This is a genomic window from Actibacterium lipolyticum (assembly GCF_900184935.1).
Lineage (GTDB): Bacteria > Pseudomonadota > Alphaproteobacteria > Rhodobacterales > Rhodobacteraceae > Actibacterium_A > Actibacterium_A lipolyticum.
The window spans coordinates 449,087-505,854 of record NZ_FXYE01000002.1 but is presented as its reverse complement, the minus strand read 5'-3'; the positions used below and the strand labels follow the sequence as shown (position 1 = coordinate 505,854).

The window sequence follows — 56,768 nt, the reverse complement described above, 5'->3', positions numbered from 1 at the left end:
ACGCCAACGAAGTGGGCGAAGCGCTGTCTGATGGTCGCGCGATTGCCTTTATGGGCCAAGAAAACGTGACCTATGGCGTTGATCGCATCGTTGCCGTTCTGGATGATGGTCGCGGTTTCGTCTGGAACCAGATCAACCATTGTGGCGAAGTTGTCTTTGAAGGCAAACCAGCCCCCGAAGGCTGCCCAACCCCGCCGGAGAATTACTGATGCCCGACTTGCTGATCGAACTCTTCTCCGAAGAAATCCCTGCGCGTATGCAGGCCCGCGCCCGCGCTGATTTGCAAAAGCGTGTGACTGACGGCTTGGTTGATGCTGGCCTGACCTACGCCTCGGCGGCTGCGTTTTCGACGCCACGCCGCTTGGTGCTGACGGTCGAAGGTTTGACCGACGAAAGCCCGAACCTGCGCGAAGAGCGTAAAGGCCCACGCACCGACGCCCCCGAAAAGGCGTTGGAGGGGTTCTTGCGCGCCACTGGTCTGTCCAAGGATCAGTTGGAAATTCGTGACGATAAAAAGGGTCAGGTTTACTTTGCCGTGATCGAAAAAGCGGGCCGCCCTGCGGCTGCGATCGCGGGTGAGGTTCTGGAAGATGTGATCCGCAACTTCCCATGGCCGAAATCCATGCGTTGGGGCAGCGGCAGCTTGCGCTGGGTGCGTCCACTGCATTCGATCCTGTGCATCCTGACACGTGAAGACGGGGCAGAGATTGTTCCGCTGACCATTGATGGCATCGAAGCGGGCAACACCACCGCCGGGCACCGGTTCATGGGGCCAGAGCAGTTTTCTGTTACATCGTTTGACGATTATTCCGCCAAGCTGAAAAAAGCCAAGGTGATGATCGACACAGCCGAACGTGCCGAACACATCTGGCACGACGCATCGAACATGGCGTTCGCGCAAGGCTTGGAAGTTGTCGAAGACAAGGGCCTGTTGGAAGAGGTCGCAGGCTTGGTCGAATGGCCGGTCGTTCTGATGGGCGAAATCGGCGCTGCGTTCTTGGAACTACCGCCCGAGGTTTTGCAAACCTCGATGAAAGAGCATCAGAAGTTCTTTTCGGTGCGCGATCCCAAGACAGGCAAGATCGTTAAGTTCGTGACCGTCGCCAACCGCGAAACCGCGGACAATGGCGCAACCATCCTTGCCGGGAACCAAAAGGTTCTGTCGGCGCGTTTGTCGGATGCCAAGTTCTTTTGGGAAAACGACCTGCGCGAAGCCAAGGCTGGGATGGGGACGTGGCTTGAAAAGCTGGGCAACGTGACATTCCACAACAAGCTGGGCACACAAGGCGCGCGTATCGAACGCGTTGCCAAGTTGGCACATGACCTTGGGCCGCTTGTTGGGGCGGATGCGGATGCCACGCAAAAGGCAGCCCAGATTGCCAAGGCGGATCTTGCCTCGGAAATGGTTTATGAGTTCCCGGAACTGCAGGGAACGATGGGCCGGTACTATGCCGAAGCTGCCGGGCTTGACGCCGAAGTCGCTGAAGTCGCCGAAATGCATTACAAACCGCTTGGCCCGTCAGATGACCTGCCGGTTAATCCAATTTCTATCGCGGTTTCGATTGCTGATAAGATGGATACGCTGACCGGCTTCTGGGCGATTGACGAAAAACCGACAGGTTCAAAAGACCCGTTCGCGCTGCGCCGTGCAGCGTTGGGGATCATTCGCACCGTCTTGGGCAATGACCTGCGCATCGGGCTTGAGCGGCTGATCGACATTCAGTTGCTGAACCACACCATCGCGCAAAGCACCGACACCGCCGAAGAGCGCGAGGTTTATTTCCTGCACCACATGGTGGATGAAATCGCGCGCCACGGCGTGTTCGGCGCCGCGTTCCGCGCGGTCTTGGACAAGCTGGACGGCGAAGACGAACCGTTTGAGGTGGAAGAGGGGACTTGGCTTGCCAACCTGCGCGCCTCGTTGCCGGAAGTTAGCGATGATTTGCTTGGCTTCTTCCACGACCGGCTAAAGGTTCACTTGCGTGACGAAGGTATTCGCCACGACGTTATCGACGCCTGCATCAACATGCCTGCCAGCGATGATTTGACCCTTTTGGTCAAACGCGCCGAAGCCTTGGCCGCGTTCTTGGCCACGGAAGACGGTGTAAATCTGCTGCAGGGCTTTAAGCGTGCCAATAACATTCTGACCCAAGCCGAAGAAAAGGATGGGGTCGAATACCGCTTTGGCGCGGATGCCAAGTTTGCCGAAGGCGACGAAGAAAAGGCTCTGTTTACAGCGCTGGACAACAGCGAAGCAACAATCGCCAACGCATTGAAAGAAGAAGACTTCGCCGTTGCGATGGGGGCTATGGCTGACCTGCGCGCGCCGATCGACGCCTTTTTTGAGGCCGTTCAGGTGAATACAGACAATCAGGTCGTGCGACGCAATCGCCTTAATCTGCTTCACAGAATTCGCGAGACCTGTCTTCAGGTCGCCGATCTTGGTTGCATAGAAGGCTAATCGCCGGACGTTACGCTGGTCTTGCCATATGTCAGGATCAGCGTATCTTGCACGGCAACAGGAGGTTGCTGCGGTGCAGAAACACGCGGACTTGTCCGATTTTACAGTCATAACCCCCACGGCTGATATTGCCGTTGCGCGACATGGGGGCCGGGCGAAGTGCCTTCAGCGTTTGGTGCGGCTTGAAATGCCCGTGCCCGAAACGGTCGCGTTGTCCTTTGATGCGGTGCATCGGATCGCATCGGGGCAGATGCCCGATACTGCGGCCATTCTTTCGGCGTTCGGCCCATCGCCGTTGGTGTCGATCCGCCCAAGTTCCGAAGACCCAGATTGGGGCGGGCCGGGGGCCATTCTGAACATCGGAATGAACGATGAACGCCATGCTCAGTTGATCGAAAGGCTGGGGCAGGCGGCGGCAGACACGATTTACCTGCGCTTCATTCAGGCCTTTGCGATTGATGTCGCGCGGCTTGACCCGGACATGTTCGAAGAAGAAGTGGCAAATCACGAAGCCATTCGCGCCGCCCTTTTGGCGTTCGAAGAAGAAACAGACGAAGCTTTCCCACAAGATCCCGGCGTTCAACTGGGTGAAACGCTGCGTTCAATGGCGCGAGCGTGGGAAGGGACAACCGCGCGTTTGCTGCGCCAAGCCAAGGGCGCGCCTGCCGATGCGGGTTTGGGGCTTGTCGTGCAGGAAATGGCGATGGGTCTTGGCCCTGCCGAAAGTGGTTCGGGCGTTATTCAGTTTGCGGATTCCACGACTGGCTTGGGGCAGATCACCGGGCGTTACCTAAGCCAAAGCCAAGGGCGCGCTGCATTGTCAAACGGGGACGAGGCGCTTTACCTAACGCTGGATGAGCGCGGCCCCTCGCTTGAGGAACGCTGCCCAGAGCTTTTCAAGGAATTGGTGAAATGGGGCGGTGTATGCCGCCAACGCCTGCGCGAAGAGATGGAGATTGAGTTCACCATCGAAGCTGGCGCGCTGAAGGTGCTGGATGCGGTGCGCATCGGGCGTTCATCTCGTGCGGCGGTTCGCATCGCCGTGGCGCTTGCCGAAGATTGGATTATTCCGCGCGAAGAAGCGATTGCACGCATTGACCCGCGCGCCTTGACCGAACTGCTGCATTGCCAAGTTGACCCACGCGGGAAACGTGACGTGATTGCCGTTGGTATCGCTGCAAGTCCCGGTGCTGCGACCGGACGTGTGGTGTTCAGTTCCGCGGCCGCGCAGGCAAGTGCCGCCCGCGGAGAGGCATGTGTTCTGGTTCGCCGCGAAACGACGCCCGAAGATATCCGCGGCATGCATGCGGCGGCAGCCGTTCTGACAGAACGCGGCGGAATGACCAGCCACGCGGCGGTTATCGCGCGCGGCCTTGGGCTTCCTTGTGTCGTGGGCGTTTCAGATATGACGCTGAATCGACGTGACAAATCGTTCCGCACCGCTGACGGCCGGGTATTCCGCGAAGGTGACGTGATCACCGTGGACGGTGCCGTTGGCGAAGCCTTGGCCGGCGAGGTTCTGATGCTTGAACCTGCACTGGACGATGCGTTCCGGTCGTTGCTCAGCTGGGCGGAAGAGGCCTGCGATATCGGCATCCGCGCCAATGCAGACACACCAGCGGACGCGCAAATGGCCCGCAATTTCGGCGCTGATGGCATCGGCCTGTGCCGGACCGAGCATATGTTCTTCGAAGAAGATCGTTTGACCGTTATGCGAGAGATGATCTTTGCGAATTCCGCTGTGGACCGCGAAGCCGCGTTGGATCAGCTTTTGCCGATGCAGCGCATGGATTTCATCCGCCTGTTCGAAATCATGCAGGGCCTGCCGGTCTGTATTCGCCTGTTTGACCCGCCGTTGCACGAATTCCTGCCCCACAGTCGGGACGGGATGCGCGAATTGGCCGAAGCGCTTGATCTGCCTTTGTCAGATGTGACGCGCCGGGTCGAAGCGCTAAGCGAGTTTAATCCGATGCTGGGTATGCGCGGCGTGCGCTTGGGTATTACCGTGCCCGAAATCTATGACATGCAGGCCCGCGCGATTTTTGAGGCCACCGTAGAGGCCAGCAAGCGCGGGGACCCTGTCGTTCCCGAGATCATGATCCCGCTGGTTTCGGCCAAACGCGAGGTTGAATTGGTAAAAGCACGCGTGGATGCCGTTGCCGCCGCTGTTCGGATCGAAAAGGGCTGTGATTTTGATTATCGCCTTGGGGTCATGGTCGAAACCCCGCGTGCGGCATTGCGCGCTGGCGAAATCACCCATCACGCGGCCTTCCTTAGCTTTGGCACGAACGATCTGACGCAAATGACCTATGGCCTTAGCCGCGATGACGCGGGGCGTTTTATGGGGTCGTATGTTCAGCAAGAGGTCTACCCCGAGGATCCATTCCACACGCTTGATGTCGAAGGCGTTGGGGAGCTTTTGCTGATAGGTGCCGAACGTGGGCGCGCGGCGCGCAAAGATGTGGTGCTGTCTGTCTGTGGCGAGCATGGCGGTAATGCCGAATCTATTGCGTTTTGCCGCGAAGCCGGGTTTGACTACGTTTCTTGTTCGCCGTTTCGGGTTCCCGTTGCGCGACTTGCTGCCGCGCAGCTAAAGCTGGGTGTGTCGACTGGAAGCAATATATAAGATATATCTAAAACAGTAACTTAACGTCACTTTCACCCATCTTCACCCTCATCTGGTGGTGCCCTTGGTGCCGCCGCTGAGGGCGTGTGGACGGTGTGTTTACCCCCCAAGGGTGGACGATTTGAGTCGTTTGGGCTATGCCACCGGCCGGCAGCCTAGGCTGTGCCGTAACACCTTGGGGGTTGTTGATGCGTTTTGGTTTGAATTTGGTGCTTGGCGCCGCGTTGAACATGGTTGTCGCGGGGACAGCCCTGTCGGATGTTGCCGTGTCCACTTCGACTGATCCGACTGCAGGTCTTGATACCAGTATCACAATGCTGCTTGGCGTCGAGAAGAAGGCCCTTGGCTCTGTCAGTGGGCGTCAGTGGGAACGGTTGATCACCCCATCGAAAGGTGTCGTCGTCCCTGACGAAAACATCACCTATGATCGCGCTTGGCTTAAGGCGCAGCCTAAGGCAAGCGGCGGCGCTGACTGGCGCTGTTTGTCAGAGGCACTTTACTTTGAAGCACGCGGTGAAAGCGTGAAGGGCCAGTTCGCGGTGGCCGAGGTTATCTTGAACCGCGTCAGCTCTCCGAATTTTCCTGACAGTGTTTGTGGTGTGATCAATCAGGGGACGGGTCGGAAATTCCAGTGCCAGTTTACCTATACATGTGACGGCCACGCCGAAGTGGTTTCCGAGCCGGCCGCATATAACCGCGTTGCGAAAATCGCCCGCTCTATGCTGGACGGTGCGCCGCGCGATCTGACCGACGGGGCAACGTTTTATCACACCCGTGCGGTCAACCCACGTTGGGCGCGTGTGTTCCAGCGGACTGCCTCGATCGGGCAGCATTTCTTTTATCGGAAACCCACGCAGCTTAGCAGAAACTAATTCTTTGTCGTGCGCGGTCTCTAGTGTGACGCTTGCGGTTGAGTTTGCCAGCACCCATCTGGCATAGCTGTTGGCCAACGCTAAACGCCGGAAGATCGTATGACCAAAGACATTCGCCTTGCTTTTGCACATCCTTCGGAGCGTTCCGAGGCGATGGATGACGCGTCCGATCCCTGCGACCGTATTTCTTTGCGCGATCACGTTGTCGAGGTTGAGATTGGCGCGTTTCAAGTAGAGCGCGGCGCAACACAGCGCGTGCGTTTTAACGTGGTCGTTGAATTGCGCCCCATTCCCGCCCCGCTTGATGACGACGTTGATCGTGTGCTGTCTTACGACACGATCACAGATGCCATCGCGACTGAACTGGCCGCTGAACGTCTGAACCTGCTCGAAACACTGGCCGAACGCATCGCGCAACGATTGTTAAGTGAACCACAGCCCACGCGGGTTTTCGTTCGGATCGAAAAGCTGGATCGCGGCCCCGGCGCGCTTGGCGTTGAAATCGTGCGCAGCCGCGTGGCGGATCTGACTCCGGTTTCGGATGTGGTTGCCTCTGGCTTGCAGCCGACGCTGTTGTTCCTGTCAAACGAGGCAATCGCCGCTGCAGAGCTACCCCGGTGGCTGGACAAGCTAGAAGCCACCGGCGCGCCGGTCATTCTGTGTGTCGGTCCTGCGGACGGTGACGCGCCGCAATCCAAGTCTCGTCAGGCGCAGCGGCGGATTGATTTGCTTGCGACGGAACAAAACGCTTGGGTCTTGGCGGGGCGCGACAAGCGCTGTGTCGTGACAAACACCCGCACAGAGATTGAGTGGGCGATGAAACACGGCCAGATTAGCGTTTGGGCACCCTCAAAGATTGTTCTGGACGCGGTCGATGGCCCGTCGGCCGATCCGTCTGACGCTGTGGCGCTGTCGCTATGGTTCGCCGAAGAATTGGATGCAGGCCGGATCGTCGTCATCGGTGCCAAGGTGCCGGGCGAAGTAACGAGGCCGGTTCAAGTATTGAGTTGCGATCTTGCGTCGACTGCGCTGTAGTTGCGCTTGCCCGCTTTCGCGGCTTTAGTCAAAAGGGCTTCATGAAATACTACTACCGGCCTATCCTGCAAACGGATGTGTCCCCCACCCACCAAGCGATCAGGCTGGCAGGCGGTTGGACTTGGTTTGCCCATGTTGAGCAAATTTCGCGGGCGGGCACGCGTCGCATAATTTCGGCAGCCGAAGTTCCTACAGAGACGTTGGAGGCCTTGTCGGCACCGCGCGCGCCCATTGCTGGGCTAAGCATGGATCGGCCGCGCCTTATGGGGATTCTAAACGTAACCCCAGACAGCTTTTCTGATGGTGGCAAATTCAATGCGCCTGACGCCGCACTGACGCAGGGGCGCGCGTTGGCGGATGCTGGCGCCGATATGATCGATGTCGGGGGTGAATCCACGCGCCCCGGTGCCGATGATGTTGTTGCGGGGGAAGAAATTACCCGCACGGCTGCTGCGATCGGGGCGTTGCGCGCGGCGGGCGTTACGACGCCAATTTCCATCGATACCCGAAAGGCAGCAGTGGCGCAGGCGGCGTTGCTGGCCGGTGCAAACCTTATCAACGATGTCGCGGCGTTTACCTATGATCTGGATCTGGCAGGGGTTGCGGCGAACGCGGGCGTGCCAGTGTGCCTGATGCACGCGCAAGGCACGCCGCAAAACATGCAAGCCGCCCCGCAGTATGACGATGTGCTGCTTGATGTGTACGACTTCTTGGAAGAACGCGTCGCAATGGCCGAGGCAGCGGGCATCCCGCGTGCGGATATCGTGGTGGACCCGGGCATCGGTTTTGGCAAGACGCAGGCGCATAACATTGCGTTGCTGCAAGGGATCAGCCTGTTCCACGGGCTGGGCTGCCCTGTGTTGCTGGGCGCCTCGCGCAAACGCTTCATCGGAGAGATTGGGAACGCGCCCGATCCGGCTGATCGTACACCGGGGTCGATTGCTGTCGCGCTGGCCGCTGCAGCGCAGGGGGTTCAGTTTTTGCGTGTCCATGATATGACCGAGACGCGGCAGGCGCTTAGCCTGGCAGAAGCTTTGTGGAATTTGTAATGAGCGATAAGCTTTTTGGTACCGATGGCGTGCGTGGGCGCGCGAATGTTTACCCGATGACGGCTGACATGGCGTTGCGCCTTGGCGCGGCTGCTGGTCGCTATTTTCGGCGTGACGGCACGTCCACTCACCGTGTGGTGATTGGCAAAGACACGCGCCTGTCTGGGTATATGTTCGAAAATGCGATGACGGCGGGTTTTACATCGACCGGGATGAACGTGCTGTTGCTTGGTCCGGTGCCAACGCCAGCCGTCGGTTTGCTGACCCATTCGATGCGCGCGGATGTGGGGGTGATGATTTCAGCCTCGCACAATCCGCACCACGATAACGGCATCAAATTCTTCGGCCCCGACGGTTTCAAACTGTCGGATGATGCTGAGGCAGAGATTGAAGCGCTGACAATGTCGGGTGTCGAACCGGCGCAGGCGCAGAACATTGGCCGGGCAAAGCGGATCGACGATGGCCGTTTCCGGTATAACGAACGTATCAAGGCGACCTTCCCAAGCGGTCGGCGGCTGGATGGTCTAAAGGTTTTGGTCGATTGTGCCAACGGCGCTGCGCACCGCACCGCACCCGAAGTGTTGTGGGAACTGGGGGCCGAAGTGATCCCCGTCGGCGTGACGCCCAACGGCCTTAACATCAACGAAAAATGCGGCTCCACCCACACAGATACGGCGGCGGCGGCGGTTGTCGCACATGGCGCGGATGTGGGTATCTGCCTTGATGGCGACGCGGACCGGGTGATGATCATCGACGAAACCGGCAAGGTTGCCGATGGCGATCAGATCATGGCGCTGTTTGCGTCCCGCTGGGCGGAAGAGGGCCGGCTGAAGAATGGCACCTTGGTTGCAACGGTGATGTCGAACCTTGGCTTGGAACGCTACCTTGATGGCCGCGGCCTGAAGTTGGAGCGGACCCCCGTCGGTGACCGCTATGTCGTAGAGGCGATGCGCCGTGGCGGTGCCAACCTTGGTGGCGAACAGTCGGGCCATATCGTGATGACCGACTATGCCACAACGGGTGACGGTTTGTTGGCGGGGCTTCAGTTCCTTGCCGCGATGGTGGAAACGGGCAAGCCTGCGTCTTCGCTTATTCAGACATTCGAGCGGGTGCCGCAACTGTTGAAAAACGTGCGTTTCGAAACGGGTCAACGCCCACTTGAAACCGACAGCGTGCGCGCCGCAATTGCCGATGCCGAGGCGCGGTTGGTGGGCAATGGTCGCCTGCTTATCCGTAAATCCGGAACAGAGCCGTTGATCCGTGTGATGGCCGAATGCGAAGATGACGTGTTGCTTAATGACGTTGTGGATGGCGTTGTGGCAGCTGTTGAGGCCGCGACCTAACGCCTGAAAAGCCGTGTCAGCGCGCCCCATTGGCTAAGTGCCAGCCCCGACAGGATCAGCACCAGCGCCAGAAGAAGCGTCGGGGGCAGGGCCTCGTTTAGGATGAGCCCGCCCAGAACGACCGACCATACCGGAACCTGATAGTTCACCAACGTCATGAACGTCGGCCCCGCGCTGCGGATCACGATCACGCGCAGCAGGTTCATCGCGGCAGTGGACAAGATGCCAAGAACCAGCAGCGCGAAGAATGCCTTTGCTGGCGGAACAGGCGGGATGCCTTCGAAGAACAATGCAAAGGGCAGGGCGACCAGCGTGCCGGTCACCATCATCATCGCGGTCAGCCCGATCGGGTCTACCGGCGGCAAACGACGAATGGTGATGGAGTTCACGGCATAGCACGCCGCCACGCCAATGCACGCAAGGCGGCCCCAAACCTCTAGGTCCGCGCCGGTGCTTTGCAGCGCATCAGCCCCAACCAACACGAACACCCCAGCAAAGCCCATGGCCATGCCGATGCTTTTGCGCAGGTTCAGCTGTTCGCCCTGTACAAAGAAATGCGCCAGCGGCAGCACGATCAGGGGCACCACGGCCATCGACGTGCCTGCAAAGCCTGAGGTCACATATTGCTGCCCCCATGACAAAAGCAGGAACGGCACGCCCGAACTAAGCGCCCCTGTCATGAATATCTGGCTCGTGGTTGGTTTGTTGGTCGGGTCCAGTGACAGCCGCATCCCGCTAAGCGCCCAGAAGGCACATATGGTCACCGCGGCAAAACCCAACCGCCCGGTCGCCAGCCAAAAGGGCGGGATCCCTTCCAGCGCGATTTCGATCACCATGAACGTAGAGCCCCAGACAAAGCCCAGAACAGCAACCATCAACCAGCTTTTACGAGAGATGTCGGGAAGGGCCTGCATGAAATCCTCGACCAAGAAAAAGGGCCCTGGCGGTTACGCCAAGGCCCCATCGTTTTGCTTCGCTTTCGGTCGAATGACCAGAGCGATCAGTTCTTTTCCTGATCCACAAGTTTGCCAGCGGAAATCCATGGCATCATTGCGCGGAGTTTCTTACCAACTTCTTCGATCTGGTGTTCGTCGTTGATGCGACGTGTGCCTTTGAAGAATGGCTGGCCAACAGCGTTTTCTTGCATGAAGTCACGCACGAATTTACCGGTCTGGATGTCCGTCAGAACGCCCTTCATGGCTTTCTTGGTTTCTTCGTATGGTAGAACGCGTGGGCCCGAAACATATTCGCCGTACTCAGCGGTGTTCGAGATCGAGTAGTTCATGTTGGCGATGCCGCCTTCATAAATCAGGTCAACGATCAGCTTGGTTTCGTGCAGGCATTCGAAGTAAGCCATTTCAGGCTCGTAACCAGCTTCGACCAGCGTTTCAAAGCCCATGCGGATCAGTTCAACGATACCGCCGCAAAGAACAGCCTGTTCGCCGAACAGGTCGGTTTCACACTCTTCGCGGAAGTTGGTTTCGATGATGCCCGAACGGCCGCCACCGATGGCAGAGCAGTAGGACAGGCCGATTTCCAGCGCTTTGCCGGATGCGTCTGTGTCAACAGCAACAAGGCAAGGTACGCCGCCGCCTTTTACGTATTCGCCGCGCACTGTGTGGCCGGGGCCTTTAGGCGCCATCATGATAACGTCCACGCCTTCTTTCGGCTCGATCAGGCCGAAGTGTACATTCAGGCCGTGGGCGAATGCGATTGCTGCGCCGGGCTTGATGTTGTCGTGTACGTATTTCTTGTATGTCTCTGCCTGAAGCTCATCGGGCATGGTGAACATGATTACGTCACACCAAGCAGCCGCTTCAGCGATACCCATAACCTGAAGACCTTCGCCTTCGGCTTTCTTCGCCGATGGGGAGCCTTCGCGCAGCGCCACAACGAGGTTCTTCGCGCCGGAATCGCGCAGGTTCAGCGCGTGCGCGTGACCTTGCGAGCCATAGCCAAGGATGGCGACTTTCTTGTCTTTGATCAGGTTAATGTCGCAATCGCGATCATAGTAAACGCGCATCGGGCGCTCCTTCCATGGGTTGATCTTGAATTCTGCGGCGACAATAGGCGAATTTGAAACGGGATGCGTTTCATTATTTGACGAAATTTGCCTGATGTGAGAAAGATTATTCGTCAAAAGTGAACTTTCAGAAAAATTCATGCAAATCGACGATACAGATCGGCGTTTGTTGCGCCACCTTCAGGCCCAGCCGGATATTGCGACCGCCGATTTGGCGGATCGGGCAGGGGTGACTGCGGCGACTTGTTGGCGGCGGTTGGAAAAGCTGCGTCAGGCCGGCATCCTTCAAGGGTCGCGCGCGATCATCAACTGGGCGGCGTTGGGGTACGCGGTTGAGGTAAGCCTGCGCTTTACCCTTGATAAAACCAACCCGCGTGCGTTCGATGAATTCCTAGCCGCCGCGCGTGACGTGCCCGAGGTGCATGAAATTCAGACCTTCCTTGGTCGTGTCGATCTGCGCCTGAACGTCCTTGCCCGCGACATGGCGCATTATCAGGAAATCTATCGGCATCGCATTCTGACCTTGCCCCACATCGCAGATATTGAGGCCTTGATGCATGTTGCGGACATCAAGATGGATAAGGCGCTGCCGGTATGATCGATCTGGACGATATTGATCGCAAGCTGCTGCGCGCGCTGTCCGAAGATGGCGAACAAAGCGCGGGCGCGTTGGGACGCAGGTTCGGCCTGTCACAGCCCGCCGCGTGGCGGCGCATCAAACGGTTGCAGGACGCCGACATCCTGCAAGGCCGCCGCGTTGTCCTGAACGCCGAGGCGTTGGGCTTTGGCGTGACCGTCTTTCTGGGCGTCAAACTGGCCACCAAGGGTCGCGTCAGCCTTGAAGATTTCGAACGCGCCGTTGCTGCCATCCCCGAGGTGCAGACAGTGCAGCACGTCCTTGGCCTTTATGATTACCGCCTACGCGTTGTTGCGCGCGATCTGTCAGATTTCGAACGCGTCCTGCGCCGCCGGATCATGACTTTGCCAGGCGTGGGGGACGTGGAAGCGAACGTGCTGCTTTCTGAGGAGCGCCGCCCCGGACCGCTTGGCTAGCAATTTGAGTCAACCGAGCCGTTTTGTCCGATTGCGCTATCAATTTTGACGGTTAAAGTTCCGCCAAATACGGGAGGAACTTCATATGACTGCTTTGCTCGATTCCGTCGATCCGGATGGGATGCTGGAATATTCGGTTGTCTTTACCGACCGGTCCTTGAACCACATGTCAGCCGCGTTTCAGCAGGTGATGCGCGATATCTCTGGCATGTTGAAAGAGGTGTATAACGCCCATTCCGTGGCGCTGGTCCCCGGTGGTGGCACTTATGCGATGGAGGCCGTCGCGCGGCAGTTTGCCTCCGGTCGGCACGCGCTGGTCGTGCGCAACGGTTGGTTTTCCTATCGCTGGAGCCAGATATTTGAGGCGGGCGGTTTCACCTCTGATGCGACGGTGATGAAGGCGCGGCGCAGTGGAAACGACCCACAAGCACCTTTCGCGCCCGCACCCATCGAAGAGGTCGTGGCCAAGATCAAAGAGGAGCGGCCAGAGATTGTGTTCGCCCCGCATGTGGAAACCTCGGCCGGAGTGATTTTGCCCGACGACTACATCACCGCCATGGGCGCTGCCGCGCATGAGGTTGGCGCGCTGTTCGTGCTGGATTGCATCGCATCGGGTTGTGTGTGGGTCGATATGAAAGCCTGTAACGTCGATATCCTGATCTCGGCCCCGCAAAAGGGTTGGTCGGCGTCGCCGTCCGCTGGGCTGGTGATGATGTCTGAAGAGGCGCGCAAGCGTATCGACGACACCCAATCTGACAGCTTCGCAATCGATCTGAAGAAATGGCTTCAGATCATGGAGGCCTATGAAAACGGCGGCCACGCCTATCACGCAACCATGCCCACCGACGCGCTGCGTGCGTTCCGCGATACCATGCTTGAAACCAAGGAATACGGGTTTGACCGGTTGCGCGACGCACAGTGGGAACAGGGCAACGCGGTTCGCGCACTGCTGGCGTCAAAGGGCGTGAAATCGGTCGCGGCCGATGGTTTTGGCGCACCGGGTGTGGTGGTGAGTTACACCGACGACCCTGACATCCAAAACGGTAAGAAATTTGCGGCCGAAGGTTTGCAGATCGCCGCGGGTGTTCCGTTGCAATGCGACGAAGGGGACGCATTCCGCACCTTCCGTATCGGTCTGTTCGGCTTGGACAAGCTTTATGATGTCGACGGCAGCCTTAAAAGGCTGGGCGCGGCTATTGATAAGGTGCTGTAACGGCCACTAGGAATAGTTGCAGATCACGGCCGCTTCGCCTTTGTTCAACTGGTAACGGGCGAGGTGGCCGTAGCTTTTCGCTGAAACAGACAGTTCGGGGAACAGGCTCAAGACCTCGTCACGGGCGTCATCGGTAAGCGATGACATCGCCGTGCGTCCGGGGTAGAGGCTTTCGGCGCCGCACCCTTCGGCCAGCAATATTTGGTGGTTGTCGAGCATGATGTGGAAATACTCGACCTCGCCACCGGGAACCCGGCAGATTGTGTCGCCGTTTACCAGATGCTTGGCCGCGACCAGCACCTCTGGTTCGCCGCAGTATAGTTCGGCCATTGCGTCACGGACGAACATTCGGTGCTGGGGTGAAACCTTCAGATCACGAATATTCCCCAGCGCGCCGCGGCGGATCAGAATGGGGGCAAGGTCGCCAGTCGCGGGGACGGTTCGCTGACCGATCCACCGGATGGGCATTGCGCCATTGTCCAGCGTTGTGACCTCATCCCCGGCTTTCAGGTCTTCGATGGCGATGCGGCCCATTGGGGTATCAATCAACGTGCCCCGTACGAAACAGATGACCACAAGCTGATTATTCTGGGTGTTGTACGCGCCATTCGCGGCTTCGACGGTGCCTGCGTCGATCGTGCCGCTTGCGTCGTAGTCATTGTCCGTAAACCGGTTGAGCGTGATCGGCCCGGACTGAAGCCCACCAACCAGATCTTCCCCAGCGGCGACAATCAGCTGCGTAAGCGTCGGTGCACCGGCATCAGCAGAGACGAGAATGTTGGAATTGAAGCGAAGATAGTTGTCACCCAGCCCGCTGACATCGGACTGAATATTCGCATACTGACCCGGGTTCATCGGCGTGTAGGTGTAAAGAGGCGTGCCGCTGATATAGTCGGTTGTGTTGTCATAAACCGTGATGCCAACAATACGAGAGTTGCCGTCGATTTCACCCGTTGCGGTAAGGTTTTCAACATCGATAACCACGATGTCATCGGCTTCAAAAACCGCGTTCCCCGAGGTGATCTGCATCTGCCCACCCCCCAGGTATCCGGTTCCCGAGGTCGTGTTCGCCGTAGGCGATTCCAGAACATTTGACCCGTATGCAACGACGGTACCGTTGGCCATGGTGGCGCAGCCTCTCTAAACTTAAAACACGCGCTGATTTCGCGGTGCGTTTAGATTAGCTATGTCAAGAAGTGCCTGCGCGGGTGCGAAGGGGTAACAGCCTTGTGCAGCTGCATATCAACCCTGACCGTCCTGATATTTTACCCTGCCCAAAAGTATTAACGAACACCCAGACCCGCACGCATCAGGGTGCGACGCACCGGCGTTACGGAATAAAGTGCGTTCAATGCACTGGCCCGCATATCGCGCAGCCCCGGCCCACCCAGCATGGAGGCACGGTTCAGCATGTCGATGCCAGTGACGCGCGCGCGGACCTCGGGCCAGCGGCGGCGGTTGTAGGTTTCAAGCATATCGCGCCCGCCCAGATCATCAGGGTGGGCCATGGCCAGTTCTAGCAACAGTTTGGTGTCGGCAAGGCTCATGTTCAGACCCTGCGCGCCGATTGGCGGCACAACATGGGCGGCTTCGGCGATCAGTGCGGTGCGTTCCGCGCTGAAACGCTCTGCGATTTGGCTGATGATGGGCCAAACCGTGCGGCGCGATGCAAGCGTCAGTTGGCCATACAATCCGGCGGAGCGGGTGTTCATGGCCGACGTAAACTCATCCTCGGGCAGGACGGCAAGGCGCTTTACCTCTGGGCCGCTTTCCATCCAGACGATTGCAGAGCAAGGCTGCCCATCGCGATCTGGCAGCGGGACGAGGGTGAACGGGCCGCCGGTGCGGTGCACCTCGGTCGAGATGTTGTTGTGGGGCTGGGGATGTGTCACCGCAAAGGCAAGCGCCTTTTGCCCGTAGCGCGTTGTGTGCACATCAATGCCAACCGCTTCGCGCACGGGGGAATTACGACCGTCTGCCGCGATCACCAGCTTTGCGGCGATGCGCGAGCCATCGCTTAGGCTGACAAGCGCCTCTCGCTCGCGCGTTAGGACGTTTTGCGTTGCGACGCCGGGGCGGAAATCAACGTTCGGTAGTTCGCCCAACCGCGCGACCATTTCACGGCGCAGCAGCCAATTCGGAAGGTTCCACCCAAACGGCTGGTCGGAAATGTCACCCGCGTCAAAGTCTTTTGTCAGGCGCGGCTCGGGCGTTTCGCCGCCCGCATCGACAATGCGCATAATCTGAAGGTCGGCGGCATGGGGGGCAAGCCGCTGCCAAAGGCCCGCAGCCTCCAACACCTCGACAGAGGGTTGCAGAAAAGCCGTGGTGCGCAAATCGGCATTTGCGTCGGCCGCATCCGTGACGGGCGGGGCGGGGTCAACGCAGATGACGGAAAACCCGGCGCTTGCGAACGCTGCGGCAGCCGTAAGCCCGGCGACACCGCCGCCGGAAATCAGGATATCGGTTTTTATGCGGTCCATGCTTGGCCTCCTGCCCCTTGAGATAGGTCTAAACCACCCTCTGGGCCAAGGGGCAACTTATCACCCGCGCGTAATCAACAGCAGCAGCGCAAAAATCACAGGAACTGCGGCCACGGCGGGAAGGTAAAGACCGGGCACACCCCACGTGGCAAAGCTAAGCCCCCAAAGGACAATCGCCGCAATCACAAGGAAAAAGGTGAACGCCAGTTTGGAGTTCAACACCTTTGGCAGTGGCGCCTCTAGCGGCTGGGGGATGGATGTGTCTGATGGCATTTTCTTGCTCCGAAAAGTGAACTCTCGGGGCTGATATCGTCGCCTGTGTCGCGAAACGGGAGGGACCATCTTGCCGCACTGTGACAATTGGCTGCAAAAATCGCGACGTCGCATGGCCAGTGCGACAGTTTAACCGATCAGCTGCGCCAAAAATCCACTTAGGTCATCGGTGTGGTGATGGATGTGATCCGCCGGTTCAGCCTTAGGGGCGACATGCACGGTGCGCATTCCCATCGCATGGGGCGCGGCCAGATTGCGTGGGTCATCCTCAAACATCACTGAATTCGCGGGGATGATCCCGTCAGCGGCAAAGACGGTTTCAAAGGCCGCGCGTTCGGGTTTTGGGCGAAAGCCTGCGTGCTCCACCCCATAGATCGCGTCAAAGACACCCGAAAGCCCGCGCGCGGCCAGAACACGTTCCGCATAAGGGGCTGAACCGTTGGTATAAACGATGCGCCGCCCAGGAAGGGCTTCGATCCGCTCCCTCAGCTCTGGATCGGGGGAAAGGTGGCTAAGGTCAATCTCATGCACCTCTGTCAGATAGGGGCCGGGGTCCACGCCGTGCAGGTCCATCAGCCCTGCAAGGGTCGTTCCGTATTCGCCCCAATAATGCTGGCGCAGGCGGTTTGCTTCGTCCTTGGGGACGTTCAGCGCGTTCATCACAAAGGCAGTCATGCGGACTTCGATTTGGTCAAACAGCCGCGCTTCGGGCGGATAAAGCGTATTGTCCAGGTCAAAGACCCAGCCCTGCCGATCAGTGAAATGATGCGCAACCATACCAAAGGCGTAGCGTGGTGCGTCAGCATGCGCAATGGGTTGGTCTTGATTCGCATGGCTTGGGCATTTAGCGTGTGGCGTCCGCAGCCGGAGTGCCCAATGAAAGACCTGAAGCCCACCAACAAAGATGCCTATGCGCTGATCCTCGATGCGATTGACGTGGGTGTCTATAAACCCGGTGATCGGCTGGTCGAAAGTGAACTTGCCGAACGTTTCGGCGTGTCGCGCACCCCAATCCGCGAAGCCCTTCAACGGCTTGAAACGCAATCCCTTTTGTCGCGGGACGGGCGCAGCCTGATCGTTGCATCGTTGAACCATAACCAACTTGCAGAGCTTTACGTCGTTCGTGGCGAGCTGGAAGGGTTGGCCGCCCGGCTTGCCGCGCGCCACGCCACCGAAGAAGAGGTCCGCGTGCTGCGTGACATGGTTCAAGAAGATAAGGCGCTGATCGGCGATCCGAAGGCGATGTCACGGGCAAACCGACGTTTTCACAAGCAGGTGCATCTTGCCTCTCATAACCGGTATCTGGTGCAGCAGTTGGATCTTGTGCATCGGTCGATGGCTTTGATGGCGACGACGTCATTGGCGGCCGAAGGGCGCGGTGAAAAAGCGCTGGAAGAACACGCGGCCATCGTTGATGCCATTGCCGCAGGTGACGGTGATGCCGCGTACGAGGCGTTGCGGTCCCATATTTCCATCGCTTTCGAAGCACGCTTGCGGTTGGACGCGGCCGGATACGGGACGGATATCTAAGGCGTCTGGGCCTCTTCCTCATCCGCGATGCCGTGGCAGGTTTTGTCCCAGTAAAACGGCTTAACGACCATTTCGAACACGGCCTTGTAGGTCGCGATGGCAGCAAGCGGATAGTACACGTGCAGGCTGGGCACCCACCCCCAGAGTCCGCGTTTACCGGCAAGGCTGGCCCCGGCGATTCCGATGGCGATGTTCGCGACTTCCGTCAGGATGAAAAGCGCCCCGACGAAAAGCATCACCTGTTGGGGTAAAACCCCTGTCAGTGGATGCGGCAAACCCAGCGCGATCAGCCAGAAGGACCACATAAGCGGGACCAACAGGAATTGCGAAAGCGTGCCAAGAAACATCACCTGAAAACCGGCGAATTTCCACGGGCCCAGCTCGCGCCACAACCGTTTGGGTTGGCGCATATGCACCGACCACGTCATTGCATAACCCTTAAGCCAACGTGAACGCTGTTTCACCCACGGCCAAAGGCGGCAATTTGCTTCTTCAAAGGTTGTGGTTTCAACCAGTTCTGTACGATAGCCGTGGCGGGCCAAACGAATGCCCAAATCGGCATCTTCGGTCACGTTATGGGCGTCCCAGCCACCAAGGCTTTCAAGTGCGGGGCGACGGAAAAACAGGGTTGTGCCACCCAGCGGCACGACCAGCCCCATACGTGCAATGCCGGGCAGGATGATGCGGAACCATGCAGCATATTCGATGGTGAAACAGCGCGAAAACCAATTCTTGGACGTGTTGTAAAAATCAAGCTGCCCCTGAAGGCAGGCAACCTCTGGCCCGCGTTCATGAAACAGGCGCACGATGCGGTGAATCTGATCCGGGTCGGGGGCATCTTCGGCGTCGTAAACCCCGATGATCGAGCCGCGGCAAAAATCGAGCGCAAAGTTCAGCGCCCGCGGTTTGGTTTTTAGGCTGCCAGTTGGCACGGTGATGACCCGCATCCAATAGGGCAGGCGAGAGCGCGCAAGCATCGCGCGGGTCGTTTCGTCATCCGCTTCGGTCACAAGGCAGATATCCAGCAGCTCTTTCGGGTAAGTTAGCCGACCAAGGCGGTCGACCAACCGCTTTGCGATGTCTTCTTCGTGGAACAGTGGAACCATGACCGACACCACAGGAAGGCGCGCGATGGCGGGGCGTTCTGGGGGCGGGCCGCTTTGTTGTGCATGTTTGCGCGCCCGCAGGGTGGTGATGGCGGCTGCGCATTTCAATGCGGTTGTGGCCAGCAGTGTGAAAAGGGCCCAGAATGTTAGTGCCGTGATTGTGGGCACCGGTGCAGCAAGAACCGCGCAGAACAGGCCAAGAATCAGCATGGTCAGGATGTTGCGCGGGGTTGCGCCGTACCAAAAACGGCAGCTTTCATCCTCTGCCACGCGGGTTTCGGCCTTTTGCGTAAGCTGGCGGTTTCGTGTGGCCAGAATCGCGGCGTGAATGTCACGCTCTCCGCTGAAGGCCATGATCGGCTCGCCAAAGCTTTTGGGCAACTTCTGACGCAGAACTTGGAATGCTTCGGGGCGGGAGGTGGCAATAATCGTTGCCCCACCAAGGCGGCGCACAGGTACGGCACCTTCGCGCAGGCACATATCGATGCCCATCGCATCAATCAAGCGCGGGTCCGGCGGAAGCTGCGCCAGATCAGCGGGCAGCGCACCGTACTGGGCGGCAAGGGCGGCGGTCAGATCGTCCTCTGCGACCATTCCATGGGCAAGAAGGATGTCGCCAAGGCGCAAATCCTGACGACGTTGCAGCGCTAAGGCTTTGATCAGGGCGTCGGGAGAAACCGCATTACGTTCAAGCAGGTAGTCGCCGATGGGCCGCCGCGCCCGCGTTATTGTCCGCCGCGGGGCCGCGCGGGGGGTATCAACAACGAGAAATTGTGTGGCTTTCGACATAGATTTCAAACTCTGATCCGATGGAACAGAGCCTGAAGTCTTAAGGTTAACGGCCAGTTAACGAAGGAAAAGCCGCTTAGGCGCGTGCTTTCATTGCCGCAGCGAACCGCTCAAACAGATAGTAGCTGTCTTGCGGGCCGGGGCTGGCTTCGGGGTGGTATTGAACAGAAAACACGGGGCGATCTTCCATGCGGATGCCGCAGTTCGACCCATCGAACAGCGATACATGGGTTTCTTTCACGCCAGCGGGCAGTGTTTGACTGTCCACCGTGAACCCGTGGTTCATCGATGTGATCTCTACCTTACCGGTTTCCAGATCTTTCACCGGGTGGTTAGCGCCGTGATGGCCGTGGTTCATTTTGATCGTTTTCGCACCAAGCGCCAGCGCCAGCATCTGGTGGCCAAGGCAAATCCCGAAAACCGGAACGTCTTTTTCCAGCACTTCCCGGATCATCGGCACGGCGTATTCGCCAGTCGCCGCAGGGTCGCCGGGGCCGTTCGACAGGAACACGCCTTCGGGGTTCAGGGCCAACACTTCTTCGGCGGTGGCCGAAGCGGGCAGCACAGTTACATCGCAGCCAGCAGAGGCCAAGCAGCGCAGGATATTGCGCTTTGCGCCAAAGTCGATGGCCACAACCCGGTGTCCGGGCGTTTCGCGTTTGGTGAACCCATCGGGCCAAGACCAACGCTGTTCGTCCCAGCGATAGGATTGCGCGCAGGTCACGTCTTTGGCCAGATCAAGCCCTTCCAACCCGCTGAAAGCGCGGGCTTTCGCGACCAGATCGGCAATGTCGAAATTGCCTTCGGGATCATGGGCAAGGGCCACGTGTGGCGCGCCTTGCTGGCGGATCGCGCGGGTCAAACGGCGCGTATCGATGCCACCGATGCAGATGCGCCCGCGCCGCGCCAACCATTCGGTCAGCGGTTCGGCAGAACGCCAGTTGGACGGAACCGTGGGGTCCCATTTCACAACCATGCCAGCGGCGACCGGATCAGCGGTTTCATCATCTTCGGGGTTCACACCCACGTTCCCCACATGAGGGAAGGTGAATGTCACCACCTGACCCGCATAAGACGGGTCAGTCATGATTTCCTGATACCCCGTCATGGCGGTATTAAAGCAAAGCTCTGCCACCGTTGTACCGGTGGCGCCAAAGCCATGACCATAGAACACAGTGCCATCGGCAAGTGTAAGGCAGGCGGTTGGTTTCGTGTGGGCGCTTGCTGCGGGCATTGCGTGCTCCATAGCTTAGATTTCGCGGAACCTACGCGGGGTCGCGAAAAGGTGCAAGGGGGGAGGTAAATTGCGTTTGTGTTTTAAAACAAAGACTTGGAAAATTAACGCTAAGGTTGCGCCTGTCAGCGGTAACAGGTATTTTCGAAGGCTGGACTTCATGGGGATGACTGACCAACATGGATATGCGAACGCGCATCGCTTCTGGCCTAAAAGACGCGATGAAGAATAAAGAGGTGGCCCGTCTTTCGACGCTCCGCCTTATTAACGCTGCGATCAAGGATAAAGACATCGCCATGCGTGGCGAAGGGGATGATGCAGGCGTTTCTGACGCTGATGTCCTTCAAATCCTTGGCCGTATGGTGAAACAACGCCAAGAAAGTGCGCGCGCCTATGAAGAGGGCGGCCGGCTGGATCTGGCAGAGCGTGAGCGTGCAGAGATCACCATCATCGAGGGTTTCTTGCCCAAGCAGCTGTCTGACGATGAGGTGGAATCAGCCATCGCCACCGCCATTACCGACACCGGCGCAGAATCGATCCGCGATATGGGTAAGGTGATGGGCGCGCTGAAGGGTAAATACACCGGCCAGATGGATTTCGGCGCGGTGGGCCCGATGGTCAAAGACCGGCTGGGGTAACGTACCTTGATTGTGAATATGGAAAAGCCGCGTCTTATAAAGGGCGCGGCTTTTTTGTGAATTCGCCGTGTTCTGCAAAGACGGATATCAAGCCGCCATCCAAAATAATCACTCTCCCGTTCAGAACTTTTCCCTTGTTCCATATGCATTCGGGAAAAAGCGACGATCACAGAAGTCAGATGAACCGGACGATCCGTTTAGGTCACTCGCCAATGTATGAAATGTCTGTGGTTTTGGCGGAAAGGTTCAATCGATTTTTGCTCAGATGACTGAAATATAATTACTTTTTCAGCTTACGTCCAAAGACTGCTCTTGATATTCGGCCATTAAATATCCTCTTGATCCGCCCAATCAAATGTAAAACACAAAGAGAGCCGATGAAGCATTTTCTTAAAGGCACAAAATATACAATTGCAATTTTAGCTTTCCTTGCACCACTGAGCCTTAAGGCGGAGCCATGGACAGTTACACTGAACAATGAACAGACCAAAGTTCTGTCTGAACTGGGAGCAAGGTCTGGCATCACAGCTTTGGCAATTTCGCCAGACGGTGCGTGGGGGACAGCTTGGGGTTGGAACACCATGGCTAAATCCACTGCACAGGCTCTTTCGAATTGTCGCGAGCATGTCAAAATGGGCAAGCGTGATTGTGTCGTCTATGCGTCAAACGGCAAACGAATCCTTCCGGATACAATAGACATCAAACGCGTTCAGCAGCGATACAAAGCCATCAATGGGAAAAAAGCGGCGAGTTTCTTTGGCCTTGCACCGATCGAATTTACAGGCAGCAGAAACGAGGCACTGCAAGAGTTTGAATTCACTAAAAGTGATGGACAGGCTTGGCGCACGATTCCAAAATCCCGCGCGCTGAAACGACAGTTGACTGGCCGGGGTTTGGTAAGTGCAGGAAAAGACGGGTGGGCAATCTTTTTGACCGAAGATCACGCTTTTCACGATTCCAAAGTCGGACGCAGCAAATTTGAACAGTGGGCGATCTCGGAAAATGGTCTCCTGTGCATGTTCTTTGGAAAATATGAAAACGGTAAATCAAGATCAACTGCATGCATGGTGATCGATGAAATTTCGCGCGGTGAGATGCGCTATAATTGGGCGGCGAACGGTGACAACCGAGCGCGTCGTGGTTTCATTGTTGCGGGCGATCCAGGAAAAAACTCTGTAAAATAGAAGGCTCTATGAGGTGCGCTCCTTTTGGCTTGGGGCGCACCTGGCTGCACGGGCAGTTAGCTCGATATTCTGGAAAATCTTGCCATATTCAATTCTAGCTTTAATTCCCGCCAGCAGTAACGGTCACTGCTCACGCGACATTAGTACAACCCGTTTTGGGAGCGACAATTCGATCGTCGCAGCAGTCTTGGATGAAACCGAGGGCGAAGAAGATGGAAGCGGGCACTAAGAGGTGGTGCCGCCTCGGTCACCATGGGCTCGTAGCGGACATTCAGGATGTCAGGGATTGTGTTGCTTGCCCCGTATCCTTGACAGCATTCCCTGCAATTCCCCATACAGCTCCGCCCGCTCTTCGGGGCTGAGGAAGGCGCCGAGTTCCACGTCGCGCTCTCCGCCCCTGAGGGTCAGGTAGTTTTCGACCGGGCCGCCCTTTGGGTGCATCTCGATCCGGAGCCAGTATGGGTTGGCGTGCCAGTCCTGTTTGGGGCCGCGTGGGTTGTGGCGAGTTAGCTCAACCCGGTCGGACCACAGGCGTAGTTCCTCTAGAATTTCGGCGTCTTTGTAAGAGCGTTCCAGCAGGTACCATGTCAGCGCGATTGCCCCGCCGATGAATGGCAGCAGCCCCCACAGGATGGGCGAGCCAAGGACGGCGAAGAGGGGGAGCAACACCAGTACGCAGGTGATCGCGAAGAATGTCACGAACCCTTTGCGGGGGAGGGAGCGGTAAGGCCACAGGTGCAGTGTAGCCGCGGGAGGATCGCCAGCCTCAAAAGAAAAGGCCCCGGAAATGTCCGGGGCCCCTTTTTCATTTATGTCCCATTCGTAGGGCATCTAGTGGGCGTGGCCCTTGTCCCAGTCTTCCTGCTTGGGGAGCGTTTCGAACGTATGCTCCGGCGGCGGGGAAGAAACTGTCCACTCAAGCGTGTCAGCCCATTCGTTCCAGTAGTTGTCTTCGGTCACGCGCTTACCTGCGAACAGGGTGTAAACAACGACACCGATGAAGAAGAGGAACGACGCGAAGGACAGGAACGCGCCCCAGCTGGAAACTTCGTTCCAGTAAGCGAACTGCTCTGGGTAGTCGATGTAGCGGCGTGGCATACCTTGGCGACCCAGGAAGTGCTGAGGGAAGAAGGTAATGTTGGCGCCGATGAACATCGCCCAGAAGTGCAGCTTACCAGCCCATTCAGGGTACTGACGGCCCGTCATCTTGCCGAAGTAGTAGTAGATACCGGCAAAGATCGCGAACACGGCACCCAGCGACATCACATAGTGGAAGTGAGCAACCACATAGTATGTATCGTGGTACATCCGGTCGACGCCAGTTTGGCTGAGTACGATACCGGTCACACCACCAACGGTGAACAGGAACAGGAAGCCAAACGCCCAAAGCATCGGAGTTTTAAACTCAACCGAGCCGCCCCACATGGTGGCGATCCAGCTGAACACCTTAACCCCGGTGGGTACCGCGATAACCATCGTGGCCAGCATGAAGTAGGACTGCTGTGTCAGGCTCAGACCAACGGTGTACATGTGGTGCGCCCAAACGACGAAGCCCAGAACACCAATCGCAACCATCGCGTAAACCATCGGCAGGTAGCCGAATACTGGTTTGCGAGAGAATGTCGCGATTACGTGGCTGATGATGCCGAAGCCAGGCAGGATGATGATGTACACTTCCGGGTGGCCGAAGAACCACAGGATGTGCTGGTACAGGATCGGATCGCCGCCACCTTCAGGTTGGAAGAAGGTTGTGCCGAAGTTCCGGTCTGTCAGCAGCATGGTGATAGCGCCAGCCAGTACAGGCAAGGACAGCAGGATCAGCCACGAGGTAACGAAGATCGACCAAGCGAACAGCGGTACTTTGTGCAGGGTCATGCCCGGCGTACGCATGTTCAGGAAGGTGGTGATCATGTTGATCGCACCCAGAATGGACGAAGCACCCGATACGTGAACGGCGAAAATCGCCAGATCCATCGAATAACCGCCTTCGGATGTCGAAAGTGGTGGGTACAGAACCCAGCCAACACCCGAACCCAATTGGCCGTTACCACCGGGGCTGAACACCGAAAGGACGGCCAGCGTAGTACCGGTAACATACAGCCAGTAAGACAGGTTGTTCAGACGCGGGAACGCCATGTCAGGCGCGCCGATCTGAAGTGGCATGAAGTAGTTGCCGAAGCCGCCGAACAGTGCCGGAATAACCACGAAGAACATCATCAGGATGCCGTGGCCGGTGATCAGAACGTTCCAGAGGTGGCCGTTCGGAGTACAGTTTTCTTCAGCCTGAGCAACGAAGCTCATGCCTTCCATACACATGTACTGAACGCCCGGGTCCATCAGCTCCAACCGCATGTACACGGTGAAGGCAACAGAGACGAAGCCCACCAGACCTGCAGTCAGGAGGTAAAGGATGCCGATATCTTTATGGTTAGTGGACATAAACCAGCGGGTAAAGAACCCGCGTTCGTCATGTCCGTCGTGGCCGTGAATGGCTGCGTCTGCCATACGATGCCTCCCGTTTCGAATTAGTTGATGCATAGCGGGCGTTAGCACGCCACGCGATTTCCCAAGCACGTTTTAGTTCTCTAGCGTGTCCGGGGCAATGTACCTAAGCGCCGCAGGGCGAAATTTTCTTTCCACTGCGCTTTGTGTTTCGGTGAAAAGCCTTCCACCTAGCGAAATCAATGACTTAGGTCGGGTGCGGGCGCGGCAAGCGCGGCCGGTTCGGGCTGATTTGGCCGCACAAAGCGCCTGGGCGTGATAAACTGCCACAGCGAATGCTGTATTTATATCAGCGCGTTACACATCAATTTACGACTTTCCGGCAGGAAGCGGCGGAATCTGAACGTTTCCGCGAAGGATTCGCTATTTGTCGGAGAATGCGGATTCGAAAGTTCGTTTCAGCGCCACATCGACGTCGTCCATCGTGACTGGAAGGCCAAGGTCAACAAGGCTGGTCACACCGTGTTCACGAATGCCGCAGGGAACGATGCCGCCAAAATGGCTTAGGTCGGGTTCGACGTTGATTGAAAGCCCATGAAAGCTGACCCATTTGCGAAGCCGCACACCGATTGCGGCGATTTTGTCTTCTGGGGCACTGCCATCGATCAGGGCGGGTTTGTCGTTACGGACGACCCAGACGCCAACACGCCCTTCGCGACGTTCACCAGTGACGTTGAATTCGGCCAAGGTGGCGATCACCCATGCTTCCATCTGCGCAACGAACTTGCGCACGTCGCGCCCGCGTTCGCCGACATTCAGCATAACATAGGCCACGCGCTGGCCGGGCCCGTGATAGGTGTATTGCCCGCCGCGACGTGTTTCATAGACGGGAAACCGGTCAGGATCGGTCAGGTCAGAAGGGTTTGCCGACGTGCCAGCGGTATAAAGCGGCGGGTGTTCGACCAACCAAATCGCCTCGTTCGCGGTGCCTTGGGCAATTGCGGCGGCGCGCGCCTCCATCTGGGCTACGGCGTCTTCGTAGGGCGTTAATCCGTTGGACGTGAGCCAATCAACCATTGGTGTTCCCGGTATTCCAAACTTGACAGAAACGCCTGCTGAGGCGGACAATTCCATCATTAAGCATACATTTTTTAGGCGCCGGCTTTCCGGCCGGACACCAGTTTTCATGGAGTCATGTCATGTTAAGGCATCAAATATCAATGGCTGTTGTCGCAGCTTCCCTTGTCGTTACACCCGCCCATCGCGCTGCCGCAGATGCGGGTGATGTTGCCGCCGGTGTTTTGTTGGGGGTGATCGGTTCAGCAGCCGTCAATTCCGCCAATAAAACTAAGAAAAAAACGTATACCAGCACCAAAACCAAGACGGTTTACAAGAAGCCCAGCATCTCATCCGCGCAGCGCGCTCAGAACCGAGAGGTGCAGACATCGCTGAACTATTTCGGCTTTCCGGCGGGCACGCCAGATGGGGTTGTCGGGCGGAATACGCGTTCAGCAATTTCGCAATATCAAGCACATATGGGATACCCGCCGACAGGTCAGCTGACCGAATATGAACGTACCTTCCTTGTGTCGGGGTATCACCGCTCGATCGCAGGTGGGGCGACCACTGCGCAGATGATTGCCGCCAGCCCGATGGGGACACGCGGCCTGCTGAAGACCTATCAGCAAGAGGCAGCAGGCATAGCGCCAACCTTTGCCACGGCGGCCCCCGTCGCGCCTGTGGTGCCCCAACAACAGGGCGCGCGTAACACGGTCATTGTCGTTGCACCAAAACAAGAGGCGCCCGCCGCCGTCGCCCCAGTTGAAGAGCCAATCATAGAGGCCGCCGTTCCAGCCTTTGGAGCAGGGGGCTTGCCCAATTTCATGGGGGCTTCCGAATCGGTTTCGCTGGCCTCGCACTGCAATAAGGTCAGCCTTCTGACCAATACCAACGGTGGTTTTACGACCGAAGCGGTCATGACAGACGCAAATTTCGCCATGAATGAACAGTTCTGCCTCGCGCGGACTTACGCAATTGCGCATGGTGAAGAGTTGGCTTCAAAGGTGCAGGGTTTCACGAAAGAACAGATCGCACAGCAGTGCGAAGCGTTCGGCCCAGCATTGAAAGATCAGATCGCGGGCATGTCGCTGAAACCGCAGTCCGAGGTGTTGCAAGAGGTGGGGGCATTCGTGCTGCAATCGGGTATGTCGCCTGCCCAGCTGTCGGGCACCGCGCGGATTTGCCTTTCGGTTGGCTATCGCACCGACAATATGGATGTGGCGCTTGCATCTGCCCTTATGCTGAATGCGTTGGGGGAGCCGGTATATGGTGAATTGATGGGCCACCATCTTAGTCAGGGATTCGGCGCCGCCAAACGCCCGGATCTGGCGCTGGCTTGGTATGAAGGCAGTCTGGACGCCATCGCCAAAGGTGCGACGCCGGTCTTCGCGCCGGGCCAGCCAGAGCGTTCGGGGCTAATCCGAAAGGCCGCCTATCAATTGGGCGGGGGGGCTGATGGGGCGGCCTTGGCTGACCCAACGGCACCGAAGCCCGTGTCGCTGCCGACATTCTCGGTCGAAAACTGAGCATTTGTTGAGGTTTTCAGGGGGCGGGAAACGGCCCCCTGAACAAGTCGCGAAAAAGGTCAAAAATACGCTTCACATCCCCGATCAACGCCGCTATGTAACCGCGCACTACCTGATCACGTGCGGTCGTGGCGGAATTGGTAGACGCGCAGCGTTGAGGTCGCTGTGGGGTAACACCCGTGGAAGTTCGAGTCTTCTCGACCGCACCAATCACCCAGACAAATTGATCGTTCAAGAACCGGTTTTCGCCGGTTCTAAGACTATTTGCTAATGGTCCGGCGTGCCCGCATTTTGCGTGTTTAATGTGAATACGGATCGGGCGTTTTGCCCGAAAACGAAGATTCCTAAGGCTAATGGACCGAAGCTTTTGCAAGAAAACGCCGTTTTTACTTTATGAAACGTCGCCTATGATTCCAAGTTGCGCTCTTGAATAGGAATGATACCGTTTAGGTAATGGGCAAAAGCCCACAATAAGCGTGCCGTGGGTGGCGCGCATAATAAAACAGGGAGTGTTGTTTGACCTCTGCGTCCGAAAGCGGGTTCGTGGTCTTTGACCGCGTCCAGAAAAGCTACGATGGCGAAACGCTTGTCGTGAAAGACCTTAACCTCTCTATCGGCAAGGGTGAGTTTTTGACGATGCTTGGCCCCTCAGGGTCGGGTAAAACCACCTGCTTGATGATGCTTGCGGGGTTTGAAACAGCCACGCACGGCGACATCCTGCTTGATGGCAAGCCGATCAATAACATCCCTCCGCATAAACGCGGCATAGGCATGGTTTTCCAAAACTATGCGCTGTTCCCCCATATGACCGTTGCCGAAAACTTGGCCTTCCCGCTGGAAGTGCGCAAAATGGGCAAGGATGAACGCGAAGCAAAAGTGAAACGCGCGCTGGACATGGTTCAGATGGGCGATTTCGGCGGGCGCCGCCCCGCACAGCTTTCCGGTGGTCAGCAACAGCGTATCGCGCTGGCGCGTGCCTTGGTGTTCGAACCTGAATTGGTTCTGATGGACGAACCGCTGGGCGCGTTGGACAAACAGTTGCGCGAACATATGCAGTTCGAAATCACCAAGCTGGCGCATGATTTGGGGATCACGACAGTTTATGTGACCCACGATCAGACCGAAGCGTTGACCATGTCGGATCGCGTGGCCGTGTTTGACGATGGCCGCATTCAGCAGCTTGCACCGCCAGATGAACTTTACGAAGCCCCGAAGAACAGCTTCGTTGCGCAATTTATTGGTGAAAACAACACGCTAGAAGGCGTCGTTGAAAGCATCAATAACGGCCGTGCCCTTGTGCGGCTTGATGGTGGCGAGGTGATCGATGCGACGCCGGTGAACGTTTCCAAAGCTGGGGAGCGGACGAAGGTTTCGATCCGTCCGGAACGCGTCGAATATAACAAAGAACGCCTGCACGCCGATGCGCACACGCTGAAAGCCGAAGTGCTTGAGTTTGTGTATATGGGTGACATTTTCCGTACGCGCCTGCGCGTCGCGGGGAACGAGGATTTCGTGATCAAAACACGAAACGCACCCGACCAGCGTCGTCTCAAACCTGGTGAGCAAATCGAAATCGGTTGGCTTCCAGACGACTGCCGCGCGCTTGACGCCTAACCGGCTGGCGCGGTTCCGAAATGGTTCTGTCGCTTGGCCCGGGGCTGGAACCACACAGGTAAATACGGGACTACAACTACGGAGTACGTTATGAAACTCACCTATTCTATTCTTGCCACTAGCATGATTGCGTTGTCTGCTGGCGCAGTGTCGGCAGCTGATATGACTGTGGTTTCTTGGGGCGGCGCCTATTCTGCCTCGCAGCAAAAAGCCTACCACGAGCCCTATATGGCCGCGAACCCTGACGTGAATATCATCAACGATGAAAGCTCACCCGAGGCTGTGGCGAAACTTCGTGCGATGAACGAAGCTGGCAACATCACATGGGATCTGGTCGACGTTGAAGCGGCCGATGCGATCCGTCTGTGTGACGAAGGCCTTGCGATGGAAATCGATCACGATGCTGTTCTGGCTGCGGCGCCTGACGGTACATCCGCCAGCGATGACTTTGGTGATATGATCGTTTCCGAGTGTTTCATTCCGCAGATCGTATTCTCGACAACATTTGGCTATCGCACAGACCAACTGGCCGAGGGCACTGCTGCGCCGAAGGGTGCCTGTGACATCTTCGATCTTGAAACATACCCCGGCAAACGCGGGCTGAACAAACAGCCAATCGCGAACCTTGAATGGGCACTGCTGTGCGACGGCGTCGCATATGAAGACGTCTATGACGCGCTGGAAACTGACGAAGGTCAGGCGCGTGCATTTGCCAAGTTGGACACCATCAAGGATCAAACCCTGTGGTGGTCTGCATCTGCTGAACCAATTCAGTGGCTGGCCGATGGCGAAGTGTTCATGGCATCTGCTTATAACGGCCGCCTGTTCTCGGCGATTGTAGAGCAGGAACAGCCAATTGGCATGGCATGGGATTGGCAGATGTTCGATCTGGACGGTTGGGTTGTACCCGCCGGTCTGCCAGCAGAGCGTGAAGCTGCTGTCATGACTTACCTAAACTTTGCCACCGATACACAGCGTCTGGCGGATCAGGCCAAGTATATCTCTTACGGTCCTGCACGCGCTTCTTCTGCGCCGCTGGTTTCCACACACGCGGATCTGGGTATCGAAATGGCACCTCACATGCCAACCGATCCTAACAACACCGAACATACCTTCGTGAACAACTACGAATGGTGGGCAGACTACCGCGACGATCTGGATGCGAAATTCCAGGCGTGGCTGGCTCAATAATCTGCTGAGCGGATGAAAACGGGAAGGGGCCGTTTGGCCCTTTCCCAACAATAAAAAGAAGCGGGGAAGCGTATGACCGATACCAGCGAAACAGGCCCAGTACTGGCCGCCGACGGGACACCCCTGAAGCGCAGCCTTCAGCGGGCTTTGCGGGCACAGAAAATTAGGGCGCTGGCCCTGATCGCACCGTTGCTGCTTTTTGTTTTGCTGACGTTTATCGCGCCCATCGCGGACATGCTGTTTCGTTCGGTCGAAAATGAGATCGTATCTGAAACGCTGCCGCGTACCGTGATTGCACTACAGGATTATTCGGGCGAGGAAACGCCGGGCGAAGATGTCTTTGCCGCGCTGTACACCGACCTTGCAATCGCAACAGAATTCAAAACGCACACGCGCCTTGGTTCGCGTCTGAACTATGAACAAACAGGCATTTCATCGCTGTTCCGCAAGACGGGCCGCCGTGTGAAACGCTTTGCGACTGATGCCTATACGGATCAGTTCGTGGCACTTGATGCTGCGTGGGAAAATCCAGCCACTTGGGTTGCATTGATGGCCGAACAGGATGCGCGCAGCGCATTGCCTGAAACCGCCTCTGCCTATGCTGGTTGGACAAGCATTGTCTTGGACGACAACGACGACCCGGCTACAGAACAGCCTGCCGATTTTGTTTATACGGCACTTTACCGAGAGCTTGCAGCCAACCCCGATGTGGGCGCGGTGCTGGAAAACCCGCTGCTGACAACGGCGGCGGCTGCGGTGCCGGATTTCGAAACCGTGGATATCCGCGCGCAATTCCTTGATGTCGAAGAAGACTGGGCGGATACGGACGTTTGGAAGACGATCAAAGCGTTCTCTCCGAATTACACGCCCGGCTATTTTCTGGCGGCTGTCGATTTGCAGCAGACGGTTGATGGGGTGCAGCAACAACCCGAAGACCAGCGCGTCTATATGATGCTGTTCAAGCGCACGATGTTCATGAGCCTTGCGATCATGGCCAGTTGTGTTTTGCTGGGCTACCCGATCGCATTTCTGCTGGCGAACCTGTCGCTGCGCACATCGAACCTGTTGATGATCCTTGTGCTGCTGCCGTTCTGGACATCACTGTTGGTGCGGACATCGGCGTGGAAAGTGCTTTTGCAACAGCAGGGCGTGATCAACGACATTCTTGTTTGGATCGGCTTGGTGGATGACGCTAATCGCCTGATCATGATGAACAACCAATTTGGCACGATCGTTGCGATGACGCATATTCTTTTGCCGTTCATGATCTTGCCGCTTTATTCCGTGATGAAGACCATCCCGGTGACCTACGTGCGCGCAGCGAAATCGCTGGGCGCGACCAACTGGACAGCCTTTTGGCGGGTCTATTTCCCGCAATCAGTTCCGGGGATCGGGGCGGGGTGCATCCTCGTGTTTATCCTCGCCATCGGATACTACATCACGCCTGAGCTGGTGGGGGGAACGACAGGTACGTTCATCTCTAACCGGATCGCCTATCACATCTCCAGTTCGCTAAACTGGGGGCTGGCAGCGGCGCTTGGCACCATCCTGCTGGCCGTGGTTCTGCTGCTGTACTGGGTCTATGACAAGATTGTCGGCATCGACAACGTGAGCTTGGGATAAGGAAGAACAACATGAAACTGCCCCCTTATGCCACCACCGGCCAACGCATCTGGCACTATAGCTACAAGGTGATCTGCGGCCTGATCTTCTTTTTCCTGATCGCGCCGATTGTTGTGATCATCCCGCTAAGCTTCAACGCCGAGAATTTCTTTACATTCACGCCGGGGATGATCGCGCTAGAGGCTGACGCATACTCTCTGAAACACTACAAAGATTTTTTCACCAATCCCGACTGGCAACAGGCCATGCGCAATTCCATCCGGATTGCACCAGTGGCGACGCTGATCTCGGTCACGTTGGGCACGTTGGCGGCCGTGGGGCTTAGCCAAGATCACGTGCCGTTCCGGCGTTTGATCATGGCCATTCTGATTTCGCCGATGATCGTGCCTTTGATCATCTCGGCCGCCGGTATGTACTTTTTCTATTCCCGTATCGGCCTTCAGGGCACGTATTTCGGGGTGGTTCTGGCGCATGCTGCATTGGGCATTCCCTTTGTCATCATCACCGTGACGGCAACGCTTGTCGGCTTTGACAAATCGCTGACCCGTGCGGCGGCGAATATGGGGGCCGATCCGGTGCACACGTTCTTTAAGGTGCAGATGCCTCTGATCTTGCCCGGTGTCATCTCGGGTGGGCTGTTCGCGTTTATTACTTCGTTTGACGAAGTGGTGGTGGTGTTGTTCGTCGGCTCGGCTGGGCAAAAGACACTGCCGTGGCAGATGTTCACCGGCCTGCGCGAACAGATCAGTCCAACCATCTTGGCCGTGGCCACGATCTTGGTTGTGATCTCTATCGCGCTGCTGACAACGGTTGAAATCCTGCGCCGCCGTTCCGAACGGCTGCGGGGGCTGAGCCCGGGCTGATTAGCCCAACAGCGCCAGCCAAACCCAAATGGTAAGGATCGACGTTAACGTCCCAACAAGAACAGCGGATGCGGCCACACGACGGGCCGCGCCGTACATGTTGGCGAAGATATAGCTGTTGATCCCAGGTGCCATCGCTGCCGTCAAAACTGCTGATCTGAACTGGCCTTGGTCCAATGACAGCGCGCCGCCCATGAACCAGACGATCGTTGGGTGCAGGATCAACGAGACTGCGCAGGCAAAGGCGATCGCCTTCAGGTCACCTTCGGGGCGGTAACGGAACAAGACGCCGCCAAGCCCGAACAACGCGGCGGGCAGGGCTGCGCGGATCATAAGGTCAATCGCGTCAGTCAGAACGCCGGGCAGGGCCAATCCGGTCAGGTTAACGACAAAGCCAAGGCTAATGCCGATAACCAGCGCGTTGGAAAACATCGCCTTCAAGATCGCGCCAGACGTACCGGCCAAGCCGCGGCCTTTTCCACGGTTGCGCACAAATTCCATCACGGTGATGCCAACGCCGTAACAAAACGGCGAATGCATCGCGATGATCGCATAGTTCGGCTTCAACGCATCAGCGCCATAGGCGCGTTCCGTGATCGGCAGGCCCAACAACAGCGAATTGGAAAACAGCCCGACAAACCCGATGGCGACGCAATCTTCCCACGGGCGCTTAAACAGGATGCGCGCCCCAAACAGCCCCACGACAAAGCCGCTTAGCGCGCCGGTGTAAAAGCTGATCAGCAACCGCCAATCGAAGTTCTGCCCCAGATCAAGGGTCGAGATCGCTTTGAACAACAAGCAGGGAATGGCGAAGTTCTGGGTGAACTTCATCAACCCATCCACGCCTTCGTTTGAAAACAACTTCCGCCAGACCGCCGCGTACCCGAACCCGATGACAAGAAAGACGGGCAGGATAACTTCGATCAATGAGGACATGTTGCTAAAGCTCGTAAGTGATGGTCAGCCCGTCATAGGCTGGCGCGATGTGGTTGGGGGTTTCGGCTTCGACCGTGGCGTAATCCAGATCGATATGCATGTTCGTCAGGATCGCACGTTTGGGCCCAACGCGTTCGATCCATTCCAGCGCTTTATCCAAATGCAGGTGCGTTGGATGCGGCGTGCGGCGTAGGGCATCAAGGATCAGCATGTCCAACCCTTCAAGTTTGGCCCAGCTTTCGTCGTACATCTCTGCCACGTCGGGAAGGTAGGCCAAATCGCGCACGCGAAAGCCAAGCGCATCCATCGAACCGTGGTTGACTTTGAAGGGGGTGAAACGGATCGTGCCACCAGCGCCGGTAATCACCACGTCGCCACTGATCGTGTGCATTTCCAAGATCGCCGGATAGGGGGAGCCTTCGGGCTGCATGAATGCATAGCCGAAGCGGGAAAACAGCGCCTCTTGCGTAGGGCCATCGGCCCAGACGGGCAGGCGGGTTTTCATGTTGAAAACGATCTGGCGCAGATCATCCAGCCCATGAACGTGATCGGCGTGCGAATGGGTGTAAATGACGGCGTCCAACTCGCCCACGCCCGCGTTCAAAAGCTGGGTGCGCATGTCGGGCGTGGTGTCGATCAGCACGCGGGTAACACCGTCTTCGTCTTCACGCTCCACCAGCAACGAACAGCGTAGGCGCTGGTTCTTGGGCTCGTCTGGGTCGCAGTCGCCCCACTTGTTGCCCAGACGCGGCACGCCGCCGGACGAACCGCAGCCCAAAATGGTGAAGTGCAGACGCGCCATCAGTTAGCCCCGTCCCAAGCAGCGGCCTTTTTGAACAGCCTGTCAAAATTGGTCTGCGTTTGGGCAGCGAAATCGGAATATTCCATGTCGAACAGCTGTGCGCCCACTTTGGCCGTGTGGCGGGTATAGGCGGGTTCGTTGCGCTTGCCGCGATGTGGAGGCGGTGCCAGATACGGCGCGTCCGTTTCCACAAGGATGCGGCTGACCGGCGCAGCGGCAAAGATATCGCGCAGCTCTGCCGACCTTGGAAAGGCCGAGATGCCGGACATCGACAGGTAAAACCCAAGGTCCAGCGCCGCCTGTGCCAGCTCGGCGCTGGACGAAAAGCAGTGCATCACACAGCTGTAGGCGCCGGCGTCGTATTCATCGGAAAGGATGCGGGCCATGTCATCATCCGCCGCGCGGGCGTGGATGATAAGGGGCAGGCCGGTTTGCCGCGCTGCTTCGATGTGAATGCGCAGGCTTTCCTTTTGTACATCCGCGCTTTCGGCGGTGTAGTGGTAATCAAGCCCGGTTTCGCCGATGCCGACGAATTTGGGGTGCGCGGCCAGCTTTACCAATTCGTCGACGCTTGCCATCGGTTCTTCGGCCGCGCTCATCGGGTGGGTGCCAGCGGCGAAAAACACCGGGTCATAGGTTTGGGCAATCGTCTGAACCTGCGGCAGCAGCCGCAGTTTGGTGCAGATCGTGACCATCCGCGTCACCCCGGCCTCTAGCGCGCGGTCGATGACCTGCGGCAGCTCTTCGGCAAAATCGGGGAAATCCAGATGGCAGTGGCTATCGGTAATCTCTGGGGTGCTTGTCATGCGCTCGCCTGCCGGGCGGCCAGGGGCGCCGCCGTCTCGTCAATCCTAAGAACCATATCAAGGATCAGGGATGCCGGGTCAAGGTTGACCGCTTTACCATGGCGCGCACGGGCCCCCAATTTTTCGCCCGTTTCGGCCCATGCGCGTGCCGCATAGGCATCTGGGCAAAGACGAGCCATCAGGGCAGCTTCGCCCGGTGCGGCTTCGTGGGCGGGTGGCCCAAGGACGCCAGCGCGGGCCAGCCGGGACAGGAACAGATCGAACAGACGCAGCAACAGATCGAACCGCGGTTCATTTGCCTTGCCCACCGCGCTTTCGGCCAGCTTCAACGCGCGCGGGCGATCCAATCGGGGAAGCGAGGAAAACAGCGCGACAATCTCGGAATAAAGCGTCAAGCCGCCAAGGTTGGTCAGGCGGATCGCCTCGCCCACGGAGCCACCGGACAGTTCGGCCAAGGCGGCGGCATCGGTGACGTCGGCCCCTGCGGCCTGCATGGCGTCGGCCATTTGATCCGGGCTTAGCGTGCCAAGACGAAGTTCGCGACACCGCGACCGGATCGTCGGCAGCAACCGCGATGGCTGATGCGAGATCAACAAAAGAGTGGCGTTTTCTGGCGGCTCTTCCAACAGCTTCAAAAGGGCGTTGGCGGCGTTGACGTTCATTTCATCCGCCGCATCCACAATCACCACACGCCGTCCGCCATCGGTGGCAGAGAGCGAAAAGAAGCCCTTAAGCTTGCGCACCTCATCCACGGTGATGACCGTTTTCAGCCGGGCGGGTTTTTTGCTGTCATCCCACGCACGGCGCAACAGAAACAGGCCGGGTTCAGACAGGGCCGCCATGCGATGGGCGACGGGGTGATCTTCGCCAATATCCAAACTGTCGGGCGGGGGCGGGGCACCGAATAGCCCGCCATCGTCTTTCGCAGGCTGGGCCAAAAGGAAACGTGCGATGCGCCATGCAAGCGTGGCCTTGCCCACGCCGCGTGGCCCGGTGATCAGCCAGCCATGGTGCATACGCCCGGTGTTGAACGCATCCAGAAACGCGGCTTGGGCGTTGTCATGGCCAAGCAGGGCAAGGGTTTCACGTGGGTGTGGGGCGCCCTCGACGCGGTCGGCTTCGGGGATGTCGTCGCTCATGGCAACCGCTCATCGGCAAGTTGGGCCACATCTGCAGCGACGTCTTCGATGGCGCGATTTCCGTCCACTACGACGCAGCGGTCGCTGAATTCTTGCGCCAGTTCCAGAAAACCGCCGCGCATTTTGCGTTGCAGGGATTCACCGAAATCTTCGAACCGTTCTTCCGTCCCGTTGCGCCCTTTTGCACGGGCAAGGCCGATGCCCGGGTCCATGTCGATGATGAAGGTCAGGTCAGGTTCGCGCCCGATCATAAGGTCGTGCAATTGGTCGACCACGCCGCGCAGATCACCGCGCGTGATCCCCTGATAAAGCCGCGTGGAATCCGCGAAACGATCACAGATCACGATCTGGCCAGCGTCGACTGCTGGCTGGATCGTCTTTTCAAGGTGATCGCGCCGGGCCGCAGTGAACAACAAGATTTCGGTTTCGGCTGACCATTTGTCGGGGTCGCCTTCCAAAACCAAACGCCTGATTTCCTCGGCCCCGGGGGAGCCTCCGGGTTCGCGTGTCAGGATAACCTCGCGGCCAGATGCGCGCAGGTGATCGGCAAGCAGCCGCACTTGTGTGGACTTGCCCGAACCGTCGATGCCTTCGAATGTGATAAATACGCCTTGCGCGGTCATTCCTAGAGGCCTTGCGCCTCTGCCGCCAGTTTGCGGAACAGAACCTGCGCCGCGGTGCGAATGCGTGGCAGGAAACCGCCCCGCGCGACCGATCTTTCAGCCACCAGCGGAATACGTACCTCTTCCATGTCAGGCATATTCACGACCAGTTCAGCGATTTTCTGACCCTGTTCAATTGGGGCTTCGATGGGTGTTTCAAACGCGACCTGCGCGTCAAACGACCCTTGCAACACTGCGGGCACCAAAAGGTTGATGTCATCTGCTGCAACTAGGCCAACGCTTTGCTCGGCACCCATCCAAACATCGGCATCGGCAAGGCGTGTGTCTTTGGTCACGACTGTTTTTTCAACAAACTGGCGAAAGGCCCAGTTCAGCAGGCGTTCTGCCTCTTGTGCGCGTTCGGCTTCGCTGGTCAGACCCGAAATCACCAGTATGACCCGGCGCGAGCCTTGGGTGGCCGAACCGACAAGCCCGTAACCGGCCTCTTGGGTGTGGCCGGTTTTCATACCGTCCGCGCCGATGCCAAGCTTCAGCAATGGGTTGCGGTTGAACCGGTTCTGCGGGGCGCGCCCGTCATAGTCGAACTCTGGCTCGCCGAAGAACCCATAGTATTCGGGGAATTCTGTGATCAGGCGATTGGCCAGAATGGCAAGGTCTTTCATGCTCATCCGTTGGCCGGGGTTGGGCCAGCCGCTGGCATTGGCGAAGGTAGAGTTATCCATACCCAGCGCCTTGGCGCGTTCGTTCATAAGTCGGGCGAACCCGTCTTCGGTGCCCGCCAAACCTTCGGCGACAACAACGCAGGCGTCATTGCCTGATTGCACGATAATCCCGCGGATCAAATCCTGAACTGTTGGACGATCCTGTTCGTTCAAGAACATCGTCGAACCGCCCATGCTTTTGGCGTTGGATGATACGGAAAAGGTGGTCCCCATTGTGACGCGGCCATCGCGCAGCGCCTCGAACAGCATGTTCAGCGTCATCAGCTTGGACATGGACGCCGGAGGAAGCGGCGTTTCAGCGTTCTTGCTTAGCAGCACGGTGCCTGTCGTTTGGTCCAGAACATAAGCGGCTGTCGCACGTGTTTCAAAAGTCGCGCGGGCCGGAGAGGCCAGCAACAGCGCAGTCAGCAAAGCGAGTATAAGCGGTTGTATCAGTCGCATGTGTCCGTCTTCTTTGATCAAGCTGGCGTTAGTTTGCCACGAAATACGCGTCAGAATAGCCCAGCCCCTTCACTTTCTTGAGAATGGCATCGCGTTCGGCAGTTGTGCTGGCCGGGCCACCCAAGACGCTCCAATTGGTTTTTGAACCGCTTGTCCGCTTCTTGGTAATCGCCGTTATGCCGGCTTTTTTAAGCTTATCAACGGTGCGTTTTGCATTTGCCTCGCCGCTGAAGGTCGCGATCTGTACATAGGGTTTGCTAAGCGGCGAAGACTTGGCAGCCGCTGGCGTTATGTCGCCCGCCTTTTTCGCTGCCGTGCTTTCGGCTTTGTCGATAGCGGCAGCAGCTGCGGCAAGGGGTTCCAGTGGTTCGGCTTCGATTGTTTCAGGCGCCTTCAGTGCGGCTGTCTTTTTCGGGGCAGGCGGGTCGACGGGAACCTCTGCTTTGCGCAGCGCGGTGACTTTCATCATCGTCGGCTGTCCGGCAACCAGGCCGATTGCCGAAGCGGCATCAGCCGACACCATCAGTTTCGGGCCGGGGTTTTCACGCTCGCGGTCAAACAGCGCGCCGATTACGAACTGGCCGTTGCTTTCGTTGCGGATGATCACCCGTTCCGGGTCTTTCACGCCGGGGTATGCAACCCAAACACCACCAAGGGAGGGGCGTCCATCCCACAGCCCGTTTTCGTTGGCTTGAAATACTTCGGGTGCTTCGACATCTTGTTCGACTGTGCGTGTTTCGCTGCTTAGGCGTGGTTCGGCACCGTCTGCACCGTTTTGAGGGGCCAGAAACGAACCTTCTTCACAACCTGCCAGCGCCAGCGCCGCGCAAACCGCAACCGTAATGCGACCGATTCCGTAAGCTGCCATTGTATGCCCCCTTCGCTGCACAGACTTTCCGCTGCGCTTGCTATCTGCCCAAAGGGCTACCATTTGCCCGAATACGCTAAAAACCTTTAGTGCGCGCCGGCATGATAGCGACACGATACCCCCATGAAAAGGCCGTGCCACATAGCGGCGGCAAAAATTGGCTTGCATCGGGGTCTTTTAGAATCGTTCACAGCGCGCTAATCCCTTGCGCTGTCGGAGGAGTGGCAGAGTGGTCGAATGCACCGGTCTTGAAAACCGACGTAGGTGAAAGTCTACCGTGGGTTCGAATCCCACCTCCTCCGCCACAATCATTTAGTGGCCATGCTGGGCGACCTAGCCCCTCGAAATGCGGGCAGTTGTGATACCCGTTTCCCGAAAATTAGATGGCGACCGGCAAGCGGCTTAGATTTGGGCCGCTTCGTTAAGGCACCTATGCGTCTTGTCGAACAGGCTCTTGAAGAAGCTGGCATAATCATCGCCTTGATGTTCGGTCGGTACTTCCAAGGCGATAGGGGCGGTGGATGGAAGTGCGTTGATGAACTTTGCAAGGTCGATGTCGCCGTCGCCCGGTGCCAAGCGCGCGGTGCGGGCTGTGTGTAACAGCGCGTCCGTCGTATAGGGCGGGTTGACGGGGGCGTCGCATAGGTGGGCGAATGGTAACCGTTCTGCCGGGATAGCGGTTAGGTCGTTAAGGGTGGAGCCGGACCGATCAAAATGCAGGCTGTCGGCCAGAACGCCGACCCTGTCTCCCGCGGCTTGGACCACGTTCCAGCACGTTTTAAGGTCTGGCACCGATGTCCAAGGAAAGAACTCCAGAACCGGGGAAAGCCCGCAAGGCGCGGCTTCTTCAGCCAATTGCCCAAGGGTGTCGGACAGCCGCGTTAGGTCTGGGTCATACGGTGCGGTGATGACATGCCGCGCGCCCAGTTCGGCACCGACCTCAAACACCGCCTTCAGTTCAGCGACGTTGGTTTCCGGGGTGATCCGCACGAATTCAATATCGGACACCGCGATGCCCGTCGCGCTAAGCGCGGCCTTGGTCGCACGAAGGGCTGCGGGATCGTTCATCAACGGATAGCCCGGTGAATCTGGCGTCACTTGCAGTAGGCGCAGGCCGACGGCATCAAAACCGGCTGCTGCGGCTGTTTCGATCAGCGCGGGTGGGGCAAGGTCGATTGCGGTCAGGTGGGCGATGGAAAGGCGTCGGTTCATTGATTTGCTCCGGCTGCGTGGCGGCCTGCGATGAAGCCGAAGGTCAGGGCAGGGCCCAAGTTAATTCCGCCAGCGGGGTAAAACCCGCCGAAGACGCTGGCGCTGTCGGTACCAACGGCATAGAGGCCTTGGATCGGCGCGCCGCCTTTGGTCAGAACCTGTGCATGCGCATTTGTAGCAAGCCCTGCAAAAGTTCCGAAGCTTCCTGGAATAACTTCCACCGCATGAAACGGCGGTTTTAAGATCGGGGCGACGCAGGGGTTTGGGCTGTGCGCCGGATCACCTTGCAACTGCATGTAAGGGGTCGTGCCGCGCCCGAATTCGGGGTCGTTGCCTTTGGACGCGGCTTCGTTCCAGCAGGTGATGGTTGCCGTCAAACCATCCGGGTCAATGCCGCAGCTTTTCGCCAGATCGGCAATGGTGCGCCCGGTCTTCAGATACCCGCGGCGCTTCCAGTGTTGCCATGGGACAGGTTGCGGACGCACGACGCCCAAACCATAGCGGCGCAGGAAGCGATGGTCGCAGACCAGCCACGACCGTGCCGGGCTGTCAGCAGGTATGTTTTCAAGCATCGCTTCGACGTAATCGTGATAGCCGAGCCCTTCGTTGCAAAAGCGTTTGCCGTTGGAAAGCACGCCGATAACGCCCGGTTTACCGCGTTCTATGATGTGCGGGAAAAGGCCTGTTTGACCATCGGACCACGGGACGGACGAAACCGGGCAAAATGCTGCGGGCCCTTTGGTTTGCGAAGCGATATGCGCACCGGCGGTTTCACCAAGGCGCAGTCCGTCACCGGTTGCCGAAGGGACCGCCAGCGAGCGGTGTTCGGCATCGCGCGGGAATGTGTCTTTGCGCCGCTCTGTTTCGTGCGGGTAACCGCCGCAGGCCAGCACCACGCCGCGTTTTGCGTGCAGTTCTGTGCCGTCGCTGAAGGAAACGCCAAAGGCCGCGCCGTTTTCCTTAAGCACCGACTGAACCGTGACCGAGGTGCGGACATCCACGCCAAGATCAAGCGCAGAGCGTAAAAGCCGGGCGATCAACGCGCTGCCGTTTCGCAAATCCATACCACGGCGATGCAGGGCCAAATCGCGCATGTGTCGCAAGACGCGTTTGGTTACATAAGCAAAGGCGCGCACAGAGCGTGTGACGGACATGAAAGACCGCAGGTCAGGGCCAGCCTGAATTGTCATGCCGAAAAAGGTCGTCTCGCGCAGGGGGTTGCGCAGTAACTTTATCGCGGTGCCCAGTTCGCGCCCGTCATAGGGCTGCGCAATGACGGATCGGCCGCCCGTGCCCGCGCCGGGCAGTGTTCCGTAGGTGTCGGGGATCGCCAAGCCGCCGTCGAATGTCAGGGCGGTGTTGGTTTCAAAGAAACCGACCATCTGCGGGGCGGCGTCAAGAAACGCCTTAATGCGCGGCGCATCAAAATGGGGGCCAAGCAGGCTTTTCAGATAGTGTTCAGGGGCTGATACGTCTTCGACGATCCCGGCGCGTTGAGCCACAGGGTTGCAGGGGGCCCAGATCCAGCCGCCTGACCACGCGCTTGTGCCGCCGACGACCTCTGACTTTTCCAGAACGACGACGGACAGCCCGTGCCACGCCGCAGTCACCGCCGCCGCAAGCCCAGAAGCGCCTGAACCGATCACAATTAGATCGTACTGTTCGGCCATCATCTTTCCCCCGCCTGCGCCGTAATCGCCCAGATGGTTTGGGATTTGCGTATTAACGTCAATTACCCATTTGGCAATTTCCGTAACCTTATGTTAAGTCCCGCGCGGGGGTAATTCATGCACGAAATCACACTACGTCAGGTCGAGATGATCCGCGCCGTTATGCTGCGCGGAACAATCAATGGAGCGGCAGAACATTTGGGTGTGTCGCCGCCCGGTGTAAGTCGGCTTATCAAACACACCGAAGAATCGCTGGGCATCCGTTTGTTCGAACGCCGCGCTGGGCTGTTTGTTCCGGCGGTTGATGCTGGCCCGGTTTTTGATCAGATCCGCGCAGTCTATAAGGGGGTCGAAAACCTTCAAAGCGCGCTGGGCTCGTTGAAGAAGGGCGAAGACGTGCGCCTTTCCTTTGCGTCGGCGCCATCCGTGGCACAGTTCATTGCCGCCCGCGCGATCCGCACCATCCGCCGACGTTACCCGGACCTGTTTGTCGATCTTAACATTCTTAAGATCGAAGAAACGCCAGACTACCTTTTGCTGGAGCGGGGGGAGTTCGTGATCATGAGCTCTCCGGTTCACAACCCTGGGATCGAAAGCACCGAAATCGCCACCGGGAAGATCGTGGCGATTCTGCCAGAAGGGCACAAGCTGGCCCAAAAAGATGTGGTGACCATCGCGGACCTTGCAAATGAGCCGCTGATTGGCGTGGACCCATCGGACCCCTATGGGGAAATTATGGCGCAGCCTTTCCGTGATGCAGGGATAGAGCCCAAGCATTCGATGCGGGGCCGATTTGCGCAAACGGTGGTCAGCCTTGTGCGTCACGGTTTGGGCGTCGCGCTGATTGACGAGTTTTCTGTGGCTGAGGTGTATATGCCCGGTCTGGTGCGTCGACCGGTTGCCGAAACCAAGCCGATATCGATCTATGTTGTTGCAAAGAAAGGGCGCGCAATGTCGAACTTTTCGGAATTCGCGATACGGCAATTCCGCAAAGAGCTGGCAGAAGCAAATGATCTTTGGAGTGTTGACACTGAGGATTAACACGATGTTAATCGAAGCGCTTAAATGGCATTTGACGTTACGGTGCGAGTAGGGTGATAGTCGTTACCGATGAACGAAACCGGGTGTTTCGTTTGCAGGTTATTCACGGGAGGAGACCCTATGAAACGTATCATCCTCGGCGCAGCTTCTGCGCTGGCTCTTAGCTTGGCAACTGCACACGCACAGGATTACCCAAGCAAAGAAATCCAAGGCATCATCCAGTGGGGCGCTGGTGGTTCTACTGATACAGTGATGCGTGCTGTCACGCCACACGCCGAAGAAGTTCTGGGCGGAACCGTTGTCATGCAAAACATGACTGGTGCTGTTGGCGCCATCGCGCTGAACCACGTTACCAACGCTGACGCAGACGGTTACACGCTGCTGATGGGTGCGGAAAACCCGATGCTTTATAAGATCATGGGTTTGGGCGACAAAGACTATTCCGAATTCACACCGATCAGCATTCTGGCACGCGGCACCCCACTGTTGGTGGCCAACGTTGACGCGCCTTTCAACGACTATGCAGAGATGATCGCATACGTCAAAGCCAACCCCGGCGAAGTACGCTTTGGTGCGACCGGTCCTGGTGGTCTGCCATCCGTGGTTACCGCTATGATCAACACTGTTGAGGGCGAACTGGACGTGATCGCCGTGCCTTACGATGGTGACGGTCCTGCGCTGACCGCGCTGCAAGGTGGCGCAATCGACGTAATGCCAGCAGTACTTGGCGCTGCGATCGAAGGTGTTCGCGCTGGTAACATGAAGCCACTGGCTGTGTTCGACGTTGCTGAGAATGACAAACTGCCAGGTGTTCCTGCGGTATCGTCCTTCAACGCTGGTTACGAAACATATCTTCCTTGGGGTCCGTTCTTTGGTGTGTTCGCACCCAAAGGTACGCCTGACGATGTTGTGGCAAAACTGTCCGACGCCTATGCTCAAGGTGCTGCGAACGCTGACTTCGTAGAGCTGATGGACAACCGCGGCTTCACCTTGATGGGTATTTCCGGCGCAGAAGCCGAAGAATTCCTGTCCAAGTGGCAGCAGGGTACAGCTTGGCTTTTGCAGGACGCTGGTCTGACCAAATCGTCCCCAGAAGAGTTCGGTATCGCACGTCCGGGCGAATAATCCGGACCGCGGCGCTTAGCGTCGAATAAACAAGAGCGGCGCCGCCTTCAAACCCGAAGCGCGGCGCTTTTCGTAGGGAGCAGGCCACTGGTCTGGGGAGGACACTATGACAATACCAGAACCCGAACACCACGACGGGACATCCGACGCAACACCCGGTGGCTATGACCACAATCGCCGTCCCGGGGAACTGGGTTTTGCCTTTTTCATGCTTGTCGCCAGCCTTGGACTTCTTTGGAACGCCTATGGGATTTCCGGCTTTGAGGCGCTGTCTTCGCCGGGCGCGATCCCGATGGCCACCACGTTGGTGATGTCTGTCAGTGCTTTGATCGTTGTGGCACGCACGGCGCGCCAGCCACTTGTCGCTGGTGAAACGATTGCCAAAGACATCCTGCCCGTCGTTGTTATTATTTTTGTATGTTTTCTGTTGGCTTACGCGTTTTTGTTAAAGCCTTTGGGGTTCTTGCCCACATCCGCGCTTTTTCTGATCGTCGCGATCAAGATGCTGTCCAAGCGTAGCTGGTCTTTCACGCTGACTGTTGCCCTTGGCAGCCTGTTGGTGATCTGGCTGATCTTCCGGATTGTGTTCACGGTTTTGATGCCAGCGGGCATCGTGCCAGAGGCCGAATTCATCCAGTTCTTCCGCAACATGTTTAATGGGGGCAACTGATGGAAACCCTTCTTGCTTTCCTAACCGTCTTTTCGCACCCACAGCTGCTTTTGCTGGTTGGTCTTGGTACGTTTGCTGGTGTTTACGTGGGGGCCATTCCGGGCCTGTCCGTGACGATGGCCGTTTCAATTCTGATTTCGTTCACCTTCTCATGGGATGTGTACCCGGCCATTTCGTTGATGATCGGCATCTATATGGGTGGCGTCTATGGTGGTTCGCGCACGGCGATCTTGTTGAACATCCCCGGCGCACCGTCGGCGATTGCGACGGCGATGGACGGATACCCAATGGCCAAACGTGGCGAGGCGGGCACGGCAATCGGCGTGACCACGGTCATGTCTTTTATCGGCGGGTTTATCGGCATCGGCGTGCTTGCTCTGGCCGCGCCGTTTGTTTCGGACTTCGCGCTTAAGTTCCAACCGCGCGACTATATGCTGCTGGCTGTGTTGGGCATTTTGCTTGTCGGGTCGCTTTCGACTGGTAGCCTTGTCAAAGGCATCTTTGCCGGCGCTTTGGGCATTGCTATCGGCGCGGTCGGGCGTGACGCACTGACCTTCACAGAACGCTTCACCTTTGATCTGCAAATCATGGAGGGCGGTATTTCCTTTATCGCCGTTATGATCGGTATGTTCGGTGTGTCCGAGGCTCTGATGCAGCTTCATCACGTTGATAAAACAGCCGTGCGCCAAAAGATCAGCCGCATCATTCCATCTATGTCGACGGTGCGTAAGCACCTGCCGCTGTCGATGCAGACATCGACAATCGGTGTGATCATCGGCGCGCTTCCCGGCACGGGGGGCGATATCGCGGCCCTGATGGCCTATGACCACGCCAAGCGTGTGACCAAGAACCCCGACCGCCCCTTCGGCGAAGGGGCCATGGAGGGGCTTGTCGCCCCGGAAACCGCGAATAACTCTGCCGTTGGTGGTGCGTTTATTCCGATGATGACGCTTGGCATCCCGGGTGACGCGGTGACCGCGATTATGATTGGCGCGCTGTTCATTCACGGTCTGAACCCTGGCCCGATGCTGATGGTGGATAACCCGGATATGTTCTGGTTCATCGTTGGCGCGCTTGTGACGGCGAACTGCTTTATGCTGTTCTTCGGCCTGACCGGGATCAAGCTTTTCACCAAAATCGTCGAGATGCCGCGTTCGGTCCTGATTCCGATGATCATGCTGCTTTCGATTGTTGGTGCCTATGCGGTCAACAATTCGATCAGCGACGTTTACTGGATGCTTGGGTTTGGCGTTTTCGGTTATTTCATGCGCCATTACGGATATCCCTTGGGGCCTGTGATCCTTGGTGTCATCCTGTCCCGACTGTTGGACGATAACTGGAGACGTGCAATCATCTCGGAACGCGAAGATATGGGCCGTTTCTTTGAAGGCCTGTTTTCAAGCCCGCTTTCGACGGTTCTTTTGATTGCGGTCGTGTTGATCTTTGTGTCGCAAACGCCGCTCTGGACCCGTGCTAAATCAATCCTACTTCGGAGAAGCCCACGATGACCGCCACGACAAAACTGCGTTTGGGCCTTATCGGCGATAACATCGCCCGGTCACGGTCGCCATTGCTGCACCGGCTTGCAGGCGACCAGAACGGCGTCGCAGTGACCTATGACCCGTTGGTTCCCAAAGTGTTGGGCGAAACGTTTGAACAGGTTTTCGCGCGCTGTCAAAATGGCGGATATCGCGGGATTAACGTGACTTATCCCTATAAGGAACATGTCGTTCCCTCGCTTCGGATTGACGATCCTTTGGTCCGGGCCATCGGCGCGGCCAACACCGTGGTTTTCGAAGAAGACGGGCCAGTTGGTTACAACACCGACTATTCTGGCTTTGTGGCGGCGTACAAAAGTGTGCGCCAAGACGCCGACACCGGCCCCGTTCTGATGATTGGGACAGGTGGTGTTGGGCGCGCGGTTGCGTTTGGCCTTGTCGCGCTTGGCACCAAAGATTTGCGGCTGGTCGATCGCGACATGGCCAAGGCCGAAGTGCTGGCCGAGGCGTTGCGCCTAGCGGCGCCAGATATGCAAGTCACCACATATGACGACCCAACCCGCGCCGCAGAAGGCGCGGCAGGGCTGATCAACTGCACACCGGTTGGCATGGTCGGGTATGAGGGAACTCCTTTGCCACGGGCTGCCATGGCGGGGGCCGAATGGGCCTTTGATGCCGTCTATACGCCTGTCGAAACGCAATTCTTGCAGGATGCGTTTTCCGAAGATCTTTCCATCATCTCGGGGTGGAACCTATTCTTCTTCCAAGGCGTTCATGCGTGGCACTTTTTCACGGGGCTTCCGCTGAACGAGGCGCAGCTGCGCGATGACCTTCTTCAGAGCAAGGAAACATCATGAAAACCTCCATTGCCACAGTATCCGTCCCCGGAAACCTGCGCGAAAAGCTAGAGGCAATTGCCGCGGCGGGCTTTAGTGGCGTGGAGATATTTGAACAAGATTTCATCGCGGACGAAGGAAGCCCGCGCGAAGTCGGCCGGATGATCCGTGACCACGGGCTTGAGATTACGCTGTTTCAGCCGTTCCGCGATTTCGAAGGCCTGCCCGGCGCGTTCCGTGCCAAGGCGTTTGACCGGGCGCAGCGCAAATTCGACCTGATGCAGGAACTTGGAACCGATCTGGTATTGTTTTGTTCCTCGGTTCATCCCGAAAGTCTGGGCGGTATCGACCGCGCCGCCGCCGATTTTGCCGAACTGGGTGAAATCGCGGCCGCACGCGGTATCCGTGTTGGGTATGAAGCGTTGGCCTGGGGGCGTCATGTCAACGATCACCGCGATGCGTGGGAGGTCGTGCGCCGTGCCGATCACCCAAATATCGGGCTGATTGTGGACAGCTTCCACACCTTGGCGCGCGACATCGACCCCGACACCATCCGCCGGATTCCCGGTGATCGAATTTTCTTTGTTCAGCTTGCTGACGCACCCAAGATCGAGATGGACCTTCTGTACTGGTCGCGGCATTTCCGGAACATGCCGGGCGAGGGTGATCTTGACGTTACCGGGTTCACACGTGCGGTAATGGCGGCGGGCTACAACGGGCCAATCAGCCTTGAGATTTTTAACGACCAGTTCCGCGGCGGCAGCCCCAAAGGGGTGGCACGTGACGGGTATCGGTCATTGATCAGCCTGATGGACGATGTGCGCCGCGCCGAACCTGACTGCGTCGTTGATATGCCACCGTTCCCTCCACGGGGCGATGTGCAGGGCGTGGAATTCATCGAATTCGCTTCGCGTGGGGAAGAGGCGCGGACGCTAGAGACCCTTTTGCAAGGGTTGGGATTTGCCCGTGTTGGGCGGCATGTTTCCAAGGTGCTGACGCTTTGGCAACAGGGTGACATTCGCATCCTTATCAACGAAGAGCAGGGCGATCTGGCGGCTTCTACCTTTGCTGCACGTGGGACCAGCATCTATGACATCGGGCTGTCGGTTACGTCTGCATCGGACACGACGGCGCGGGCCAAGGCGCTTGGTGGGGAACCGTTCAGTCAGGCGCTAAGCCCGGGGCAAATTGAGATTCCGGCGATCCGTGGCCTTGGTGGCAGCGTTTTGCATTTCCTTGACGATACACAGGCCCTGTCCGAGGTTTGGTCGGCTGAATTCGAACCCGTAGAGACCAGCGGTCCCACAACGGGTCTGACCCGGATCGACCACATCGCGCAGACCATGACCTATGACGAAATGCTTAGCTGGTCGCTGTTCTACACATCGTTGTTCGACATGGAAAAGGCAGGGATGTTCGATGTGACCGACCCTGACGGTCTGGTCAGAAGTCAGGCTCTTCAGGCGGGCGATGGGGCGTTCCGGATCACGCTGAACGGGGCCGAAAGCCACCGCACCTTCGCGGGCAGCTTTCTTGCCGAAACGTTTGGGGCGCCGGTTCAGCATGTTGCATTCGCCACGGATGATATCTTTGCTACGGCCGATGCGCTGGCCGCGCTTGGCTTTGCTTCGCTTCCTATGCCGGCAAACTATCATGCTGATCTGGAATCCCGGTTCGATCTTCCAGAAGAACAGCTGGCTGCGATGCGCCATCACAACATCCTTTATGACCGGGATGAGAACGGCGAGTTTTTCCAGCTGTATTCGCGGCCTTTTGCGGGCGGGATGTTCTTCGAAATACTGGAGCGGCGCGACGGATATAGCGGGTATGGTGCGCCCAACGCACCCTTCCGCATTGCGGCCCAAAAACGCCTTCTGCGCGGTAAGGGCGTTCCGCGCAGATAACGGTACCAAGGGGCGCTGTCCCTTAACCGTATTCTGAAGCGCTTTGAGGGGTGGATTGCGGACAAGAGAGTGAAAACCGTCGGCACCTAAGTGCTGACGGTGACACTTTCGGTCAGCTGGGCGCCGAGGAATTTGAATTTTATAAGAATTGCGGATGTTCCGGTGTTTCGCGCCGCATCCGGCGATTTGGCCACAGCCACGTCGCGATTTATGCTGTTGAAATATAACTACTAAATTCCGTTTAACGGGCCTTCCCCACGCCGCGCTTAAACATTTGGATATCGCTGGCGCCGTTCTTCTATGAATTGATTTTTCGCCAGTGACTCCCGTCACGGATGCAGAGAGTCTACGTCTTTAATCCCAAGGAGATTTTTAAAAAATTATTCTTCGGGGAAAAATTATGTCCAATAGTTTCAACATTGGCACTGTCGTCTCTTCGCGTGCAAAATTCCAAGATCAGTGGTCCGACAATTATCCGTTGCTGATGCGCCGCGCACGAAGGTTGACGCGGGACGGGGGGCAAGACCCCGAGGATTTGTCATCGCAGGCGACGTTGAAGGTTTTGAAATATCTCAGCCTTGAACGAGAGATCGAAAATTTCGTCGGCCTGATGCTCGTTTCATTACTGCAAGTTTATCAAGACAGTAATCGGCGGGTTGGAAACCGGGTTATGGATAGGTCCGAAGAACTGCAGGAATATGGGGCACATGCGAAATGGTGCAGCGTGTGTCCCGATACAGAGCGCACCTATATTGCGAAACGAACTCTTAACGATATTTTTGACCACCTCGCGACGATGCCTCCAAACATTCAGGAGCTGTTTCATCTGCGATTTATCCACGACCTCTCGTACAGCGAAATTGGGCAGAAGCTGGATATTTCTCCGGCTTGTGCGCGCCAGAAGGTGAAGACGCTGCGTGGAAAGCTTCGGGTCTGGATCGACGATTAATTTGAGCTTCATTCATCACAATCGGCCAAGCACTGCGTCATTTACAGTGATGAACAATCAAGGGGCGATCAGATGGCGGGCAATTCGGATGTCAATCCGCAGGTCACAGATGAGGTCACCCAGACCAACGTCACGGTCATCGGAGAGTCGCCTGCTCAGGCTATGGGCACGCTCTATCAGATCGCGGCACAGGCGGCGGGCATTGCAATCAGTAATGCGAACGCGAACCAAGGCAATCTGAATGCCCTGAACCCCACGATTGTCGCGCAAGCCATCAAGATCATTTCGAAGTGATCCCCAAGGCGCGGAAGAACCGAATTTGCGACAGGTAGGAGGCAATGATGACAGCACCAACCAATGGCCCAGACGCGCAGACGGACACCGAAAAGTCGGTCAAGTTTATCAACGCCGAGGTGCTTGACCCCGGAACGCAGCAGACGGTGTCTTTCGTCAAGCCGTTCTATGAACAGACGCTGGTCATGGCACTGGAAGATGCGCGCAGCTTCGTGCAAGGCGCAGAACAGATCTTGTTGGTGGCATTGGCCAAGGCGCTGGAAAAAGCCATTTCAGGCGGCGCCAGCCTGCCGGAAACGCCCGCCCCGTTGGGCAGTCCAACACATGGCCCGTCGGTCGATGACACCTTGGCACAACAGCCCCCTTCGGACGTGGGTTTGAAGGCTGTGGAAAGCGCGATGACCAGCCTTGCGAACTTTCATTCGACCATTGCTGAAACCGCACACAAATTTAACGGAGATATCTAATGTCGAAACACAATAGAGATGCTGCCGCGTATTCCAATCAGTTCAAACCGGCCGTGCACCTGGGCAGTCCCGGACTGAACCAATGGTCCGATTTTTTCTATACCCAACAGCTGCAAGAAAGGTTCGTGTCGGATAATTCGCGCGCAAGCGATGAGCACTATCTGCGCTTGGGGCGCGGTCAGTCAGATGACCCCAGCTTGGGCACAATTGTTCAGCTGCAGACGCCCATTTCGGGGTTCACCCCTAACTTTCGCGAAGTCGAAGTCGTTGGCAAGAAGGGGTTCAAGGCGCTGTGTGCCGAAGGGGGCGCAAACCAACTGGGCGTGTTTGTTTATCTTGTTCAAACGGTCGACGCAGGCGGTGGAAAAAGCGAAACCTACGTCAATTCGCGTTACATGCCCTATGCGATGCTGACGGATTTAATCACGGCGACAAGCGCCACGGGGTTGCTGCAAATCCGCATTCCCGACACGGATGTCGTAAAGCTTAATGTCACCCTCAGGGCCTCGCCGACCGGGGAGCCGGAATTTCGAACCCACAAGACCGAAGTCAAATTTGAAAACCTTCCGGTCGCCACTCAGCAGCAAATCGAAGCTCAGCTGAACTTTCAGTCGGCAAGCATTTCCGCGTTCACGGCGTATCAGGTGCTGTCGACATTGGGCCTGTGGAGCGCGAACGTCGCCGATTTGGGTGCCGACGTGCCCGACTGGGCACCGACGGCGAAAAAGGTGGTCGTTGCGACGCTGGTCACCATCGGAAGCGTTGTTTTGGTCTTTGGCGAAGCATCTGAGGATCACGCGACGATCGTCGTTGGCGGCGGCTTGGTCGCTGCAGGTTTGGTGACGAATTACTGGGTGAATGTCTGGGTGCCGGATTTCCAGCCGGACCCCGCAGACAACGTATAGCGCAACCGCGTCAGGATGATGCCATGTCAAAACTGTCGGAAAGCAATGAAATCCTAGCGACCTTGGAAAGCCAGCGGCGCAAAACGATTGAAGTTATCAGCGCGATCAAAGGCTACGCCGAAGGGCTGATAGAAGACTCCGACCAAATCACCGCGAAGCTTTCAGAAGAAACGCTTGCTGCTGAGGAAGCCGCGATTGCCGTTGCAGAAGAAATTGAGGTCGAAGCGATGGAGGAAGAGGTGGCAGCCGCAATCGATGCGTTCGACCAAGACTGGTTGATCGACCAAGTTTCAAAGCGATGCGTCAAAGAGGTCATGGCGACCATCAATCCCGTTTTGGTCGCCTTGCAGCAATTCATCGAAGCCAATTCGATCGACACACAGCAAACGGCCGAAATCGATGACGAAGCTTTCGCGGAAAAATTGATCGAGGAAATGAAGGTATCTCTTGGTCGCCGGCAAAAAATCGCACTGGCCCGCAAGCGGCTTACATCCCCATAACCAAGGAGAAACAGACGTGTCCAACACAGATAAAACCGCCACGGATCAAGCATCGGATGCAATGGAAAGCCCCACGATGACTTCGGATCTTGTTGTGTCGACCTCACCCAGCTTTGCGATTGCAAGCTTGATGATTTCTTCGGCTCAGTCGCAATCGCGCGCGTTAGAGGCGGGGGTCGCACAGCTTAGCCAGACTTATATGGCCGGGCTGGCGACAGCCACCCAGTGTGTGACGCGCATCTTGGGGCAGCCCAGTGATCAGCTTCGTCAGATCGATGCGCTGATTGCAGCCAACAACCTCAGCTAGAATTGGCTGGAGCGGCCGACAGTCGCGTCAGTTGATAGACGCTGCCCATAAGGCAGCAACCACAACCCAACCAAGGAGAGAGTTATGACAGTTAACGCAGGTATTCTTGAGGCCGTCACCTCGACAAACGTGAAGGTCGTCGCCGAAGCTCCGGCCATGGCGATGGGAACGCTTTATCAAACGCTGGCACATTCGACCGGTATTCTGCTGGAAAATTCGGTCACCGGATCCCGTAACGCCGATATGGTCGGGCTTGCCGCAGCGAACCAAGGGATTATGCAAATCTATTCCGTCGACACGATCACTGACGCGGTGTCCGTGGCGCAGATTATCGCAGCAAACGCCGGTTAAGCAGACGATGATCAAGATGAAGGCGCCCATTTCGTGCGCCTTCATTTCGTGTGAAAACGGCGTTCTGGCACGCCGTAGCCGCGCCAATATGTGGCCCTTACCCTGGTGGAAATTTGCGCCTTGCGGGGCGTGGCGTGCTCTTGTCTTATGTTGGTCAGACATTCGGCATAAGGGGGGCGCATGGTTCACCAAATTTTCATCGGCACCATCCTGATCCTTATCACCATCGTGATCGCCGCAATCGGCTTTTGGATTGCCGAAGGATTGCTGACAATGCTGGGCCGTTGGTTGGTGCGCCGCCCACACGCGCCAAAGCTGGCGCTTGTGTTGATTGGTGCGGTGCTGATGGTGCTGACCGTGTTGACCGCGTCGGTTTGGGTCTGGGCGTTGGCCTTTGTGGTTTTGGATGTTTTTGACGCGCTGGAACCGGCAACTTATTTTTCAATCGTGGCGTTTACGACGCTTGGGTTTGGCGACATCCTGCTGCCCTTGGAATGGCGCATTCTTGGTGGGATGGCGGCCGCGAATGGGTTGTTAAACATGGGGCTTTTCACTGCGATGCTGGTCGAAATCCTGCGCCGGGTCCGTTCAGAACAGGTAGAGGGGCGATCAGATGAGGTTTAGCCGCTGGCGCCTGTGGTTCGCTGGCACCGCGCTGCTTTGTGCTGTGCGCCCAGCTTGGTCCCAAGAAACAGTAATTGTCGCGGTGGCTGCAAATTTCGCCGAGGTGGTCGCGGAAATCGAACCAATGTTCGAAGCCGCGTACCCCTATGACCTGTTGGTGTCGGCTGGCTCCACCGGTAAGCTTTACGCGCAGGTGAAAGCAGGCGCTCCGTTTGACGCGATGCTTGCGGCCGATCAGGACCGTCCCGCCCGCTTAATCGCTGAAGGGGACGCTGTGGCGGGAACGCGTTTCACCTATGCCATCGGCCAGTTGACCCTGTGGAGCCCGAAAGAGGGGCGGATAAACGGCGATGGCACGGCAGCGATCACCGACCCGGATACGCGGTTCGTCGCAATGGCCAACCCCGCACTTGCGCCATATGGTGCTGCGGCAGAACAGGCCGTGGCCACACTTGGCCTAACGGATGTGGTGCAGGGAAAGCTGGTGATGGGGCAAAACATCGGACAGACGTTTTCAATGGTGGCGACGGGCAATGCCGATATGGGCTTCGTCGCCCTTTCAGCCGTGCTTAGCCCGCGCAACGCGACGGCGGGCAGTCGCTGGGATGTTCCTGCCGAACTTTACGACCCGATCCGCCAAGACGCCGTGTTACTGAACGCGCAAAGCGAGGGTGGCCTTGCCTTTCTTGAATATTTGCAGGGGGATGCGGCGCGAAGCGTAATCTCTCGTTTCGGTTATTTGGTGGAGTAGCGCAGGTGGAGTTGCCAGACCTTGCCCCCCTGTGGCTTACCCTTCGGCTGGCAGCGGTCACGACCGGTGTGTTGCTGTTGATCGGCACGCCATTGGCATGGTGGCTGGCGCAAAGTCGGGGCCGGATGAAACCGATCATAGAGGCGATCACGGCGTTGCCGCTGGTGCTGCCGCCAACGGTGTTGGGCTTTTACCTGCTGATCTTCCTCAGCCCGTCTGCGCCGCTTGGGGCGGCGTGGCGCGACGTGACGGGGGATACCCTGACATTCTCATTCACGGGGTTGGTCGTGGCGTCGTGTCTGTATTCGCTGCCGTTCATGGTGCAACCGCTTCAGTCCGCGTTTGAGGCGCTGGGCCGCGCCCCATTGGAAGCAGCCGCCAGCCTGCGTGCGGGCCCGTGGGATGCGTTCTTTTCGGTGGTGTTGCCAATGTCCGCGCGCGGGTACCTGACGGCGACGGTTCTTAGCTTTGCCCATACGATTGGCGAATTTGGCGTCGTTCTGATGGTGGGCGGGAACATTCCCGGCAAGACCAAAGTGATCTCGATCGCGATTTACGAACATGTTGAGACGATCAATTACAGCGAGGCGCATGTCCTGTCGGCTGGGCTGCTGGTGTTTTCCTTCCTCATCCTGCTGTTCGTTTACAGCATGAACCGTCGTTTCCCTGTGCATGTGGGGTAGGGGATGAACAAGCTTTCCCTGAACCTGCAACTGGCACGCGGCGATTTCGCCATGAACATCGTGCATGATGCCGATCTGACGGGAATTACCGCGCTGTTCGGGCCGTCGGGCGCGGGCAAAAGCACGGTTCTGCGCGCGATTGCGGGGCTGGAAGCTGACGGCAGCGGGCGCATCGCCTTTGATGGTGATGTCTGGCAAGACAGCGATGACCGGGTCTTTGTGCCGCCCCATAAACGCGGCGTCGGTATGGTGTTTCAGGATGCACGGCTGTTTGGCCATCTGACGGTGGCCGGGAACTTGAACTTTGCCGACAAGCGCTCGAACGGTGCTTCGCCAATTTCGCGCGATGCGGTTGTTCACGCGCTGGATCTGGGGCCGTTGCTTGCGCGCCGTCCGGCTTCGTTGTCGGGGGGGGAACGGCAGCGGGTCGCGATGGGTCGCGCGTTGTTGGCACGGCCACGACTGCTGTTGATGGATGAACCGCTGTCGGGCCTTGATATGCGGCGCAAGGCACAGATTTTGCCCTATATCGCTCGTCTGCCAGACGCGTTTGGTTTGCCAGTTCTCTATGTGACCCATGCCATTGATGAGGTGACACGGATCGCGGGCGATATGATCGTTATCGGCGATGGGCGCGTTACGGCGGCTGGCCCGCTGGCCGAAACGTTCGCTCGGTTGGATCTGGACGCGGGCGGAAGCCGGTTTGAGGCGGGCGTTATCCTAAACGCGCGTGTTAGCGGTGCGGATGAGGCGTTTCGACTGACGCGGTTGGAACTTGAAGGTCAAACCCTGTCGATGCCCGCCGCAAAGGTCGCGGTTGGCGATGTGGTTCAGCTTCGTGTTCGGGCGCGCGATGTTTTGCTGGCGACCAGCCCGCCCATCGGCCTAAGTGCGCAGAACATCCTTTCTGGGCAGGTGACAGAGATCATCGAAGAAACCGAAACCGCATTTGCCGAAGTTTTCGTGGCCGTTGGTTCGCAATGTCTGCGTGCTCGCGTGACCCGCGCGGCGGTTTCACAGCTTGGCTTGGCGGTGGGGCAGCCGGTGTTCGCTGTTCTGAAAGCCATCTCTTTTGATCGCCGCGTGCTTTGACACTTAGCCCTGGGCGGTAATTTCCACGATATTGCCACCGGCTGCTTTCGCGTCTTCCGCGTCATGGGTGACCATCAGCACAGGCAAGGCGCGGGCCTTTGCCCGGTCAAACACCAACTGACGCACTTGGGCGCGCAGGGCAGTATCAAGGCGGGAAAACGCTTCGTCCAGCAACAGCGCCTTGGGGTCGCTTAGCAACATGCGCATCAATGCCACGCGGGCCTTTTGGCCGCCGGACAGGGTGGCGGGGTCGCGCTGTGCGAAACCGGGCAGGTCGACCTCTTTCAGTGCGGCATCCACTTTCGCACGCCGCGCCGTGCG

55 protein-coding genes, 2 tRNA genes and 1 pseudogene (2 of these 58 running past the window's edge) are annotated in these 56,768 nt (G+C 57.7%); 37 read left to right on the top strand and 21 right to left on the bottom strand.

Going from position 1 to position 56,768, the window contains the following annotated elements:
* The 7 genes from COL8621_RS11150 to glmM form a co-directional block, all read left to right on the top strand.
* Positions 1-209, top strand: the final stretch of a protein-coding gene (locus tag COL8621_RS11150; protein WP_093968530.1) for a DUF6446 family protein. Its footprint begins 316 nt before the window's first position; only the last 209 of its 525 coding nucleotides appear in the window; its start codon lies off the left edge, out of view; it ends in the stop codon at positions 207-209.
* Entirely contained in the window at positions 209-2,461 is a 2,253-nt protein-coding gene (glyS, locus tag COL8621_RS11145) for a glycine--tRNA ligase subunit beta (RefSeq protein ID WP_093967438.1), read from the top strand. The genes COL8621_RS11150 and glyS overlap by 1 nt, the downstream gene beginning before the upstream one ends.
* A gap of 28 nt (positions 2,462-2,489) precedes the next feature.
* Positions 2,490-5,087, top strand: a complete 2,598-nt coding sequence (locus COL8621_RS11140; protein ID WP_093967437.1) for a putative PEP-binding protein — start codon at positions 2,490-2,492, stop codon at positions 5,085-5,087.
* 188 nt (positions 5,088-5,275) lie between these two features.
* Positions 5,276-5,959 (top strand): cell wall hydrolase, encoded by a 684-nt coding sequence (locus tag COL8621_RS11135; protein ID WP_093968529.1) that lies wholly within the window; start codon positions 5,276-5,278, stop codon positions 5,957-5,959.
* Between the two features lie 99 nt (positions 5,960-6,058).
* Complete coding sequence (locus tag COL8621_RS11130) at positions 6,059-6,994, top strand: dihydroneopterin aldolase (RefSeq protein ID WP_093967436.1); 936 nt, start codon at positions 6,059-6,061, stop codon at positions 6,992-6,994.
* 41 nt (positions 6,995-7,035) lie between these two features.
* Entirely contained in the window at positions 7,036-8,043 is a 1,008-nt protein-coding gene (folP, locus tag COL8621_RS11125) for a dihydropteroate synthase (RefSeq protein ID WP_093967435.1), read from the top strand.
* The gene (gene glmM, locus COL8621_RS11120; protein ID WP_093967434.1) at positions 8,043-9,386 is read left to right on the top strand and encodes a phosphoglucosamine mutase; all 1,344 of its coding nucleotides are present in this window, start codon (positions 8,043-8,045) and stop codon (positions 9,384-9,386) included. Before folP ends, glmM begins: the two co-directional genes overlap by 1 nt.
* Here glmM and COL8621_RS11115 read toward each other — a convergent pair.
* Complete coding sequence (locus COL8621_RS11115; RefSeq protein WP_093967433.1) at positions 9,383-10,300, bottom strand: DMT family transporter; 918 nt, start codon at positions 10,298-10,300, stop codon at positions 9,383-9,385. The genes glmM and COL8621_RS11115 overlap by 4 nt on opposite strands.
* 86 nt (positions 10,301-10,386) lie before the next feature.
* Positions 10,387-11,409, bottom strand: coding sequence for a ketol-acid reductoisomerase (gene ilvC, locus COL8621_RS11110; RefSeq protein WP_093968528.1), 1,023 nt, complete (start codon positions 11,407-11,409; stop codon positions 10,387-10,389).
* Between the two features lie 139 nt (positions 11,410-11,548).
* Here ilvC and COL8621_RS11105 point away from each other — a divergent pair, with 139 nt between their 5' ends.
* From COL8621_RS11105 to COL8621_RS11095, 3 genes are all read left to right on the top strand, one after another.
* Positions 11,549-12,007: an Lrp/AsnC family transcriptional regulator gene (locus tag COL8621_RS11105; RefSeq protein WP_093967432.1), complete on the top strand. Its 459-nt coding sequence runs from the start codon at positions 11,549-11,551 to the stop codon at positions 12,005-12,007.
* The gene (locus COL8621_RS11100; RefSeq protein ID WP_093967431.1) at positions 12,004-12,462 is read left to right on the top strand and encodes an Lrp/AsnC family transcriptional regulator; all 459 of its coding nucleotides are present in this window, start codon (positions 12,004-12,006) and stop codon (positions 12,460-12,462) included. The genes COL8621_RS11105 and COL8621_RS11100 overlap by 4 nt, the downstream gene beginning before the upstream one ends.
* 85 nt (positions 12,463-12,547) lie before the next feature.
* Positions 12,548-13,675, top strand: coding sequence for an aminotransferase class V-fold PLP-dependent enzyme (locus tag COL8621_RS11095; RefSeq protein ID WP_093967430.1), 1,128 nt, complete (start codon positions 12,548-12,550; stop codon positions 13,673-13,675).
* Between the two features lie 6 nt (positions 13,676-13,681).
* Here COL8621_RS11095 and COL8621_RS11090 read toward each other — a convergent pair whose 3' ends face one another.
* The 4 genes from COL8621_RS11090 to COL8621_RS11075 form a co-directional block, all read right to left on the bottom strand.
* The gene (locus COL8621_RS11090; RefSeq protein WP_093967429.1) at positions 13,682-14,800 is read right to left on the bottom strand and encodes a Hint domain-containing protein; all 1,119 of its coding nucleotides are present in this window, start codon (positions 14,798-14,800) and stop codon (positions 13,682-13,684) included.
* Positions 14,801-14,958: 158 nt separating this feature from the next.
* The gene (locus tag COL8621_RS11085) at positions 14,959-16,158 is read right to left on the bottom strand and encodes a UbiH/UbiF family hydroxylase (protein ID WP_093967428.1); all 1,200 of its coding nucleotides are present in this window, start codon (positions 16,156-16,158) and stop codon (positions 14,959-14,961) included.
* A 60-nt stretch (positions 16,159-16,218) separates the two neighbouring features.
* Positions 16,219-16,431, bottom strand: coding sequence for a hypothetical protein (locus COL8621_RS11080; RefSeq protein WP_093967427.1), 213 nt, complete (start codon positions 16,429-16,431; stop codon positions 16,219-16,221).
* Positions 16,432-16,560: 129 nt separating this feature from the next.
* A complete protein-coding gene (locus COL8621_RS11075) occupies positions 16,561-17,208 on the bottom strand; it encodes a pyrimidine 5'-nucleotidase (protein WP_093967426.1) in 648 nt (215 codons plus the stop codon).
* A 99-nt stretch (positions 17,209-17,307) separates the two neighbouring features.
* Between COL8621_RS11075 and COL8621_RS11070 the strand changes: the two genes are divergently transcribed.
* Positions 17,308-17,961, top strand: coding sequence for a GntR family transcriptional regulator (locus tag COL8621_RS11070; protein ID WP_093967425.1), 654 nt, complete (start codon positions 17,308-17,310; stop codon positions 17,959-17,961).
* Here COL8621_RS11070 and COL8621_RS11065 read toward each other — a convergent pair.
* Together COL8621_RS11065 and carA are read right to left on the bottom strand one after the other, a co-directional pair.
* Positions 17,958-19,856 (bottom strand): glycosyltransferase family 2 protein, encoded by a 1,899-nt coding sequence (locus COL8621_RS11065; RefSeq protein WP_093967424.1) that lies wholly within the window; start codon positions 19,854-19,856, stop codon positions 17,958-17,960. The two genes, COL8621_RS11070 and COL8621_RS11065, sit on opposite strands and share 4 nt — an antisense overlap.
* A 76-nt stretch (positions 19,857-19,932) precedes the next feature.
* Positions 19,933-21,090, bottom strand: coding sequence for a glutamine-hydrolyzing carbamoyl-phosphate synthase small subunit (carA, locus tag COL8621_RS11060; protein WP_093968527.1), 1,158 nt, complete (start codon positions 21,088-21,090; stop codon positions 19,933-19,935).
* A gap of 179 nt (positions 21,091-21,269) precedes the next feature.
* Between carA and COL8621_RS11055 the strand changes: the two genes are divergently transcribed.
* Complete coding sequence (locus COL8621_RS11055) at positions 21,270-21,728, top strand: GatB/YqeY domain-containing protein (RefSeq protein WP_093967423.1); 459 nt, start codon at positions 21,270-21,272, stop codon at positions 21,726-21,728.
* A gap of 377 nt (positions 21,729-22,105) precedes the next feature.
* Positions 22,106-22,912: a hypothetical protein gene (locus COL8621_RS11050; RefSeq protein ID WP_141137881.1), complete on the top strand. Its 807-nt coding sequence runs from the start codon at positions 22,106-22,108 to the stop codon at positions 22,910-22,912.
* Between the two features lie 279 nt (positions 22,913-23,191).
* Here COL8621_RS11050 and COL8621_RS11045 read toward each other — a convergent pair whose 3' ends face one another.
* From COL8621_RS11045 to lipB, 3 genes are all read right to left on the bottom strand, one after another.
* Positions 23,192-23,743, bottom strand: coding sequence for a DUF2244 domain-containing protein (locus COL8621_RS11045; protein WP_093967421.1), 552 nt, complete (start codon positions 23,741-23,743; stop codon positions 23,192-23,194).
* Positions 23,744-25,417, bottom strand: a complete 1,674-nt coding sequence (gene ctaD, locus COL8621_RS11040) for a cytochrome c oxidase subunit I (RefSeq protein ID WP_093967420.1) — start codon at positions 25,415-25,417, stop codon at positions 23,744-23,746.
* A gap of 360 nt (positions 25,418-25,777) precedes the next feature.
* Entirely contained in the window at positions 25,778-26,431 is a 654-nt protein-coding gene (gene lipB, locus COL8621_RS11035; protein WP_093967419.1) for a lipoyl(octanoyl) transferase LipB, read from the bottom strand.
* 143 nt (positions 26,432-26,574) lie between these two features.
* Between lipB and COL8621_RS11030 the strand changes: the two genes are divergently transcribed.
* The 6 genes and pseudogenes from COL8621_RS11030 to COL8621_RS11005 all read left to right on the top strand — a co-directional run.
* A complete protein-coding gene (locus COL8621_RS11030; protein WP_235823840.1) occupies positions 26,575-27,939 on the top strand; it encodes a peptidoglycan-binding domain-containing protein in 1,365 nt (454 codons plus the stop codon).
* A gap of 122 nt (positions 27,940-28,061) precedes the next feature.
* Positions 28,062-28,148 (top strand) — tRNA-Leu (locus COL8621_RS11025).
* Between the two features lie 307 nt (positions 28,149-28,455).
* On the top strand, positions 28,456-29,553 hold the full coding sequence (locus tag COL8621_RS11020) for an ABC transporter ATP-binding protein (protein WP_093967417.1): 1,098 nt from the start codon (positions 28,456-28,458) through the stop codon (positions 29,551-29,553).
* 90 nt (positions 29,554-29,643) lie between these two features.
* The gene (locus COL8621_RS11015; RefSeq protein WP_093967416.1) at positions 29,644-30,744 is read left to right on the top strand and encodes an extracellular solute-binding protein; all 1,101 of its coding nucleotides are present in this window, start codon (positions 29,644-29,646) and stop codon (positions 30,742-30,744) included.
* Positions 30,745-30,816: 72 nt separating this feature from the next.
* Positions 30,817-32,367 carry an ABC transporter permease gene (locus tag COL8621_RS11010; protein WP_093967415.1) on the top strand — a complete coding sequence of 517 codons (1,551 nt, stop codon included), beginning with the start codon at positions 30,817-30,819 and terminating at the stop codon, positions 32,365-32,367.
* 11 nt (positions 32,368-32,378) lie between these two features.
* Positions 32,379-33,230: pseudogene (locus tag COL8621_RS11005) on the top strand (ABC transporter permease); the annotation flags it as partial.
* On the opposite strand, the gene COL8621_RS11000 reads toward COL8621_RS11005, so the two are convergent.
* The 7 genes from COL8621_RS11000 to COL8621_RS10970 are packed head-to-tail and all read right to left on the bottom strand — an operon-like array spanning position 33,231 to position 39,567.
* A complete protein-coding gene (locus COL8621_RS11000) occupies positions 33,231-34,166 on the bottom strand; it encodes an AEC family transporter (protein WP_093967413.1) in 936 nt (311 codons plus the stop codon).
* A 4-nt stretch (positions 34,167-34,170) separates the two neighbouring features.
* Entirely contained in the window at positions 34,171-34,968 is a 798-nt protein-coding gene (locus tag COL8621_RS10995; protein ID WP_093967412.1) for an MBL fold metallo-hydrolase, read from the bottom strand.
* Positions 34,968-35,774, bottom strand: a complete 807-nt coding sequence (locus COL8621_RS10990) for a TatD family hydrolase (protein WP_093967411.1) — start codon at positions 35,772-35,774, stop codon at positions 34,968-34,970. The genes COL8621_RS10995 and COL8621_RS10990 overlap by 1 nt, the downstream gene beginning before the upstream one ends.
* Positions 35,771-36,913: a DNA polymerase III subunit delta' gene (locus COL8621_RS10985; protein WP_093967410.1), complete on the bottom strand. Its 1,143-nt coding sequence runs from the start codon at positions 36,911-36,913 to the stop codon at positions 35,771-35,773. The genes COL8621_RS10990 and COL8621_RS10985 overlap by 4 nt, the downstream gene beginning before the upstream one ends.
* Positions 36,910-37,536, bottom strand: a complete 627-nt coding sequence (gene tmk / locus COL8621_RS10980) for a dTMP kinase (protein WP_093967409.1) — start codon at positions 37,534-37,536, stop codon at positions 36,910-36,912. Before tmk ends, COL8621_RS10985 begins: the two co-directional genes overlap by 4 nt.
* 2 nt (positions 37,537-37,538) lie before the next feature.
* A complete protein-coding gene (locus COL8621_RS10975; RefSeq protein ID WP_093968526.1) occupies positions 37,539-38,699 on the bottom strand; it encodes a D-alanyl-D-alanine carboxypeptidase family protein in 1,161 nt (386 codons plus the stop codon).
* Between the two features lie 28 nt (positions 38,700-38,727).
* Positions 38,728-39,567 (bottom strand): SPOR domain-containing protein, encoded by an 840-nt coding sequence (locus COL8621_RS10970; RefSeq protein WP_093967408.1) that lies wholly within the window; start codon positions 39,565-39,567, stop codon positions 38,728-38,730.
* A gap of 215 nt (positions 39,568-39,782) precedes the next feature.
* Here COL8621_RS10970 and COL8621_RS10965 point away from each other — a divergent pair.
* Positions 39,783-39,872: transfer RNA gene (locus tag COL8621_RS10965), tRNA-Ser, on the top strand.
* 97 nt (positions 39,873-39,969) lie between these two features.
* Here the strand turns inward: COL8621_RS10965 and COL8621_RS10960 are convergent.
* Positions 39,970-40,779 carry a sugar phosphate isomerase/epimerase family protein gene (locus COL8621_RS10960; protein ID WP_093967407.1) on the bottom strand — a complete coding sequence of 270 codons (810 nt, stop codon included), beginning with the start codon at positions 40,777-40,779 and terminating at the stop codon, positions 39,970-39,972.
* Positions 40,776-42,452 (bottom strand): FAD-dependent oxidoreductase, encoded by a 1,677-nt coding sequence (locus COL8621_RS10955; RefSeq protein WP_093967406.1) that lies wholly within the window; start codon positions 42,450-42,452, stop codon positions 40,776-40,778. The genes COL8621_RS10960 and COL8621_RS10955 overlap by 4 nt, the downstream gene beginning before the upstream one ends.
* Positions 42,453-42,566: 114 nt before the next feature.
* On the opposite strand from COL8621_RS10955, the gene COL8621_RS10950 reads away from it, so the two are divergent.
* From COL8621_RS10950 to modC, 17 genes are all read left to right on the top strand, one after another.
* Complete coding sequence (locus COL8621_RS10950; RefSeq protein WP_093967405.1) at positions 42,567-43,490, top strand: LysR family transcriptional regulator; 924 nt, start codon at positions 42,567-42,569, stop codon at positions 43,488-43,490.
* A gap of 120 nt (positions 43,491-43,610) precedes the next feature.
* Positions 43,611-44,615, top strand: a complete 1,005-nt coding sequence (locus tag COL8621_RS10945) for a tripartite tricarboxylate transporter substrate binding protein (protein WP_093967404.1) — start codon at positions 43,611-43,613, stop codon at positions 44,613-44,615.
* 106 nt (positions 44,616-44,721) lie between these two features.
* Positions 44,722-45,285, top strand: a complete 564-nt coding sequence (locus COL8621_RS10940) for a tripartite tricarboxylate transporter TctB family protein (protein WP_093967403.1) — start codon at positions 44,722-44,724, stop codon at positions 45,283-45,285.
* Positions 45,285-46,793: a tripartite tricarboxylate transporter permease gene (locus tag COL8621_RS10935; RefSeq protein ID WP_093967402.1), complete on the top strand. Its 1,509-nt coding sequence runs from the start codon at positions 45,285-45,287 to the stop codon at positions 46,791-46,793. The genes COL8621_RS10940 and COL8621_RS10935 overlap by 1 nt, the downstream gene beginning before the upstream one ends.
* On the top strand, positions 46,790-47,641 hold the full coding sequence (locus COL8621_RS10930) for a shikimate dehydrogenase family protein (protein ID WP_093967401.1): 852 nt from the start codon (positions 46,790-46,792) through the stop codon (positions 47,639-47,641). Before COL8621_RS10935 ends, COL8621_RS10930 begins: the two co-directional genes overlap by 4 nt.
* Positions 47,638-49,524: a bifunctional sugar phosphate isomerase/epimerase/4-hydroxyphenylpyruvate dioxygenase family protein gene (locus tag COL8621_RS10925; protein WP_093967400.1), complete on the top strand. Its 1,887-nt coding sequence runs from the start codon at positions 47,638-47,640 to the stop codon at positions 49,522-49,524. Before COL8621_RS10930 ends, COL8621_RS10925 begins: the two co-directional genes overlap by 4 nt.
* 400 nt (positions 49,525-49,924) lie before the next feature.
* On the top strand, positions 49,925-50,473 hold the full coding sequence (locus COL8621_RS10920; protein WP_093967399.1) for an RNA polymerase sigma factor: 549 nt from the start codon (positions 49,925-49,927) through the stop codon (positions 50,471-50,473).
* A gap of 72 nt (positions 50,474-50,545) precedes the next feature.
* Positions 50,546-50,767, top strand: coding sequence for a RebB family R body protein (locus COL8621_RS10915; RefSeq protein WP_093967398.1), 222 nt, complete (start codon positions 50,546-50,548; stop codon positions 50,765-50,767).
* A 47-nt stretch (positions 50,768-50,814) separates the two neighbouring features.
* Positions 50,815-51,234, top strand: a complete 420-nt coding sequence (locus tag COL8621_RS10910) for a hypothetical protein (protein ID WP_141137880.1) — start codon at positions 50,815-50,817, stop codon at positions 51,232-51,234.
* Positions 51,235-51,359: 125 nt separating this feature from the next.
* A complete protein-coding gene (locus tag COL8621_RS10905; protein ID WP_141137879.1) occupies positions 51,360-52,139 on the top strand; it encodes a hypothetical protein in 780 nt (259 codons plus the stop codon).
* 23 nt (positions 52,140-52,162) lie between these two features.
* The gene (locus COL8621_RS10900; RefSeq protein WP_093967395.1) at positions 52,163-52,639 is read left to right on the top strand and encodes a hypothetical protein; all 477 of its coding nucleotides are present in this window, start codon (positions 52,163-52,165) and stop codon (positions 52,637-52,639) included.
* 16 nt (positions 52,640-52,655) lie between these two features.
* Positions 52,656-52,946, top strand: a complete 291-nt coding sequence (locus COL8621_RS10895; RefSeq protein ID WP_093967394.1) for a RebB family R body protein — start codon at positions 52,656-52,658, stop codon at positions 52,944-52,946.
* Between the two features lie 84 nt (positions 52,947-53,030).
* Positions 53,031-53,297, top strand: a complete 267-nt coding sequence (locus tag COL8621_RS10890; RefSeq protein ID WP_093967393.1) for a RebB family R body protein — start codon at positions 53,031-53,033, stop codon at positions 53,295-53,297.
* Positions 53,298-53,477: 180 nt separating this feature from the next.
* Complete coding sequence (locus tag COL8621_RS10885) at positions 53,478-53,921, top strand: ion channel (RefSeq protein WP_093967392.1); 444 nt, start codon at positions 53,478-53,480, stop codon at positions 53,919-53,921.
* The gene (modA, locus tag COL8621_RS10880) at positions 53,911-54,672 is read left to right on the top strand and encodes a molybdate ABC transporter substrate-binding protein (protein ID WP_093967391.1); all 762 of its coding nucleotides are present in this window, start codon (positions 53,911-53,913) and stop codon (positions 54,670-54,672) included. The genes COL8621_RS10885 and modA overlap by 11 nt, the downstream gene beginning before the upstream one ends.
* A gap of 5 nt (positions 54,673-54,677) precedes the next feature.
* Positions 54,678-55,355, top strand: coding sequence for a molybdate ABC transporter permease subunit (gene modB / locus COL8621_RS10875; RefSeq protein WP_207652086.1), 678 nt, complete (start codon positions 54,678-54,680; stop codon positions 55,353-55,355).
* A gap of 3 nt (positions 55,356-55,358) precedes the next feature.
* Positions 55,359-56,447 (top strand): molybdenum ABC transporter ATP-binding protein, encoded by a 1,089-nt coding sequence (gene modC / locus COL8621_RS10870; protein ID WP_093967390.1) that lies wholly within the window; start codon positions 55,359-55,361, stop codon positions 56,445-56,447.
* Positions 56,448-56,450: 3 nt separating this feature from the next.
* Here modC and COL8621_RS10865 read toward each other — a convergent pair whose 3' ends face one another.
* A protein-coding gene (locus COL8621_RS10865; protein WP_093967389.1) for an ATP-binding cassette domain-containing protein crosses the window boundary here: on the bottom strand, positions 56,451-56,768 show its 3' end. The gene runs 327 nt beyond the window's last position; the window shows 318 of its 645 coding nt (coding positions 328-645); the start codon falls outside the window, past its right edge; the stop codon is at positions 56,451-56,453.

Excerpts from the sequence above, each read along its gene's own strand:
- glyS (WP_093967438.1), top strand. The coding sequence starts at position 209 with ATGCCCGACTTGCTGATCGAACTCTTCTCCGAAGAAATCCCTGCGCGT.
- COL8621_RS11140 (WP_093967437.1), top strand. The coding sequence starts at position 2,490 with ATGTCAGGATCAGCGTATCTTGCACGGCAACAGGAGGTTGCTGCGGTG.
- COL8621_RS11135 (WP_093968529.1), top strand. The coding sequence starts at position 5,276 with ATGCGTTTTGGTTTGAATTTGGTGCTTGGCGCCGCGTTGAACATGGTT.
- COL8621_RS11130 (WP_093967436.1), top strand. The coding sequence starts at position 6,059 with ATGACCAAAGACATTCGCCTTGCTTTTGCACATCCTTCGGAGCGTTCC.
- folP (WP_093967435.1), top strand. The coding sequence starts at position 7,036 with ATGAAATACTACTACCGGCCTATCCTGCAAACGGATGTGTCCCCCACC.
- glmM (WP_093967434.1), top strand. The coding sequence starts at position 8,043 with ATGAGCGATAAGCTTTTTGGTACCGATGGCGTGCGTGGGCGCGCGAAT.
- COL8621_RS11115 (WP_093967433.1), bottom strand. The coding sequence starts at position 10,300 with ATGCAGGCCCTTCCCGACATCTCTCGTAAAAGCTGGTTGATGGTTGCT.
- ilvC (WP_093968528.1), bottom strand. The coding sequence starts at position 11,409 with ATGCGCGTTTACTATGATCGCGATTGCGACATTAACCTGATCAAAGAC.
- COL8621_RS11105 (WP_093967432.1), top strand. The coding sequence starts at position 11,549 with ATGCAAATCGACGATACAGATCGGCGTTTGTTGCGCCACCTTCAGGCC.
- COL8621_RS11100 (WP_093967431.1), top strand. The coding sequence starts at position 12,004 with ATGATCGATCTGGACGATATTGATCGCAAGCTGCTGCGCGCGCTGTCC.
- COL8621_RS11095 (WP_093967430.1), top strand. The coding sequence starts at position 12,548 with ATGACTGCTTTGCTCGATTCCGTCGATCCGGATGGGATGCTGGAATAT.
- COL8621_RS11090 (WP_093967429.1), bottom strand. The coding sequence starts at position 14,800 with ATGGCCAACGGTACCGTCGTTGCATACGGGTCAAATGTTCTGGAATCG.
- COL8621_RS11085 (WP_093967428.1), bottom strand. The coding sequence starts at position 16,158 with ATGGACCGCATAAAAACCGATATCCTGATTTCCGGCGGCGGTGTCGCC.
- COL8621_RS11080 (WP_093967427.1), bottom strand. The coding sequence starts at position 16,431 with ATGCCATCAGACACATCCATCCCCCAGCCGCTAGAGGCGCCACTGCCA.
- COL8621_RS11075 (WP_093967426.1), bottom strand. The coding sequence starts at position 17,208 with ATGGTTGCGCATCATTTCACTGATCGGCAGGGCTGGGTCTTTGACCTG.
- COL8621_RS11070 (WP_093967425.1), top strand. The coding sequence starts at position 17,308 with ATGAAAGACCTGAAGCCCACCAACAAAGATGCCTATGCGCTGATCCTC.
- COL8621_RS11065 (WP_093967424.1), bottom strand. The coding sequence starts at position 19,856 with ATGTCGAAAGCCACACAATTTCTCGTTGTTGATACCCCCCGCGCGGCC.
- carA (WP_093968527.1), bottom strand. The coding sequence starts at position 21,090 with ATGCCCGCAGCAAGCGCCCACACGAAACCAACCGCCTGCCTTACACTT.
- COL8621_RS11055 (WP_093967423.1), top strand. The coding sequence starts at position 21,270 with ATGGATATGCGAACGCGCATCGCTTCTGGCCTAAAAGACGCGATGAAG.
- COL8621_RS11050 (WP_141137881.1), top strand. The coding sequence starts at position 22,106 with ATGAAGCATTTTCTTAAAGGCACAAAATATACAATTGCAATTTTAGCT.
- COL8621_RS11045 (WP_093967421.1), bottom strand. The coding sequence starts at position 23,743 with ATGCCCTACGAATGGGACATAAATGAAAAAGGGGCCCCGGACATTTCC.
- ctaD (WP_093967420.1), bottom strand. The coding sequence starts at position 25,417 with ATGGCAGACGCAGCCATTCACGGCCACGACGGACATGACGAACGCGGG.
- lipB (WP_093967419.1), bottom strand. The coding sequence starts at position 26,431 with ATGGTTGATTGGCTCACGTCCAACGGATTAACGCCCTACGAAGACGCC.
- COL8621_RS11030 (WP_235823840.1), top strand. The coding sequence starts at position 26,575 with ATGGCTGTTGTCGCAGCTTCCCTTGTCGTTACACCCGCCCATCGCGCT.
- COL8621_RS11015 (WP_093967416.1), top strand. The coding sequence starts at position 29,644 with ATGAAACTCACCTATTCTATTCTTGCCACTAGCATGATTGCGTTGTCT.
- COL8621_RS11010 (WP_093967415.1), top strand. The coding sequence starts at position 30,817 with ATGACCGATACCAGCGAAACAGGCCCAGTACTGGCCGCCGACGGGACA.
- COL8621_RS11000 (WP_093967413.1), bottom strand. The coding sequence starts at position 34,166 with ATGTCCTCATTGATCGAAGTTATCCTGCCCGTCTTTCTTGTCATCGGG.
- COL8621_RS10995 (WP_093967412.1), bottom strand. The coding sequence starts at position 34,968 with ATGGCGCGTCTGCACTTCACCATTTTGGGCTGCGGTTCGTCCGGCGGC.
- COL8621_RS10990 (WP_093967411.1), bottom strand. The coding sequence starts at position 35,774 with ATGACAAGCACCCCAGAGATTACCGATAGCCACTGCCATCTGGATTTC.
- COL8621_RS10985 (WP_093967410.1), bottom strand. The coding sequence starts at position 36,913 with ATGAGCGACGACATCCCCGAAGCCGACCGCGTCGAGGGCGCCCCACAC.
- tmk (WP_093967409.1), bottom strand. The coding sequence starts at position 37,536 with ATGACCGCGCAAGGCGTATTTATCACATTCGAAGGCATCGACGGTTCG.
- COL8621_RS10975 (WP_093968526.1), bottom strand. The coding sequence starts at position 38,699 with ATGCGACTGATACAACCGCTTATACTCGCTTTGCTGACTGCGCTGTTG.
- COL8621_RS10970 (WP_093967408.1), bottom strand. The coding sequence starts at position 39,567 with ATGGCAGCTTACGGAATCGGTCGCATTACGGTTGCGGTTTGCGCGGCG.
- COL8621_RS10960 (WP_093967407.1), bottom strand. The coding sequence starts at position 40,779 with ATGAACCGACGCCTTTCCATCGCCCACCTGACCGCAATCGACCTTGCC.
- COL8621_RS10955 (WP_093967406.1), bottom strand. The coding sequence starts at position 42,452 with ATGATGGCCGAACAGTACGATCTAATTGTGATCGGTTCAGGCGCTTCT.
- COL8621_RS10950 (WP_093967405.1), top strand. The coding sequence starts at position 42,567 with ATGCACGAAATCACACTACGTCAGGTCGAGATGATCCGCGCCGTTATG.
- COL8621_RS10945 (WP_093967404.1), top strand. The coding sequence starts at position 43,611 with ATGAAACGTATCATCCTCGGCGCAGCTTCTGCGCTGGCTCTTAGCTTG.
- COL8621_RS10940 (WP_093967403.1), top strand. The coding sequence starts at position 44,722 with ATGACAATACCAGAACCCGAACACCACGACGGGACATCCGACGCAACA.
- COL8621_RS10935 (WP_093967402.1), top strand. The coding sequence starts at position 45,285 with ATGGAAACCCTTCTTGCTTTCCTAACCGTCTTTTCGCACCCACAGCTG.
- COL8621_RS10930 (WP_093967401.1), top strand. The coding sequence starts at position 46,790 with ATGACCGCCACGACAAAACTGCGTTTGGGCCTTATCGGCGATAACATC.
- COL8621_RS10925 (WP_093967400.1), top strand. The coding sequence starts at position 47,638 with ATGAAAACCTCCATTGCCACAGTATCCGTCCCCGGAAACCTGCGCGAA.
- COL8621_RS10920 (WP_093967399.1), top strand. The coding sequence starts at position 49,925 with ATGTCCAATAGTTTCAACATTGGCACTGTCGTCTCTTCGCGTGCAAAA.
- COL8621_RS10915 (WP_093967398.1), top strand. The coding sequence starts at position 50,546 with ATGGCGGGCAATTCGGATGTCAATCCGCAGGTCACAGATGAGGTCACC.
- COL8621_RS10910 (WP_141137880.1), top strand. The coding sequence starts at position 50,815 with ATGACAGCACCAACCAATGGCCCAGACGCGCAGACGGACACCGAAAAG.
- COL8621_RS10900 (WP_093967395.1), top strand. The coding sequence starts at position 52,163 with ATGTCAAAACTGTCGGAAAGCAATGAAATCCTAGCGACCTTGGAAAGC.
- COL8621_RS10890 (WP_093967393.1), top strand. The coding sequence starts at position 53,031 with ATGACAGTTAACGCAGGTATTCTTGAGGCCGTCACCTCGACAAACGTG.
- COL8621_RS10885 (WP_093967392.1), top strand. The coding sequence starts at position 53,478 with ATGGTTCACCAAATTTTCATCGGCACCATCCTGATCCTTATCACCATC.
- modA (WP_093967391.1), top strand. The coding sequence starts at position 53,911 with ATGAGGTTTAGCCGCTGGCGCCTGTGGTTCGCTGGCACCGCGCTGCTT.
- modC (WP_093967390.1), top strand. The coding sequence starts at position 55,359 with ATGAACAAGCTTTCCCTGAACCTGCAACTGGCACGCGGCGATTTCGCC.